This is a genomic window from Arthrobacter sp. SIMBA_036 (assembly GCF_046535135.1).
GTDB lineage: Bacteria > Actinomycetota > Actinomycetes > Actinomycetales > Micrococcaceae > Arthrobacter.
Genome location: NZ_JAWRXG010000002.1, coordinates 230,686 through 288,356 on the forward strand (window position 1 = coordinate 230,686; position 57,671 = coordinate 288,356).

Here is a 57,671-nt window from a genome sequence, read left to right on the forward strand (position 1 = left end):
TAGGCTTGTCGGCGTGACTGACTCCACCGCTTTTGTTGTAACACTGTCCTGCCCCGACCGTCCCGGCATCGTCCATGCGGTAGCCGGAGCCCTCCTTGGCGCCGGTTGCAACATCACCGACTCCCAGCAGTACGGCAGCCCAAGCACGGGTAACTTCTTCATGCGGGTGGAGGCAACGACGTCGTCAACCGAAGCGGAGCTGACGGCGGCCCTGCAGCCCGTCGCGGAGTCGTTCGGCATGACCTGGCAGGTCAACCCGGTAGGCCGGAAGGTCCGCACCATCATCCTGTGCTCCAAGGATGCCCACTGCCTCAATGACCTCCTGTTCGCCCAGCGCACAGGAACCCTGCCCATCGAGATCCCGGCCATCGTCTCCAACCACCGGGACCTTGAGGAACTCGCCGACTTCTACGGCATCCCCTTCCACCACATCCCGGTCACGCCGGAAACCAAGCCACAGGCGGAGGCAGAGCTGCTGAAGCTGATCGCCCAGAACGACGTCGAACTGACCGTCCTTGCCCGGTACATGCAGGTCCTCTCCAACGATCTCTGCACCGAACTGAACGGCCGGGCCATCAACATCCACCACTCCTTCCTGCCCTCGTTCAAGGGAGCCAAGCCGTATCACCAGGCCCATGCCCGCGGCGTGAAAATCATCGGCGCCACCGCCCACTACGTGACGGCGGACTTGGATGAAGGTCCCATCATCGAGCAGGAAGTCATCCGTGTTGACCACGCCCGGACGCCCGCCCAGTTCGTTCAGATGGGCCGGGACGTGGAGGGCCGAACCTTGGCCCAAGCCGTGCAGTGGCACGCCGAACACCGCGTGCTGCTCGATGGCACCCGGACGGTCGTGTTCAACTAACCCCTCACCCGGCCCCGCTGCCGTCCCCCGAACTAAGCTGTAACTATGCGACCGGTCCAATCGTTGACGCCGGAGCGGGTGGAGTGCCGGGAATGGTTCATCCGGCTGCTGAAATCCGAGCACCGGCGATCCGTGCTTGAGTTGGGCTGCGGTGCGGGCCTTGAGGGTTTGGCCTTCGTCCGCGCCGGCATGCATTACTGCGGTGTGGACCGCTCCGACGACAGCGTTCGGCTGGCCCGGGGCGCCGGGCTCAACGCTTCGGTTGCGCGCGGCCAGGACCTGCCGTTCGTTGACGGTTCGTTTTCAGCCGCTTGGGCCATGGACACCCTCGCGCACGTGCCCAACAGCAGGATTCACGACGTCGTCAGCCAGCTCGTGCGCGTAACGGCGCCTGGCGCGCCAATCGCCGTCGGGCTTTGGTCAGGTGACGATGACGAAACACTGAACCTCGTGGACCTCGAAGAACCCCGTCGCTTCCTCAGCCACCGCAGCGACCCAACCGTCAATCGGCTCTTTGGGGAGCACGGCACAGTTGAACGCTTCCGGACGTGGCCGGAGGATGCTGGCGCGGAGTCAGGCCCCGGCGCCGACAACACAGGGCGGCACTACCAGTTCCTGATCTTCCGCACCCCCACACCTAACTAGGGGACAGATAACGCCCCTCTGAGCGCTCGTAGCGACGTTTGCTGTTCCCTAGTTGGGAAATAAGCTGGGCCTATGGCTCCCTCTTACACATTTGCCGGGGAAACCCCGGACATCCACGAATCCGCATTTGTTGCACCCACCGCCTCGATCATCGGAAAGGCCACGCTGGCCCGGGATTCCAGCGCCTTCTACGGCGTCTCCGTCCGGGCTGATACCGCGGCCATCAAGGTTGGAGCGGGATCGAACCTGCAGGACAACGTGGTCCTTCACGCCGATCCCGGATTCCCCTGCACGGTGGGCGAGCGCGTGTCGGTGGGGCACAGCGCCGTCGTCCATGGCTGCACTGTGGAGGACGACTGCCTCATCGGAATGAGCGCAACCATCCTTAACGGTGCCGTGATCGGCGCCGGTTCCCTTATTGCCGCCGGCGCCGTTGTCCTGGAGGGCACGGTTATTCCCCCCCGATCGCTCGTCGCCGGGGTCCCGGCCAAAGTGCGGCGCGAACTGACCGACGAAGAGTTCGACGGCGTCAAGCGCAACGCGGCCCACTACAAGGAACTCGCTGCCGCGCACAGGGCGATGCACGGGGCTTAAACGACGATTGCCAGGCCCGCTCTGCGCACTTACCAAGGGTTTTAGGGTGCAGAGCGGGCCTGGCAACGCGGGAGATTGGTCCAGGGAAATTAGTCCAGGAAGATTAGTCCAGGGAGATAGGGCCGAGCTCATCCAGAAGCTCGCCCGGACCCGGGTTGCCATCAACCGAGGAACCGCCCAGGTGGTTCACCACGCCCCACACAGCGTTCAGCCCCGTGGTTACAGCGCCTTCCGCCCAGCCGGCAGTGAAGGACACGTCATCCCCGGCGAGGAAGACGCCGCGCTGGCTCTCCGGAAGCTGGTCCTGCTTGAAGTGCGTGAACAGTCGCTGCTGGTAGCGGTAGTGCCCCGGCAGGTTGGCCTTGAAGGCTCCCATGAAGTTGGGATCAGCCTCCCACGACACCGTGATGGGCTGGCCAATGATGTGGCTGGCGATGTCCACTCCAGGGTAGATCTGCTCCAGGGAGTGCAGCATGAGCTTGACCCGCTCTTCGGCCGTGAGGGCGAGCCACTTCAAGGCGTCGTCGTTCCACGTGTAGGACAGGAGGATGACGGCGGGCTTGTCGGGGCCGTCGTCGAGCAGGTACGTGGCCCGGTTGAGGCGGTCGGTGAGCGTCATGGACAAGATTTCGCGGCCCGTCTCCGGGTCGATGTCCTTCCAAAACGGCCGGTCCACCATCACGAAGGTCTTTGACGACTGCATGTAGTGCGAGCGCTCGATCGCGGTCCACAGCTCAGCCGGGAACAGCGCCTCCTCGGTGTGGATCCTCGTGGACAGCAACCATGACTGGCAGGTGGTCACCACTGCAGGGTAGGTTGCCTCCCGCCCCCAGCTCTCGCGGACCAGGAGGTCCCCGTTTTCCGCGCGGCGGAGGTTGGAAACTGCTCCACGCGGGGATCCGGAGTGCAGGGATGCCAGGGACGTGCCTTGCGGCCAGTACTTAAGGTCCGACGGCGCGTGGTTCCACAGTGCCTCGGGGAGCCTTTGTGCTCCTCCGACGATCGAGCGGTGTTGGTCATCGGCGTCGGTGTAAACAACGCGGAGGATTTCGAGGATGGAGTTGGGGAAGTCAGTGTCCCAGCCACCGGTTCCGAATCCCACCTGACCGAACGCCTCCCGGTGCGCGAAGCCGGCCTCCTTGAAAGACTTGCTCGCAGCGATGAAACCGTAAAACGTCTGCTCGTCCATGCGGGGAAGCAGTTCGTTCCAGATTTCCTTGATCCGGGCGGTGTCGCGGGCCCGGATGGCCTCCTGCATCTCAGCGAAGGCAGCCCCGTCATTGACGGCCGCCTTCCACGCATCAGCGACTTCGCGGAAGAATTCCGGGAGTTCATCCGCTGTGGTGGCGTAGTGCTTCTTGCCGGCGAGTTCGATCACGGTACTGGACGTGGCCGGGGCCATGGGGTTGGGGAAATCATTGGTGTCCAACCCGAGCAGGTTCACATAGTGGTAGAACGCTTTGCCGGAGACGGGGAAGCGCATCCCACCAAGATCCGCCACGACGCCCGGGGCTGAGGGGAAGCTCGCAGTCCGCAGGCGGCCGCCGATCTGGTCGGCCTCGTAGATAACGGGCTTGAGGCCCAGCTTCATGAGTTCGTAGGCGGTGACCAGTCCGGAAAGCCCGGCGCCAACGATGGCGACTTCGGTGCCGTACAAGTCCTCGGGTACGGTGCCCAGGCCCGCGGGGTGGGCCAGGTAATGGTCATAGCTGAACGGGAAGTCCGGGTTCAGCATAGTGATGGGCCCCCGCTCGGCCTCCGCCGCGGAAGCATCGGCGTCGGAGAGCGGAAGTTCGGTGGCGATGGTCATCAGTTTGCTGCTTTCACACGTTCCGGGCTCACGGCCCTGGTTGTCATTTCACGGTAGTCCTGCTCGCTGAGCGCGGCTACCTTGGAATTCCGGCGTCCATAGCCGAAGTAGATGGCTATCCCCACAAGCATCCAGCAACCAAAGACCACCCAGGTGTCCGCACCGAGGTTCGCCATCAAGTAGGCGCACATTAGGGTGCCCAGCACAGGTGCGATCGGGTACAGCGGAACACGGAACGGCCGCTCAAGATCAGGGCGGTTGCGGCGAAGGTAGATGACCGCGACGTTCACCAAGGCGAAGGCGAAAAGGGTACCGATACTGGTGGCATCGGCGAGGGCACCCAGCGGGACCAGGCCCGCAGTGAGGGCGACGGCGGTGCCTACTATCAGCGTTCCGGCCACAGGGGTGCCGGTGCGCGGAGAGATCCGGCCAAAGACCTTGGGCACCAGGCCATCGCGGGACATGGACAGAAGGATGCGCGTCTGGCCGTAGAGCACCGTGAGGACGATGCTGGCGATCGCTAGGACAGCGCCCACGGAGAACACCAAGGCGATCCACGGCTGGTGCGTAATCTCGTCCAGGATCTGGACCAACGCAGCCTCGGTGCCGTCGAACCAGCCCCAGGGGCGGGCACCGATGGCTGCGACCGCAACCAGAACGTAGATGCTGGTCACGATCACCATGGAAAGAAGGATGGCTCGGGGCAAATCCCGCTTGGGGTTCTTGGCTTCCTCACCTGCAGTGGAGGCGGCATCGAAGCCGATGTAGGAGAAGAAGACCCTGGAAGCGGCAGCAGATACACCGGCTGCGCCCATCGGCATCAGCGGTTCGAAGTTGCCCGCGTTGAAGGCACTGAAGGCCACGACGCAGAAGAACAGCAGGATGCCGATCTTGATGATGACGATGGTGGTGTTAATCCAGGCACTTTCGCGGGCGCCGCGCACCAGCAGGATCATGGCGAAGACCACGATCACCATAGCCGGGACGTTCACCAGGCCGCCGTCGCCCGGTGGCTGGCTAACGGCGTCGGGCAGTACCAGGCCGAAAGCCGAAAGCGCTTCGTTGACGTATTGCCCCGCGCCCACCGCGACGGCGGCCACGGACACTGCGTACTCCAGCACCAGGCACCAGCCACAGATCCAGGCCATGCCCTCGCCCATGGTGGCGTACGAGTAGGAGTAGCTGGAACCGGCAACGGGCACCAGGCCTGCCATCTCCGCGTACGAAACAGCAGAGAGCAATGCGGCCAGGCCTGCCACGACAAACGAGATCCAGATGGCCGGGCCAGCCAGCGGCACGGACTCGCCAAGGATGACCAGGATGCCGGTGCCGAGAGTCGCACCAACGCTGATCATGGTCAGTTGGAGGACACCGAAGCTGCGAACCAAGGGCGTCCCGCCCTCACCGCTGCCGGCTTCGTTGACCATTTGGCCGATAGGTTTGCGGCGCAGCAATTGGGTGCCCAGACGGGGCCTTGCCACGCTGTCAGTAAGTGCGTTCTGGGTGTTCACAGGCACAGTCACCTTTGACGTCCCTTCAAAGTAGTTTCCGATTTCCCCTCCACAAGACTGGCATGTGAGCCACCTCTCAATGTGGTGCAAAATGACCTATAGTGATCATCCATGAGACGTAATGCACATTATCAAGAGGATGCCGCTACGGCCCTCTCGGGTCAGGTCAAAGTGGATCTGTCCGCAATTTCAGACAACATCAAGGTCCTCAAGGGGCGCACAGGGGCACCCCACTTCATGGCCGTCGTCAAGGGCAACGCCTATGGGCACGGGCTCATCGAAGTAGCTAGGACCGCCGTCGATTCCGGCGCGGATTGGCTGGGCACCGCGCAGCTGAGCGAGGCGATTGCGCTACGGAAAGCCGGCATCGAAGTGCCGATCCTCTCATGGCTCTATCTGGCATCCCAGACAAGCGCCACAATTCGGGAAGCTCTCGAATACGGCATCGATGTTTCCCTCGGCAGCGTCCGCCAGCTCGAGGTTTTGGCCGGCATCGCCCGCGGCCTGGGACGCCCTGCCGTCGTGCATCTCGAGCTGGACAGCGGCCTCAGCCGCGGTGGCGCCCGCAAGGAAGACTGGGCCGGACTGATCACCCGAGCGCGGCTGGCCGAGCTCGACGGGACGGTGCAGGTGCGTGGAATCTGGACCCACTTGGCCTGGGCCGACGTTCCAGCCCACCCCGGTAACTCCGCCGCCGTCGTGGAGTTCGAAGACGCTGTCCGTGAGGCCCGCGAGGCTGGACTGAGCCCTGAGCTCAGGCACGTTTCCAGCTCGGCGAACATCCTGGAGCGGCCGGAATTCCATTTCGACATGGTCCGCGCAGGGCTGGCCATCTATGGCCTCGCGCCGGCTGATCACTTGGATCCTGCCGACTTCGGACTCCGCCCTGCGCTTAGCGTCACTGCGCCGCTGGTGATGGTCAAGAAAGTGCCCGCTGGAACCGGAGTCAGCTATGAACACCAGGCCATCACCTACGAACCGCGCTACTTGGGCCTCATCCCCCTCGGTTACGCGGATGGCATTCCGAAAGGTATCAGCGGCCGTTCCTTGGTCACCATCTCCGGCCGCAGCGTGCCAGTGATCGGCAAGGTATGCATGGATCAGTTCATGGTGGACCTTGGAGCCGACGCCTCGGGGATCGACGTCGGCGATACCGCCTTGTTGTTCGGCGATCCGAAGGGAGGGGCGGCGAGCGCCGACGACTGGGGCGCGGCAATCGGCAGCCACGGGGACGAAATCATCAACAGGATCGCACCCCGGCTGCCACGGGTCTACGCGGCGAACCGAGAAGGACAAACCGCGTACCAGTGCCCCGACTACCAGGAGCCGGCCGCTGCCGGGCAGGTCCATGACGCCTGAGCCCGCCACCGCCCGCCTGAGCTTCGTCACGCTCGACCAGTTCCTCGCCAAGTTGCCGCCCGGGTTGGTCACGCTTCACGACGGCGGCAGCGGCGGCGAGCTGCTGCGGTGGGTCGAACCGAGCGAGCTCGAGGATCCCACGCCTTACCTCCCGGAGGGCGAGTTCCTGCTCACCGCCGGGCTGCCCTTCCTTGGCGAGGGCGGCTCGGCGGGGAAGGTGGACGAGTACGTCCAGCGGCTCGTTGGAGCGAAGGTGGCCGCGCTCGGGTTCGGTATCCGCCCCTATTTCGACGCCGTCCCCGAAGAACTGCTGGGCGCTTGCCGCAGGCACAACCTGACCCTGTTCGAGGTTCCCGAATCGCTGCCGTTTGCTGCGATCGGGTTGGAGTTCTCGCAACTCCTGGAGTCGGATAACGCCCGGGTATTCCGGCAGTTGGCCGAGACCAACAGGCAGCTCATGCGGGCAGTCCTCTCCCCCAGGCCCGAGCACGAATTGTTGGCTGCGTTGGTGCAGCGGGTCCCGGTGTGGGCACTGTTGGTCGGGGCGGACGGGCGGGTGCGGGCCCGCGGCAGCAACGCCCGTGGCAGCAACGGCGCCGGCAGCACCGGCGTCGAACATTCGTTGCTGGCGCCCATGCTGGAACGCTTGTTGTCCGGGAGTGGGCCTCGCGTGGAAATGGAGGGCTTTGACCAGCCCGGGTCCGCGCTGGTGTTCGGGCACCCGCTGCGCAGCACCAAGGACGCGAACCTCGGCGCGCTGATCCTCGGATCCGACGCTCCCCTGACGCCGGCCCAGAACAACGTGGTGCAATCCGCCGTGGGGCTGCTGGAACTTCTGGTGCGGCAACGGACCAGCGGTTCGTTGGCTCCGAGCCAACTTGCCACCGCGGCGCTACTGCACCCGGAGTCCCTGGTATCCGGCGGGACCAAGCAACTGAACGGCTTGAAGGATCTGCTGGCCCAAAGTTTGTCATCAACTCGCTCGGCTCAGATGCGGGTGGTGCAAGGCATCAGGCTCGACGCCGCCGACGAGGGGCCCGTGCGCGAAGTGCTTCAGTGGCGAAGGCTGTTTGATACCAAACTCGTGGAGGTTACCGAGTACGGCTTCGCCGCGATCACACGTCTCAGGGTTGATGAGCCCCTCGTGGCCGATGTGGAGAAGTTGGGCTGGCGCCTGGTTATCGGCGAACCGACCGAGATGACGGAACTCAGCGCGGCCTATCAGCGTGTCAGCTCGCTCCGAAGCAGGGTTCTTTCAACCGGCAAAAGCGCGCGTGTGGAGGAGGTCTCCTGGTCTGTCGCAGGCCTACTGGGACGTGAAGCGGGGACCCTGCTGGCCGAACGGCTGCTTGCACCCATTCTTTCCCTTGAACCGGAGCGCAGGGATCCACTCCTTGTTGTCCTCCGGGGTTGGCTGAGCGAGAACGGCAGTTGGGACGGTTCGGCCAAACTGCTGGGACTGCACCGTAACAGTGTGCGGCGGCAGGTCGGCGTCGTGGGCGAACTCCTGGACATGGACCTCAACGCCGCACAGGTGCGCGCCGAGCTGTGGTTTGCGCTGCAGTACGTTGAGGAGCTGGTGGCTGCCTAGGCCTGCGGGTCCCACTGCGCGTACAGGCCCGGCCGGCGTTCGCGCAGGTACGGGACTTCCTCGCGGGCGGCTTTCACCGCCGCTGTGCCGATCTCGGCGAACAAGAGCGCGGCAGACTCCCCCGCGGCAGCCAGCAACGAACCGTCCGGTCCTGCAATGACGCTTCCGCCCAGGAAGTCGTACACGTCCTCGTGTCCGCTGTGGTTGGCGTACGCCACGTTGAGCTGGCTCTCCAGCGCACGGGCGCGGATGAGCACCTGGGGCACATTGTCGAATCCTGCCGACAACGCAGTGGGCACCAGCAGGAGCTCGGCGCCGCGCGTGGCCGCGGCCCGCACCGCTTCGGGGAATTCGACGTCGTAGCAGATCAGCATCGAGGTTTGGATTCCCATGAAGTCCACGACGGCGGGGGGTTCCTGGGCGCCGACGAACGCCTTGTGTTCCTCCGGACCGAAGAGATGGACCTTGGCGTAGTTGAGGACTTCCTTACCCGCGGCATCCAGCAAAGTCGCGGTGATATTCCAGGCATTTTGGTCGTTGCCGACGGCGGGAAGGCTGTAGACGAGCCCGATGCTGTGCTTGGACGCTATCTCGGCGAGGCGGGCCCGGATCCCGGGGAGCGTGGAGGGGTCGAATTCGGCGTGCAGGCGCAGGGGCGCGTAGCCCACAGGGAACAGCTCGGGGGTCAGGAGCAACCCCGCCCCTGCCCGCGCAGCCCGGCTGGCGGCGTCGTCAATGACGCGAAGGTTGGCATCGACGTCGAGGACTGACGCGTTTGCTTGCAGGAGGGACAGCAGCATCATTACCACCTTGGTGTTCGCTTCCCGGCCCAGGGTGTTCCGCGAAGTGTGTTCTTTGTTCCCTTCCAGCCTAGGCGCGTCGCTTCGGGCGTCACCCGGGCATTTGGACCCGACGGCGGACCAGACGGGACGCATTGCACGCTTTCGGCCCCGACGCTTCGTTGCCAGGCCCGCTCTACACGCCATTCGTGCTTTTGAGGGTGCATAGCGGGCCCCACAACGGCAGAACTGGGTAGATCATGCGTTGGAGTATGTCGGGGAACCTTGACTCCTTGCGTTCACTTCTTGACTACAACGACGCTTTTGGGGCACTCTCTTGTCATGCCCGCTACCCAGCGCTCAACGAAGAGCCAGCCGAGAAAACCCGGCTCGCAGTCTGCCTTGCGCCACCAGAATCAGCAACGAATCATCGAATGCCTTCTCAGCGGGCCCTCCACGCAGGCGGAACTCTCCCGGCAGACCGGGCTCTCCACCGCCACAGTGTCCAACATCGTGAAGATCATGCAAGACGCCGGGCTGGTAGCAACGGAGCCGACCACGAGTTCGGGGCGCCGCGCAACGAATGTACGGCTCAACAGCAACGGTGCAGTCGCCGTCGGAATCGACTTCGGCCGCCGTCACTTACGCGTGGTCCTGGCCTCATTGGGCTACCACGTTATTGCCGAGGATTACGTCGAACTACCGCTGGGCCACCAAGCCGAGGAAGGCATTGCGACGGCGGTTCAGCTGCTGGATACCTTGCTGGAGAACAACGGCATTTCCCGCAGCGCGGTGGTGGGTGCGGGCGCCGGAATACCAGGCCCCATCGACCGCCGGACCGGCACCGTGGCGCAGGGGGCCATCCTCCCTGAATGGGTGGGCATCGACATCCTCCACCGCTTGGAGGAAGCACTGGATTGCCCCGTCTTTGTTGACAACGACGCCAACCTGGGTGCCCTGGCCGAGGTGACTTGGGGGCCGCACAGCGGAGTCTCCAACCTCATGTTCCTCAAGGTCGGTTCGGGCATCGGCGCAGGCTTGATACTCAACGGATTCCCCTACTACGGGAACGTTGGCATCACCGGGGAAATCGGCCATGCAACCATCCATGAGCATGGCTTGGTCTGCCGTTGCGGGAACCGCGGTTGCCTCGAAACGATAGCGTCCACCACCACCATGATCGAACTGTTGGGACGCGGCCAGGACCGGCTGTTGACCCCGCAGGACATCGTCCGCAACTGCCTCGCCGGAGACTCCGCGACCCAGCGCGTGGTGGACGACGCCGGCCTGGCCGTGGGGCGCGCTTTGGGCAATGTCACCAACCTCATCAACCCTGAAGTCATTGTTGTGGGGGGACCTTTGGCAGGGCTCGGGGACCTCCTCCTGGAGCCCATTCGGCGGGGCCTGATTCGCCACGCGGTGCCGGTGGTGGGCGAGACAACACACCTCGCCATGTCCTCTTTGGGGGCTCGTGCGGAAGCTCTTGGAGCAGCCGCTTTGGTGTTTCAACATGCCGGTATTACCGGTAGGTAACGAAATCGTTAGCTACATCATGCGTTCAAGTCTTGACGACAAGACGGGTGATCCAGTTTACTTTTTCATCAGACAGCTCCGCCGTTTGCGGGGCCGACAACGAAGTCTGCATTGGAGGCGTAAGGGCTGATGACAACCCTCAACACGCAAGGTGATCCCATCCTGTTGGAGATGCGGTCGATCACCAAGGAGTTCCCGGGCGTGAAGGCCTTGTCGAACGTGAGCTTGCGGGTCATGGCCGGCGAGATCCACGCGATCTGCGGTGAGAACGGCGCCGGCAAGTCCACGCTCATGAAGGTTCTGTCCGGTGTCTACCCCTACGGGAGCTACACCGGTGACATCGTGTACCAGGCAGAAACCCAGCAATTCAAAGACATCCGCGCCAGTGAAGCAGCCGGCATCGTGATCATCCACCAGGAACTGGCCCTGATTCCGGAACTTTCCATTATGGAGAACATTTTCCTGGGCAATGAACCCACCAAATGGGGCGTCATTGACTGGGCTGAGGCGCGCAAGCGTTCGCTGGATCTGCTGGCGCGCGTCGGCTTGCGCGATGATCCGGACACCCCCATCAAGGAAATCGGTGTCGGCAAGCAGCAGCTGGTGGAAATCGCCAAGGCGCTGAACAAATCCGTGAAGCTCCTGATCCTGGATGAGCCCACCGCGGCGCTGAACGAATCCGACTCCCAGCACCTGCTGGACTTGATCCGCGGACTCAAGGGCCGGGGCATCACCTCCATCATGATTTCCCACAAGCTCAACGAGATCGAACAGATCGCGGACGAGATCACCATCATCCGCGATGGCAAGTCCATCGAGACGTTGAACGTCAAGCGCGATGGTGTTGACGAGGACCGCATCATCAAGGGCATGGTGGGCAGGACGCTCGAGTCCCGTTTCCCGGATCACGAGCCGAAGATCGGCGAGGTGTTCTTCGAGGTGAAGGACTGGACCGTCGGGCACCCGCAGATCCAGGACCGGCTTATCTGCAAGGGTTCGAACTTCTACGTCCGCCGCGGCGAGATCGTCGGTTTCGCAGGTCTCATGGGCGCCGGCCGGACCGAACTCGCTCGCTCACTTTTCGGACACTCCTACGGCAGGTTCATCAAGGGCCAGGTCTACAAGGACGGCAAGCCGGTTCAGCTCCGCTCCGTACGCGCAGCGATCGACGCCGGACTCGGTTACGTCACCGAGGACCGCAAATCGCTGGGCTTGAACCTTCTCGATGACATCAAGACCACCACCGTTGCTGCCAACCTTCGGGGGATCAGCAAGCACTCGGTGGTTGATGCCCGCAAGGAATTTTCGGTCGCAGAGGAATACCGCAAGTCCCTCCGGACCAAGACCCCATCGGTGGAGGAAGGCGTGGCCAAACTCTCCGGTGGGAACCAGCAGAAGGTTGTCCTGGCCAAGTGGATGTTCACCGACCCTGACCTCCTCATCCTGGACGAGCCCACCCGCGGCATCGATGTGGGTGCCAAGTACGAGATTTACGGGATCATCCAGAGGCTGGCCAACCAAGGCAAGGGAGTGATCGTCATCTCCTCGGAGCTTCCTGAGCTCCTGGGCCTGTCCGACCGTATCTACACGATTTTCGAGGGCGCCATCACCGGTGTCCTGGATAAAAACGAAGCAACCCAGGAAAGCCTCATGAAGCTCATGACTTCCGCCCGAAAGACCACCTGACCGTGGCCCAGCCTCACCCCTTCCTGACACAAGGACCAAAACAATGAACGCGCTCAAGAAGCTATTTGGTGGCAATTCCCGCCAGTTCGGCATGATATTCGCCCTGGTGGCACTTATCGTCTTCTTCCAGATCTTCACCGAGGGCCGGACCCTGACGCCCGGCAACGTGATCAACCTGTTCAACGGCAATGCCTACATCCTGATCCTGGCCATCGGCATGGTCCTGGTGATCATCGCCGGCCACATCGATCTTTCGGTCGGTTCCGTGGCAGCCTTCGTAGGTGTCTCCGTAGCTCTTGCCATCCGCGACTGGGGCATCCCTTGGTACATGGGCGTGCTGTTCGGCCTGGCGCTGGGTGCCCTGATCGGCGCGTGGCAAGGCTTCTGGACAGCCTATGTGGGTATCCCAGCCTTCATCGTGACCCTGGCAGGCATGCTCCTGTTCCGCGGTTTCAACCAGTTCGTGGGCAAGTCCAACACCATTCCGGTGCCGGAGGACTTCCAGTTCATTGGTTCGGGGTACCTGCCCGAAATTGGTCCGAACACCGGCTACAACAACGCCACGCTACTACTTGGAGTGCTGGCTGCGGCCTTCGTGGTCATCATGTCCCTCCGGAGGCGTGCAGCCAACAAGGCACTGGGCGCCGATGTACCTGAAATGTGGGTCGATACCACCAAGCTGGTCCTGATCTGCGCTGCGATCCTTTACGCAACCTACCTGTTCGCCACGGGTCGCCCTGGCACGTCGTTCCCCGTCCCCGGTCTCATCCTGGCGGTATTGGTCCTCATCTACGGCTTCATCGCAGACAAGACAGTCCTCGGCCGCCACGTGTACGCCGTCGGTGGCAACCGCCACGCGGCCGAGCTGTCCGGTGTGCAGTCCAAGAAGGTCAACTTCATGGTCATGATGAACATGTCCATCCTGGCAGGACTGGCCGGGATGATCTTTGTTGGCCGCTCCACCGCTTCCGGACCGTTCGACGGCGTCGGCTGGGAACTGGACGCCATTGCAGCTGTCTTCATCGGTGGCGCAGCCGTCACCGGTGGCGTGGGTACCGTTATCGGCTCCATTGTCGGTGGCCTCGTCATGGCCGTCCTGAACAATGGCCTCCAGCTGCTGGGCGTGGGCGCTGACCTGACCCAGATCATCAAGGGCTTGGTGCTCCTGGCAGCAGTTGCCTTCGATGTTTACAACAAGTCCCAGGGCAAGAGGTCCATCACGGGCATGTTGTTGAAGAATTTCCAGCGCAACAACAACGAACTCAAGCCGGACGAAACCACCCAAACCAAAGAGGTCATTTCCCGGGAGGCCTAGAACCGGCTCCCAACGACTCGCTCCACCCACCCATACAGAAAGTGAACCAAGATATGCGAATGTTTGGTAAAGCAGGAAAGGCAGCAGCAGTCGCTGCCATCGCGGCACTGGCGCTGACAGCCTGCGGCCGCACGGACAGTGGGTCCAGCAGCAGCAACAGCGCAGGCGCGGATGCGTTCCCCAAGGACTCGCTGATCGGCGTCGCGCTTCCACAGAAGACCAGTGAAAACTGGGTCCTCGCGGAGAAGCTGTTCAACGACGGGCTCACCGGAGCCGGCTTCAAGGCCGACGTCCAGTTCGCCAACGGAGGCGTTTCCGAGCAGCAGAACCAAATCAGCGCCATGGTCACCAAGGGTGCCAAGGTCATTATTGTGGGAGCCATCGACGGCGCCCAGCTGGGTACGCAGCTCAAGCAGGCCAAGGATGCCGGTGCCACCGTCATCGCTTACGACCGCTTGCTCCTGAACACCGCCAACGTGGACTACTACGTGGCCTACGACAACTTCAAGGTCGGCGTGCTCCAGGGCCAGGCATTGTTGGATGGGTTGAAGAAGAAGAAGGCTTCCGGTCCCTACAACATCGAGCTCTTCGCAGGGTCTCCCGATGACGCCAACGCGAAGGTCTTCTTCGACGGCGCCATGAGCATCCTGAAGCCGAAGATCGACGACGGTACCCTCAAGGTAGTTTCCGGCCAGACCTCGTTCGAACAGGCCGTTACCCAGGGCTGGAAGGCAGAAAATGCCCAGAAGCGCATGGATACCCTGATCGCGGGTTCCTACACCAGCGCTTCGCTGGACGGCGTACTGTCCCCCAATGACACCCTGGCCCGCGCCATCCTGACCTCGGTCAAGGCTGCAGGCAAGCCGGTCCCGGTTGTCACGGGCCAGGACTCCGAAGTTGAGTCCGTCAAGTCCATCATGGCCGGCGAGCAGTACTCCACCATCAACAAGGACACCCGCAAGCTCGTTGAGCACGCCATCACCATGGTGAAGGACCTGCAGGCAGGCAAGCAGCTGGAGATCAACGACAAGGACTCTTACAAGAACGGTGTAAAGACTGTTCCTGCGTTCCTCCTGCCTCCTCAGATCGTCACCAAGGACAACGTCAAGACGGCCTACGTGGACGATCCGGTACTCGGCCCGATCACGAAGTAATTGACCATAAGCAACACCGCATAAAAGCAGCACGGAAGCCCCGATCCGCCACACGGCGGGTTGGGGCTTTTGCGTTGAGGGTTTTGCACTGCTCTAAAAGGGGAGGTCCTCTCCCCATTTGCACCCCTTTCACAGCCCACACATAGCTTGGGCTGGTTCACCACACAGCGGCGCTCGGCAATGTTGGACATGCGGCCCCGTTCCAGCGGGCCACCAGCAGGTCCAAAGGAGAAACGTGAGCGTCCTTGCCAGGAGCGTAGGCAATGCCTTCCGCAATAAAATCAGAACGGCTGCGGTGGTTGCAGTGTTGGCGGTGGCCATCGGCTTGGCACTGGCCATGCTCGTGGCCAACCAGGCCGTGGGCGCCAAGGTGCAGGAGCTCAACGCTTCGGTAGGCACCACGCTGACAGTGAATCCGGCCGGCGGCCAAGGCTTTGAAGGCGGCGGAGAACCACTGACCACCGCGGAAGCGAAGACCGCCGCGGCCGTCACAAACGTCACCTCCGTGGTGGGCACCAAGGCCTTGCGGTTACGGACCGCAACCGCCGGTTCGACTACTGACGCCACGCAGGCCGCCGGACCGGGCGGCGCCGCTCCGGGCGGACAGCAAACGAACGTTACCACCAACCTGACGGCAGCGATCGACGCCGGAACGCTGGGCAACCGCAACAACGGCACAGGCACCACCGGCAACGGCACAGGCGCCACCGGCACACAGCCTGCCCGGAGCCTCCCCATCACTGCTACGGGAATCGGCGCAGAGGTGGATAGCGCTGGTAAAGCCCTCGCCATCACCAGCGGCACCGGGCTGGGTGACTACACAGCTGCCTCGGCGAAGGCATTGGTAGGGACCACGCTGGCGGAGAAGAACAACCTCAAGGTCGGCTCAACCTTCACCATTGAGGACAAGACCTTTACAGTCACCGGTATCTTCGATGCGGGGACGACCTTCGGCAACAACGCCGTCTACGTGACCCTCCCCGAAGCCCAAGCGCTGGCAGCCACACCTGACGAACTGTCCTCGATGATCGTCACAGTGAACAGCATGGACAACGTGGACAGCACCAAGACGGCCGTCCAAAACGCACTCGGTGCGAGCAAAGCCGACGTAACCCAAGGACAGCGCAACCTTGCCACCGCCGTCAGCTCACTGGGCAGCGTCAAGAACATTTCCATGGTCGCCTTCATCGCAGCCTTGGCCACCGCCGGGATCATTATCCTGCTCATCATGGTGATGCTGGTGCGTGAACGCCGGCGTGAGATCGGCGTCCTGAAAGCCATCGGTGCACGCAACCGCACCATTGGACTGCAGTTCGTCCTCGAGGCCCTCGTGCTCGTCGCGCTGGGAAGCGTTGTCGGTGCAGCGATCGCTTCCTTCGCCAGCGGCGGGATCGCCTCAGCTTTGATCAGTTCGAATACCACCACGACGACGGCCGGCCCCACCCAGCGTGGCGGCGGGTTTGGCGGCGGTGGGTTCGGTGGCGGCGGTCAAGGCGGCCCGTTTGGTGGTGCGTCTCAACTGCTGACCTCCGTCACGGCCACAGCGTCGCCGGGAGTTATAGCCATCGGCATCGCAGCGGTGTTCGCTGCAGCAATTATCGGCGCGTTGATTCCGGCGTTGCTCACCGCCCGTGTCCGCCCCATCGAAGTACTCCGAGGAGAATAGCCGTGATTGAAGTCAAGGACCTGGTCCGTCAGTTCAAGTCCGGTGACCGGACCATCAAACCCGTCAACGGCGTCAGTTTCGAGCTCGAGCGGGGAACGCTGGCGTCCATCGTCGGCAAGAGCGGCAGCGGCAAGAGCACACTGTTGTCTCTCCTGGGTGCGCTGGACAAGCCAACCAGTGGTGACGTCGTCGTCGACGGCGTGAGCCTGGCCGGGCTGCCGGACAGCAAGCTGACCGAGTACCGCCGTCGGGATATCGGTTTCGTATTCCAGCAGTTCAACCTGATCCCCAACCTCCGCGCCTTGGACAACGTCATGCTGCCCATGGAGTTCGCGGGCGTGCGCAAAGCAAAGCGACTGCAGCGGGCCAAGGAGTTGTTGGAGCAGGTGCAGTTGGATCCGGAGAAGCAGACGCGCAAGGTCAACCGCCTGTCCGGCGGTGAACAGCAGCGGGTGGCAATTGCCAGGGCGCTTGCGAACGAGCCCAAGCTGATCCTCGCTGACGAGCCCACGGGCAACCTGGACGAGCAGACCGGCGAGCATATCATCGAGCTCTTGAGCTCGCTGAGCCGGGACCACAACACCACCATCCTAGTGGTCACGCACGACCGCAGCCTCGCGCAAAAGACCGAACGCTGCTTCCGTCTTCAGCAGGGACGGCTCACCGAAGAGGCCAGGAAGGGCTCACTTCGGTGATTGTTGGGTCCACTTGCCGGGAACCTGGAATGGTTCCGGGCAAGTGAGCCGCGGGGGTGAGAGGATGGCAGGCATGACGCTCCCTATCGCCCAGCCATGGCTTTCCACGCAGGTCAATCAGGATCCTCGGGCAGCCACCGGCCGGCGCCTGCGGTGGGGAGTCGTGTCCACCGGCAACATCGCCACGTCCGTGTCCAAGGACTTGGCATTGCTTGAGGACGCCGAACTCTACGCTGTGAGTTCCCGGAAGCAAGCTGCCGCGGATGCCTTCGCCGCTGATCACAGGTTCTCGAAGGCATTCGGCGACGACGGCGGTGTCCCCGGCTACCAGCGCATGGTGGAGGATCCCGCCGTCGACGTGGTCTACGTGGCGACTCCCCACGCCCAGCACTTCGAGGTCGCATCAGCTGCGCTGCGCGCCGGGAAACACGTCCTGTGCGAGAAGGCAGTGACCATCAACGCCCGCGAAGCCGCGCAACTGGTCGCGCTGGCCCGGGAGCAGAACGTGTTCTTCATGGAGGCCATGTGGAGCCGGTTCCTGCCCAGCATGCAACGGGCATTTTCCATAGCGGCTTCCGGCGAACTCGGAGAGATCCAATGGGTCAGCGCGGACCTCGGATTCCCTGCCCCGTATGATCCTTCGGCCCGTATTTGGGCGCTGAACGACGGCGGCGGCGCACTGCTGGATATCACCGTCTACCCCTTGCTGTGGGCGCTGGGAACGTTGGGGTTCCCGCAGTCGGTGACCGCGATCGGGTCCCTGAACGAGGACGGCGTGGATGTACAGAATGCCTTGACGTTGGGGTATGCCAGCGGCGCCCAGGCGCAGCTGACGTCGTCGTTGATGGCCCATGGTCCGCGGACAGCTACGGTGGCCGGCGGGCTCGGGTTCCTGCAGGCTGTGGGATCGGTGAACAATCCCAGCGAGCTGGTGATCCGTGTCGGGTGGGATGAGCCGCGCCGGGAACAATTCGACGCCGTGGGTACCGGCTACACCTACGAACTCCGGGAAGTCACGCGTTGCGTGCAGCAGGGACTCATGGAAAGCCCTGTCATGCCGTGGGAAGACTCGGTCAACGTCATGCGGCTCTTTGACGGAGTGCGGTCCCAGCTGGGGATCCGCTACCCCAACGACGCGCGATGAGCGCCGGCGTCGTATGTTAGCTCACCCGGGTTAACGCGCTTTGCGGCCCGGGGCCTTGGAAAGTTTGCGGTCCAAGGACAACGCGCCCGATCCCAGGAACACGAATGCCACGGACAACGCAAAGTAGACGATCAGCAGCTCGGCCGTGACGCCCGGCTGGTCGGTGATCAGTGGCTTCCCGCCCTCTGTGACGAACCAGATGCCCGCGAACATCAACGCCGCCAGGAAACCCGCCACCCTGGTCAGCGCCCCCAGGACCAAAAGCAGCCCGAGCCCTATTTCCCCGGCGATCACGAACCAGGCAACGACGTCGGGCTTCTGCACGCCCATGGCGGCCACAGAAGCAGCGAAGGCAGCGTGCCCGGCGAGGTATTTCTGGATGCCGTGGACGAGCATGAGGGCGCCAAAAACCACCCGCATGATGGCGATGCCGCGGGCTGAGGACACGGGAGACGGGTGCAGGAATTTCACGCATTCCAATCTTCCATGCGCGGCGCGGCACACCAAACACCGCCGCACCCAACGTCCTAGTTGCTGAGTGAGGGCAGAATGGGAGAAGGCGATCGACGGATGGAGCGGGTATGCAGGTGGACGTTGTAGTTGTTGGTGGCGGGGCCATGGGATCGGCGGCAGCGTGGCAGTTGTCCAAGGCCGGTAAGTCCGTGGTCCTCTTGGAACAATTCGAGGCCGGCCACCACATCGGTGCTTCCCACGGCGCTACACGCAACTTCAACACCGCCTACGCCGAGGCTGACTATCTGGACCTGCTGGCCGAGTCCAAAACCTTGTGGGACGAGCTCGCCGCTGAGCACGGGGCACCGTTGCTGGACCTCGTGGGCCTGGTGAACCATGGCAACGTCCCCCGGCTGGAGCTGGTTCGGGCAGCCCACCAGGAACGCGGCATCGAGAGCTACTTCCTGCCCGCGGCCGAGGCGGCGGACCGCTGGCAGGGCATGAACTTCAGCACCGACGTCCTGTTCGTCCCGGGATCGGGCCGCGTGCGTTCCGCCGACGCGCTCGTGGCGCTGCGCAAGTCCGCCGAGGCTCACGGCGCCACGTTCAAGTACTCGACGCCGGTCCGGGACATCCAAGTCACCGGCGGGGAATCGGTGGTGGTGGTAACGGACGAGACAGAATATACAGCCGCCCGGGTTGTAGTCACAGCAGGCGCATGGACCCCGAAACTGATCGGCAAGCTCGCGGATTTGCCTGCATTGGTGGTCACCCAGGAACAACCGGCCCACTTCACGCCCGTGGATAACACGCTGGTGTGGCCCAGCTTCAACCACAACCCGGACCCGGACCCGAACAACGAGCTCTACGAGTACTGGTTCAGCCCTGTCTACGGCATGCTCACGCCCGGCGAAGGCGTCAAGGCGGGCTGGCACGGCGTCGGCCCAGTCATGGACCCGGACGAGCGCACTTTCGAACCTATCCCCCAGCAGCTCGAAGCCCTGGTGCGGTACGCCGAGGAGTGGCTTCCCGGCGTCGACCCTTCCTCGGTGGTTCCCATCAGCTGCACCTACACCACCACCCCCAATGAGGATTTTGTGCTTGACCGGTTTGGTCCAATGGTAGTGGGTGCCGGCTTCTCGGGGCACGGTTTCAAGTTCACGCCGGCGATTGGCCGGATCCTGAAGGACATCGTCGACGGCGGCACGGCGCCAGCGCGGTTCGCCGCGGACCGCTGATTCACCGGCTTAAAAGAAAACCGGCTTAAAAGAAAACCGGCCCGCAGGCGATGCCTGCGGGCCGGTTTTGCTCGTGCCTAATTCAGGGTCGCGAGGACCTTGTTGAACGTAGCCGACGGGCGCATGATCTCCGCAGCCTTAGCGGCGTCCGGACGGTAGTAACCGCCAAGGTCGACGCCGGGGCCCTGTACTGCGGCAAGCTCCCCGACGATCGTTTCCTCGTTGGAGGTCAAAGAGTCAGCGATCGAGGCGAAAGCCTCAGCCAGCTCGGCGTCGTCGGTCTGCTTGGCCAGTTCCTGGGCCCAGTACGTTGCCAGGTAGAAGTGGCTTCCGCGGTTGTCCAGCTCACCCACGCTGCGGCGCGGGGACTTGTTCTCCAGGAGGAACGTGCCCGTTGCGCGGTCCAGCGTGTCCGCGAGGACCTGGGCGCGTGCGTTACCCGTGGTGGTGGCGAGGTGCTCGAAGCTGACGGCCAGGGCAAGGAATTCGCCCAAGCTGTCCCAGCGGAGGTGGTTTTCCTTGACCAGCTGCTGGACATGCTTGGGAGCAGATCCGCCGGCACCCGTTTCGAACAGGCCACCACCGTTGATCAACGGAACGATGGACAGCATCTTGGCACTGGTGCCAAGTTCAAGGATCGGGAACAGGTCCGTGAGGTAATCGCGCAGGACGTTGCCGGTGACGGAGATGGTGTCCTCGCCCTTGCGGATGCGCTCCAGGGTGAACGCCGTAGCTTCCACCGGGGAGAGGATCTTAATGTCCAGGCCCTCGGTGTCGTGGTCCTTGAGGTACTCGTTGACCTTGGCGATGAGGTTGGCATCGTGGGCGCGGCCCTTGTCCAGCCAGAACACGGCCGGGGTCTGCGAGGCGCGGGCGCGGGTGACTGCCAGTTTGACCCAGTCGCGGACAGGGATGTCCTTGGTCTGGCATGCACGCCAGATATCACCCGGGGAGACCTGGTGTTCGATCAGCACGGTGCCCTTGCTGTCCACCAGCTGAACGGTGCCGGCTGCTTCGATCTCGAAGGTCTTGTCGTGGCTGCCGTACTCCTCGGCTGCCTGCGCCATGAGGCCCACGTTGGGGACGGTGCCCATGGTGGTGGGATCGAAAGCGCCGTTGGCCCGGCAGTCGTCGAGAACCACCTGGTACACGCCGGCGTAGGAGCTGTCCGGGATGACGGCCAGGGTGTCCGCTTCCTTGCCGTCCGGGCCCCACATGTGGCCGGAGGACCGGATCATGGCCGGCATGGAGGCGTCCACGATGATGTCAGAAGGAACGTGGAGGCTGGTGATGCCCTTGTCCGAGTCCACCATGGCCAGCGCAGGACCGTCTTCGAGGCCCTTGGCGATAGCTGCCTTGACGCCGTCGCGGACGTCCTCGGGGAGGTCGCCAAGACCGCTGAGGATCGCGGCGAGGCCATTGTTGGGGCTGATCCCCGCGGCAGCCAACTGCTTGCCGTAGGTGTCGAAAAGCTCCGAGAAGTATGCCTTGACCACGTGGCCGAAGATGATGGGGTCCGAGACCTTCATCATGGTGGCCTTCAAGTGTGCGGAGAAAAGGATGCCCTCCTCCTTGGCACGGGCAACCTGTGCCTTGAGGAACGCGTCCAGGGCGTCGGCGCGCAGGACCGTAGCGTCAACCACTTCACCGGCCAGGACCGGGAAGCCCTTCTTGAGGACCTTGGTGGTGCCGTCTTCCCGGACCAGCTGGATGGTGAGGGAATCGTCAGCCTTCAGGACCACGGACTTCTCGTTGGAACGGAAGTCGTTCTCACCCATGGTGGCAACGTTGGTCTTTGAATCGGGGCTCCAGGCACCCATGGAGTGCGGGTTCTGGCGGGCGTAGTTCTTCACCGACAGAGGTGCGCGACGGTCCGAGTTGCCTTCACGCAGCACCGGGTTCACGGCGGAACCCTTGATCTTGTCATAGCGTGACCGGATGTCCGTCTCGGTGTCCGAGGAGGGGTTGTCCGGGTAGTCCGGGAGGGCGTAGCCCTGGGACTGGAGTTCGGCGATGGCAGCTTTGAGCTGCGGCACCGAGGCGCTGATGTTGGGCAACTTGATGATGTTGGCTTCGGGCTGCTTTGCCAGCTCGCCAAGTTCAGCCAAGGCGTTGCCCGTGCGCTGCTCTTCAGTCAGGAAGTCACCGAAAACGGCAATGATGCGGCCGGCCAGCGAAATGTCGCGGGTCTCCACCTCCACACCCGCAGTCGAGGCATACGCCTCCACGATCGGCAGGAATGAATAAGTAGCCAGCATCGGCGCTTCGTCTGTGTGGGTATAGATAATCTTGGCCATTGGCGGGGTTCTCCCTGAAAGTCTGCAGATTTCAACATCTCTAACTTACCCGAGCAGGCCGTTTTGACGCCTCTTAGTGGTGGGGATCACGTGTTCGTTACCCTCACCGGCGGTTAACGCCCGACGGCGGCCGCACCCCCTAGGGGCCAGCCGCCGTCGGGCGTTCCTTGCTAGTGGAAGAAGTGGCGCGCGCCGGTGAAGTACATCGTGATGCCGGCAGCGTTGGCTGCGGCGATCACTTCATCGTCACGGACCGAACCGCCCGGCTGAACAACGGCACGGACACCGGCGTCGATCAGGATCTGCAGCCCATCGGCGAACGGGAAGAACGCGTCCGAGGCTGCAACGGCACCGCGCGCCCGCTCCGGGGCGTTGGTCGCGTCGGCGTTGGAGGCGCCGCCAGCACCTTCGACGTCGGACTCCACCGACACGCCCAGCGTGTTGGCGCGCTCGACGGCGAGGCGGCAGGAGTCCAGGCGGTTGACCTGGCCCATGCCGATCCCGACGGCGGCACCGTTGTCAGCGATCAGGATGGCGTTGGACTTCGCCGCGCGGCACGCGGTCCAGGCGAAAGCCAGATCCGCGAGTGTTCCCTCGTCGGCGGCTTCGCCTGCGGCGAGGGTCCAGTTGGCGGGGTTGTCGCCGTCGGCGTCCACCTTGTCGCTCATCTGGACCAGGACGCCGCCGGAAACCTGGCGCATCTCCGAGGGATAGCGGCCGTAGCCTTCGGGGAGCGCGAGCAGGCGGATGTTCTTCTTCTTGGACAGGATCTCCACAGCCTCGGGCTCGAAGTCCGGGGCGATGACCACCTCGGTGAAGATGCCCGCAACCGTGCGCGCCATGCCAGCGGTGACCGTGCGGTTGGCAGCGATGACGCCACCAAAAGCGGAGACGGGGTCGCAAGCGTGGGCCTTGGCGTGGGCGTCGGCGATCGGGTCTGCCGCGTCGGCGGATCCGACGGCGACACCGCACGGGTTAGCGTGCTTGATGATCGCGACGGCGGGCTCGGCGAAGTCGAAGGCAGCGCGGAGGGCGGCATCGGCGTCGACGAAGTTGTTGTAGCTCATGGCCTTGCCGTGCAGCTGGTCAGCCTGGGCGATGCCTGCTGGAGCCGCGTGGTCCACGTAGAGGGCGGCCTGCTGGTGCGGGTTTTCGCCGTAGCGGAGAACCTCGGAGCGCTCCAGAGCCAGTCCTGCATAGGCAGGCCAATCGATGACGCCGTCGCCGTCCTCGTCCAGGAACTGGCTGGCGGTCCATGAAGCAACAGCGTTGTCGTAGCTGGCGGTGTGCGCGAAGGCCTTGGCAGCCAGGCGACGACGGGTGTTGAGGTCGAAGCCGCCTTCCTGGGCTGCGGCAACAACGGCGCCGTAGAAGTTGGGGTCCGTGACAATAGCGACGGCGGCATGGTTCTTCGCGGCCGACCGCACCATGGCGGGGCCTCCGATGTCGATCTGCTCAACGACGTCGTCCTGCGCCGCGCCGGACTTCACGGTCTCGACGAACGGGTAGAGGTTCACCACCACGAGGTCGAAGGTTTCAATGTCCATGCTGGCGAGCGTTTCCATATGGGCAGGGACGCGGCGATCCGCCAGGATCCCGCCGTGAACGCGGGGGTGCAAGGTCTTCACCCGGCCGTCGAGCATTTCCGGGGAGCCGGTGACTTCTTCGACTTCCTTGACTGGGACGCCTGCGGCGGCGATCTTCTTGGCGGTGGAGCCGGTGGAAACGATGGCGACGCCGGCTGCGTGCAGGCCCTTCGCGAGCTCCTCCAGTCCCGTCTTGTCGTAAACCGAGATCAGTGCACGGCGGATGGGAACACGGTCAAGCTGCGTCAAGCTCACAAAAGTCTCCGTCTTAGGTCGCGTAAATGTCGCGGGTGGTGGGATACGGAGAGTTTATCGTGTTTCGTTGGCGCACCGGTTTTGAGTCGCGTCGTTGGCCCACAAACCCACCCCGCCCGTTGCGGGGCCCACTCTGCACCCACACCCACCCCCCCATCCCTGCACACCAGGCCCCACAACCCCACCCGCCCGTTGCGGGGCCCACTCTGCACCCACACCCACCCCGCCCGTTGCGGGGCCCACTCTGCACCCACACCCACCCCCCATCCCTGCACACCCGGCCTCACAAGCCCACCCCTTACGACGCCGGCCCTCGCCATCCGCGCGATACCAGCGCATCGCGAATCTTCTTTTCAGCGCTACCCCAGCCACCTTTCATCTGGACAAGGGAGAACCGCAGCACGATCCATCCGTTGGCGCGTAACCGGTCGTCCCGCTCTATGTCTTTGCCCCACTGGACGGGGTCGGATCTGTGGTGGTCGCCCTCGTATTCGAGTGCGATTTTGTACTCCTTGTATTGAAGGTCGGGTGTGGACATGTACCTGCCTAGATCGTCGAAGATTGGCAGGGTCACTGCCGGCTCCGGCAGTCCGGCGTCGACGATTTTCACCCGCAATCGCGACTCTTGGGGTGAGTCCACACCTTCACGCAACAGCGGCAGTATCTCCCGAGCCATTCGAATACCTTTGACCTTTGGACGCCGATCGATGACCTCTTGAATGGCCGCGATCGAGGACAGCGGGCTCTCACGGGCAAGTAGGGAGTCACCGGCCGCAACCAGAGACCCCCGCCCCATATGCCGGGCCAGATCCACCCAAGTCCACTCGGGGGACGTGAGATGAACGCCATTGACCAGACGAACATCCCTGGCTAACAGCGGTGCCCTGTGACCAATCACTCCCCGACGTTTGACCCGGCCGATCTCCTGTCTCCGAGTCACATGGATCAGCCCATTGGTGCCTTCTTCTTCCAGATATTTGGGAAGCGGCATCGACCAGAGAAGTGCCGCTGTCACGTGGCTCGCGGCACAGCGCGGAGTGATCGCCGTGTGCAGCCTGCCGAGAAGCTCAAGATTGCGATCATCACTTCGGGCAAGCCGAATTCCTCGACTGGGAGTAACGAATTCCTTTGACTGCAGTCGCCCGCGCGGCACACCGGCGGCGTAGGCATCAGCTACAAGGAAGCCATTGGGGTCCAGGCCCGACGGCAGAGGAGTTGGTTTCGGCATTGGACCATGCTCGCCGGTATCGACGGGCCGTGTTTGGTTATCCACAAAATGGTCTTGTCCGTGCTTGTGACTTCTCCTCCACACACTGCTTGGGGCCGCGTTGTGGGGCCTGCTATGCATGGAAAACGACCATCGAACCCTGCGGAGCGGGCCCCACAACGAAGGGGGCGGGCCTCACAACGAAGGGGGGGTGCCCCACAACGAGGGGGGTGGCCCCCCAAGTAGGGTTGGTCCATGGAAGCGTCCACCTCCGTAGTCCTCGTTGCCGACATAGGAAAGAGTCGGTGCCGCGTCGAGCTGCGCAGGGGCAACGATCTGCTCGCGGCAGCGGACCAGCACGGCTTCCCCGGCGTGCACGTAGACCAAGGGCCCACCCTCGCGTTCGACCTCCTGCTCAAGACAGTGGCTTTGCTGGCGCCCGCACTCCCCCTCAACAGCCTCGCGACGATAGGCGCCGGGGTGGCCGGCGTCGAAGCTTCCACTGAAAATTCCCGCGAATTGGCTGCCCTTCTAGCCCACCATTTCCGCGTTCCAGCTGCCGTGCTCTCCGACGCCACCGCCGCCCAGTTGGGTGCATTCGACGGCGGGACCGGGACCGTTTTGATCATCGGCACAGGCGCTGTGGCCTTCCGCTTCGACGAGGCCGGCCTCCTCCACCGGGCCGACGGCTGGGGCCCCTACCTTGGCGATCGCGGCAGCGGCCGGTGGATTGGTCAGCAAGGTCTCCAAGCAGTTTTGGAAGCGCACGACGGCGGTCCCGCCACCTCCCTCACGGCTGCGGCCGGCGCTTTGGTCGAGTCGCCGGACATGCTCCCGGGTTGGCTTGCTGCACACGAGAACCCTTACCGCGCGATGGCCCGATTCGCACCCCAGGTGCTGCACGCAGCGGAGGCGGGTGACGGCGTCTCGCGTGACATCATCGGCGAGGCGTGCAGGATCCTGACCCGCACGGTTCAAAGAGCGTGCGGCAACCAAGAAAGCCCGGGACGCGTGGCCCTGCTGGGCGGTGTGGCGGGCTCGGAGTTCTTTGCCGGGCTCTTGCTGAACTCGCTCTCTTCGGCTGGGATTGAGGTGGTGACCCCGCTGGGCGATGGCTTGGACGGTGCTGCCCTCGCAGCGGTGCGCCGCGGGCTCATCCACGAAAGGTATATCCACCGTGACGGAGCGACCGGAACCAACTGACGCGGACAAACTCGCGGATCTCCGCACCGTCCTGGCCGGTCTGCAGACCGAAGCCACCGCCGAGGGGCTGGACGGCCTGGACACCTTTGGCACGGAAAAGCTGGTCGCGACCATGCTTTCCCACAGTGCAGGAGTGCACGCCGCCGTTGCGGCTGCTGCTCCCGCGATCGTTGAAACGGTCGACGCCGTTGCGGAGCGGCTGGGGCGCGGCGGACGCCTGATCTACATGGGTGCGGGAACGGCCGGCCGTCTGGGAGTGCTGGACGCGAGCGAATGCCCGCCCACCTTCGGCACTCCGCCGGGTCTCGTCGTTGGGCTCATCGCGGGCGGGGCCCAAGCGATCCAAAAACCCGTGGAGTACGCGGAGGACAACGCAACCGCCGGGGCTCGGGACCTGCACGATATCAACGTCACTGAAGCGGACGCCGTCGTGGGTATCACTGCCTCCGGAAGGACGCCGTACGTGATCGGTGCGCTGGAGGAGGCCCGTAAACGGGGCGCGTTCACGGCGTCGTTGGCGTGCAACAAGGGCTCGGCCGTCGGGCACCTGGCCGATGTTGCCATCGACGTTGAGGTGGGCCCGGAGTTCATTGCGGGATCCACCAGGCTGAACTCGGGCACCGCGCAGAAACTGGTCCTGAACATGATCAGCACGTTGACCATGGTGAAGCTGGGCAAGACGTACGGGAACCTCATGGTGGATTTGCGCGCCACGAATGAGAAGTTGCTGGCCCGCTCCCAGCGGACCGTGCAGCACGCCACGGGAGTCTCAGCGCAAGAAGCTGCCGCGGCTCTGGACTCCGTCGGGGGCTCGGTGAAGGCGGCGATTTTGGTGCTGCTCACCGGCATCGACCCCTCCGCAGCAAAGGCCGCGCTCGACGACGCCGGTGGTTTCCTGCGAAGGGCGATCGAAAACCGGAAGTAGGGCATGCTGCGGACCGCATAAAGTTGCATGCAGGAGGCCCAATGAATACATACACAGCCGTGCCGAGCGGCGAACAAGTGGTGCAGGAATTGCCGTGGCGGTGGAAGGTCCAAGGCAGGATCTTCGTGATCGGCGGCTTGGGGTTCATGTTCGATGCTTGGGATGTGACGCTCAACGGCATCCTGATTCCGTTGCTGTCCAAGCACTGGTCCCTGCAACCGGCCGACGCTGCGTGGATCGGCACGGCCAACCTGATCGGCATGGCGGTGGGCGCGTTTGCGTGGGGCACTATCGCTGACACCATTGGGCGCAAGAAGGCGTTCAGCGCCACCCTCCTGATCTTCAGCATCTTCACCGTCCTGGGCGCCTTCTCGCCCGACGTCGTCTGGTTTTGCATCTTCCGCTTTGTGGCCGGTTTCGGTTTGGGCGGATGCATTCCCGTGGATTACGCCTTGGTGGGTGAGTTCACGCCCCGCAAGCAAAGGGGCAAAGTCCTCACCGCCATGGACGGCTGGTGGCCCGTGGGCGCTGCCTTGTGCGGCTTCCTGTCAGCGTGGTTCGTCGCTGCGTTTGCAGACTGGCGGTTGACGATGCTGGTCATGGTGGTGCCGGCACTGCTCGTCTTCTGGATCCGCCGGAGCGTGCCTGAATCCCCGATGTTCCTGATCCGGAAAGGACGGCGTGCTGAAGCGGCGGCCGTCATCGACGATTTGGTGGCCGCCACCGGCATGGAACCGCGGGCTTACCGGTTGCCCGCGGCCCAGGCCGCGCCACGGCTGTCCGCTGGAAGCATTTGGAAGCAGCTGCGGCTCATCTGGCAGTTCGACTGGAAGATTACGACAGCGGCCTGGGCTTTGTTCTTCTCCGTGCTGCTGGTTTATTACGTGTCCCTGACCTGGATGCCCCGGATTCTCATTGGAGCCGGCTTCGAGGAGTACAAGGCGTTCCTCACGACGGCGGGAATGGCCGCCGTCGGGCTTCTGGGCGTGGTGGCTGCGGCGCTGCTGGTGGAGCGCGTAGGCCGCAAGTGGATCCTCGCCGTGACCGGCCCGCTGTCCGCGCTGACGCTCGTGATCGTGGCATTCGTGGTGGACGTACCGGCCGCCGCGGTGTTCTGGCTGCTGGTGTTCGGCTTTGTGGTGCAGGTGGCGATTCCGGTGCTCTACGCGTACGTGTCCGAGCTCTACCCCACTGAGTTGCGGGGGTCCGGCTTCGGATGGGCCTCCAGCTTCTCCCGCATCGGAGCGGGCTTTGGGCCCTTGGTGTTCGCATCATTCTTCTGGCCTGAGTTCGGTCTGGCCCAGTCCTTCGCGATGGCCGGTGGCCTGGTGTTGCTCTCCGTGCTGTGGATGGCTTTCATGGCGCCGGAGACCAAGCAGCGCGTCCTCGCCTGACGCCGCCCCTCCCCCAACTAGCGGCCCCCAACTAGGGGACAGTTCCTGCTCCACTCAGGGCTCAGAGCGGCGTTATCTGTCCCCTAGTTGGGCGACCACCCGCGTTGCTCCAGCGCACGCCTCACCTTGGCCACCGCCGTGATTGCGCCGGTGCTCATATGGCGCTTTGAGATGCGCACAAGGTTCCAGCCCGCGCGGCTGTAGTCTTCCTCGCGGGCAATGTCCCTGACCACCTGCGCGGGGTCCGAGTGGCCCTCGCCCTCATATTCGACGCCGACCCGCCACTCGCGGTAACCAAGGTCTGGTTGACGTACGACGCCGGGACTCAACACCGTGCGCACGTTGACCTCCGGGGTGGGAAGCCCAGCCCGCCCAAGCGCCAGCCTCAGTCGAGTTTCGGGAGCAGAGTCGGCGCCCACCACCGCCTGCTCCAAGGCGAGGCGGGCCTTGCGGATACCTGGTGTCCCCCAGTGCCGGTCCAGCATCTCTTCAAGGTCATCCATGGTGCAGTATGGCTCGGATCGGTTTTCGAATTCCAGCCTCGGAACACGGAGCAAATGATCGGCCACGACAGTGATCTCGTCGATGTCCATCTTCCGGGAGCAGTCCAGCCATGTCCGGGCCCTACTGGTTACGAAGAGTCCGTTCAGCGTAGTGATTTCGTCCGCGAAGAACTGCCCCTTGTGCGCAGTGACGCCTTTGCGGCGAGGTCTCCCCATGGTGTCGGGCCGCGAAATGTGGATACTCGTCTCGTGACTCCCAGGCAGGAATCCGGGAAACTCCCAGAGCAGGAATGCCGTTGCATGTGACGCAGCTGAGAACGGAGTAACCAGGGTCAGAGGCCGGGCACGATCGGCAACCGTCAGGTCGTCCACTATTCTAGGCATGCGGATCTGACGGCTTGGCGAGGCCAGATCTCTGTAGCGTAGGCGCCCAGCTGTGACGCCGGCGTCGAGCGCTTCCTGGACAATGAAGGGCTTCATAGCCAGGTTTGCGGGCAGCGGCCGTGCGATCTTCATGGGCCCATGCTGGCAAAATCAACGGCCGTGCGTTCTGTTATCCACAGGCCCGGGCGCGCAACGCCCAACTAGGGGACAGCTCCGGGCCCTCTGAGGGCTCAGGGCGACGTTATCTGTCCCCTAGTTGGGAGCCGGGGTGGATTGGGAGGCGGCCAGGGACGCCAGGGTCTGGACCAAGAGGCGCCGCTCCACTATCTTGATGCGCTCGTGCAGGCTCTCCTCGGTATCAGAGGGAAGAACAGCCACGGCTTCCTGGGCGATGATCGGCCCGGTGTCCACTCCGGCGTCGGCCCAGTGAACGGTACACCCAGTGACCTTGACGCCGTACGCCATGGCGTCACGAACCCCGTGGGCGCCGGGGAACGACGGGAGCAGGGCCGGGTGCGTGTTGACGTATTTGCCGCCGAAGGCGTCGATGAAGTCCGCGCTGACAATGCGCATGAACCCTGAGGAGACCACGACGTCGGGCTGGTAGGAGAGGACCTTGTCCCGCAGCGCTGCATCCCACTCAGCGCGGGTCTGGAAGGAGTTGAAGTTGACCACGAACGTTTCGATCCCGGCCTCTTCGGAGCGCTCTACCCCGTAGGTATCGGGGCGATCCGCTCCCACGGCGGCAATCTCGACATCCAGTTCACCCGACTTCACGGCGTCGATGACAGCCTGGAGGTTGGAGCCGGTACCGGAGACGAGGACAACAATTCGCATTGCACTAGCTTATGGCCGGCTCGCGTAGGCTGGAAAACATGAATTCCGACGCCGGCCCCAAGCGGAGCAAACAACCGTACAGTGAGGCCGAGAAAGCCGCTTTTGGCGTGACCCAGATGTTGTTCCGCGCCTTCTTGCTGGCCGCTTTGGGATCCTTCTTCGTGTTCTCCCTGAACGTGAACTACGTGTGGCTGAGCGCTTTGCTGACGGTGATCGGTTTGGTGCTTGGAGTGGTTGTCCTGGTGCGGACTGTGAAGTTCAGGCACCCGCGGCTGGTGTTGTTCGGCACCATTTCCGGGCTCATCGTCACCGCCGTCATGTGCCTCCTGATCCTCACCACCACCCTGTTCTTCACGCAGGTCAGCACCTACCAGGCTTGTTCACGGGCCGCATTGACGGAATCCGCCAAGACGCAGTGCCTCACCCAGTTGGAAAAATCGATGCCGGCTGCCCTGCGCTAGGCGTGTTCGTCGTCGTAAACTGCGTGGTCCAGGTCCGCTTCGCGCAGCTTCTGCCGACGTTCCAGCCACGGCCCCACCGCATAACCGATCACGACGCCGATACCCACTTCCGTGGCCAGCCAGAGTGCCGTCCTGATCGGGTCGGGGCCGATTTCCGTGAGCCGCCCAATGCCGGCCGAACCGCGTGAAATCCACACCACAACGCCGCAGAGGGCACCGGCGATCGCGCCCACCAACGCCCCGAGGAACAGCGTGGACACGGCTGCCGTGAACCAACGGGCCTTGATTTTGATGGACAGCCATTCGTCAAAGTGGTTCTCGCCTGCGCGCAGGAACCACCAACCCGCAAGGATGCCAGCGACCACCGGAAGCGCAAGCGCCATCGGTCCGGCGTCGAGCTGTCCGGCGGGAAGCGCACCGAAGATGGGGACGGCCGGGAGGGGCCCGACGGCGGTGCCAAGCGGACCCACGTGCGAACCGACGCCCAAGGAAAACCCCGCACCGGAGGACCAGGCAAGGGCGAAAAAGACCAGGTTCGGCAGGAAGCCCAGCTGCGCGATGGTCAGCACCGCACCGCCCATGGCACCGGCTTTGAGCCCTTCGTAGACGGCGATGATATCCGTCCAGTGCATCACGATGGTCACGGCCAACAACACAGCGGCCAGGCAGACAGAGGCGACGGCGGCAACGAAACCTGCTTTGATGGCCGACCCCACGTAGGATCCGGCCCAGCGAGAGTGTTGGCTGGTGCGCGCGAGCCACGTGACGGCGTCGACCCCGATGAGGCGGCTCCACGAGCCCGCTTCACGTCGCGCTCCAACCACTATCCCCAAGCCGAAGGGAATCAGTGGGATGGTCATGGCGAACCAGAGGTTGATCACAACTTCGGGTGTCCGGCAGACGAAGCCGGTGGCTATCCCGAACGCGCCATACACCAGGAGGGCTCCCAGGAATGCCTGCCACAGCTGGTCCGTGTAGGACGCGCGGGCCAGGCGACGGCCCGTCCGCCATGCCAGCAGAAATGGAATCAGTGTCAGGCCCAGCGGGATCAGGGACAGAATTCCTGATCCGTGTTGGGCCACGGTGCCTGGGTTGACCTGTGCCAGGTTCAAGGAAACGCCGTGGATCAGGAGCCACGCTTGGCCGGCCAGGCGGGCCAGGAAATCCACGTTGCGGTTCTGGAAACCGTCGGTTGCCCAGACGCCCAGCAGTGGAAGCACCACCACAATGGCTGAGATGAATGCTGCTTGCACCGCTTCCAAACCACCCTGTAGCCAAAGGGGCATCGGGAGGCCACGGTTTCCGGTCTGATCAGCGCGCAGTTTCATCGTGATCTATCGTGCCACGGAGCGCAGCCCTCCCCCGGCAGGCGCCCCTGGGCTGACCCGAAATTCAGCGCTTTTTGCGGTGCCCCGCCGTAAGATGGGAGGTGTTCCCAGGGGGATGCGCAGGCGTTGAAGGCCCGGAAATTAATCGAAGCCGGGAACTAGGAGCGGCCAATGGACAGGTGTCACAACGCATAACAGAAAGTCGTACTAGCAGCTGGTGCAGCCGCCCTTCGAATTCATTCGACCGGCTGCACCAGCCTTCTTTTTTGCCTCCTTGCAAGAGCCTTCGGACGAACCGGCACAAATGACGCACAAACGTGCTGGACTTAGCAGCTCCCTCAGAACAAGACTGTGTACACGAGCAACCACTTGGCCTATTGGGGGTCAACCAGTGTGGGCGGTTCACTTTCTGAAGGGACAGGTCGATGCAAGACCTTGCTGCATTCTTTCCACTGATCGCCATGATTCTCGGCGTCCTGTTTGTTATCGGTTTCGTGTGGGTGGCCACCAAGGCAATGTGGAAGGTAGCCGAGCCCAACGAGGCATTGATCATCTCGGGCCTGACACGCGGCACACTTGAAAACACCGATGGCATGGACTTCAAGATTGTCACCGGGAAGGGCGCACTGGTGGTTCCGGGACTTCAGACAGTGCGCACCCTCGCGCTGACGCTGAACGAGACAGAGCTCAAAGTTTCCTGTGTGACCTCCCAAGGCATCCAGGTGATCGTTGATGGCGTGGTGATCTACAAAATCGGCGATGCTCCACCGTTCATTGCCAACGCGGCGCGGCGGTTCCTCGGCCAGCAGCCCCGGATGGAAAGCCAGGTGTACAACGTCTTTGAAGGGCACCTGCGTTCGATCATCGGCAGCATGACCGTGGAGGAGATTATCCGGGAGCGGGACAAGCTTGCCTCACTGGTGCGGAGCGCCAGCGGCGTGGAGATGGAGAAGCTCGGCCTGGTGGTTGATTCCCTGCAAATCAAGGATTTGCAGGATCCCACCGGCTATATCCAGAACCTCGCCAAGCCACACATTGCGCAGGTCAAGATGGAAGCCCGGATCGCCGAGGCCACCCGGAACCGCGAAGCTGCGGAAAAGGAAGCAGAAGCTGCGGCGCTGATCGCCGATGCCCAGAGCCTTTCGGCCATCAAGCAATCCGCGGCCCAGGCCAACGCCGAGCAGGCTCGCGCTAACGCCGCCCAAGCGGGGCCTTTGGCCGATGCCACCGCCCGCCAGCAAGTGGTGGTCCAGGAAACGGAAGTGGCCAAACTCGAGGCCGACCGCGAAGAGCAGAAACTACAGACCACCATCCGCAAGCCCGCGGACGCGAAGGCCTACGCCCAGCGGACGGAAGCCGAAGCCAAAAAGGCAGCGGATATCAGTGCTGCGGAAGCACTGGCCAGGCGTACCGAGCTTGACGCCCAGGCCAATGCGCGGCGCGTTGAACTCGAAGCCCAAGCGAATGCAGGCGCGGCGGCAGCAATGGCTGGTGCCACTCGCCTGACGGGTGAAGCCGAGGCAGCGGCGACGACGGCGCGTGGCAACGCTGCCGCTTCGGCGGTGAAGGCCAAGGCGCTGGCTGAAGCCGAGGGCATCAAGGCTCGTGGTGAAGCCTTGGAGACCAACCAGGATGCTGTGATCTCCCAGCAGATCGCAGAGAACATGCCAGCGATCGTTTCCGCCGCGGCCGAACCTTTCTCCCGCATCGGGCAGCTCACGGTGCTCAACGGCGGCGATGGCCTGAACAGCATGGTGGGTGGAATCTTGTCGCAGGTCGGTAGCTTCCTGCCCTCCCTGGCGTCGGCGTTGCGCGGAAAGGAAGCGCCTCCGCCGTCGAAAGCTCCCAATGCATAAGGACGTCAACCGCAGCCTGACCGGAAAAATCGGCCGGGTGACCGGCACCATCGCACCTGGCACCATAGGCGAGGTCATGCTCCCCTTCCAAGGAGGGACGAGTGCGTTCTTCGCCCACCCGTTCGACAAGACGAGTGTGTTCCCGGTGGGCGAGAAAGTGTTGGTGATCTACTACGAGCCGCCCCAGACGGTGTATGTGGATGAGTTGCCCGAGGTTTTAAGGGAGTAGGAGCTTCATCGAGGGGCGAGCTCTCGGCACTTTGGGATGCTTATTCCCTCGAGATCTCGCCCCTCGGTGGTGTGCAACTCATAGTTGCGGGCCGTAGATGAACTCCTTGGCATGGTTGACGGCCTTCTTGAAGGCATCGTTGCGCAGGGTCACATGCTCTTGGCTTGCCCCGCTTCGGGGTTCCATGAATGTTGTGGGCCCGGGGCGGAGCATCCAGATATCCCCTGCGGGCGGAAGGTAGAACACGCCAAACGATCGGTGTTCCGGGTCGTCCGCCCAGATCGGCACTACCGCCACCGCCGCTCCCGTGTCCGGGTTGATCCATTGCGCCCGCGGCATGGGTTGCTCGTGGACCTCGGGATCCAGGAACGGCGCCGTCCCCCTCCCCCAGCGCTTCTCGAACCGTTCGTAAAACGCAGGAATGATGTGGCCGTCGTAGGGACGCCATGCGCTCATGAATGACTCCTTGGTGTTCGGGTGTTGTAAGACGGCGGAGCCCAACGCGGCGGGCCGAAGGATAGGGGCGGCTGGTCCGGATTGCCGGGGGCGGGCGGCGTTGTCCGGTGAACGCGAACCCTCACAGGCGTCCCGGCAGTCCGAGCAGGCAGGCCAGAGCGCGCGAGGTCATAAGCCGCCCGCTTCCTCGGGTCCGACAAAACGCCGTACGCCTGCATGATGGCGTGCAGTTGCTGGACGTCGGCCGCGGAAAGTGCGCCGCCGTCGTCGTCAGCTTGGCGTGTGTCCGGGTGATGGGTGCGGAGCAGCGAGCGGTACGCGTGGGTAATCTCACGGGCGGTCGCGTCGGGGGCCACCTGCAGGATCGCGTAGTGATCGGGTTGGTTGCTCACTGTTGTTTCCGTGCGTTTGCTTCCGGTGCGGGTAGGGGTTTGAGATGGCCCCCGGCGTGAGCCGAGGGCCATCCATCGGGAAGCAACGTCGGGGGCCGCGTTTTCTTTGCGCAAGATGCGCTGTGGGGTGGCACGAAGCCTGCGCCCAACTTTTCCGATGCGGTCGGTCTGATGCTCCCGGTCCTGCCGGACTAGGCGTTGATCTCCTGCCTTTGTCCGTTCGACGTGATTTCGATACGCCGCGGCTTGGCTTTCTCTGCAACGGGGATGCGAAGGGTCAGCACGCCGGCGTCGTAGCTGGCCTTGACGCCGTCGGTATCCAGCGTGTCGCCCAGGATCAGTTGCCGGCTGAAGACGCCCTGGGGGCGTTCGGCGGCGATCATTTCCGTGTTCTCGCCAGCTGGCGACTTCCGCTCCGCCTTGACCGTCAGGACGTTACGTTCGACGTCGAGGTCGACGGAATCGGGGCTGACACCGGGCAGATCAAACGCGACAACGAATTCTTCGCCCTCCTGCCAAGCGTCCATGGGCATGCCCGCCGGGCGTGCTGTTGTGCCAAAAACCTGTTGGGCGAGCCGGTCGAAATCGCGGAACGGGTCAGTGCGCATCAGCATTTTGTTCTCACTCCTTTGATCGTGATGCTGATCTGTTGTTCGTACCAGCCTTCCGGTGGATCTGTGTTGGCTGGTATAGATTTTTTATAGCACTGGTGAGAGAGTGGTGCAAGTGGATTTTCCGAAGATTTTTGAGGGGGTTTGATGGCTGGTTCTGGCGGCTCAGGTGCAGTGGAGCACGACGGCGGAAGGGACGTTCGCGAACGGGACGCGATGGGCGTTTACGCCATTTCCGTTGCAGCGGAACTGGTCGGTACCGGGCAACAGAACATCCGGCAGTACGAACGCAGAGGCTTGCTCACTCCGGAAAGGACCGACGGCGGCACTCGCCGCTACAGTGAGTCGGACCTCGCGACTTTGCGCCGAATCGGAGCGCTCCTGGATGAAGGGCTCAACCTGGCCGGGGTGAAACTCGTGCTCGAGCTGGAGGCGGAAAACCGTGGGCTGACCGAGGACAACCGGGGGTTGGCGGACGACAACCGCGAACTCCGGGCGGATAACAAGGGGCTGCGGAGGGATCTGAAGCGGGCGCGCACCCGCAGCGACCGGGAAGGCTAAGTCCTAGCCCCTGCTGTGCTCAAGCTATTCGGGCTCCCGCAGGTGGATCTGCCATGGTAAGCCCAACCCCCACCTGTTAACCAACTCTTCCTCCACAGGCCACCGGATCGAACCCGCACCGCCAACCGCCCCGACCACCGTTGAAGGCGTGAGGATCGCAATCGTCGCCGAATCATTCCTGCCACTGATGAATGGGGTAACCCACTCGATACTGCGGGTGCTGGAGCATCTGCAGGAGCGCGGGGATGAGGTGATGGTGATCGCGCCGTCGACGTCGGACACTGATGTTTCGAGCGTCGAGAAAGGTGCCTATGTGCACCGGCTTCCCTCGGTGCCGCTGGCCGGTTACACGAATGTGCGGGTTGCGCTGGGTGGTGTGAATCGGGTCAAGCGAATCCTTGCCGATTTCTCGCCCGACGTCGTGCATCTCGCTTCACCATTCGTCCTCGGCTGGCGCGCGGTGCAGGCCGCGCATCAACTCGGCATCCCGAGCGTGGCGATCTACCAAACCGAGGTTCCCAGCTACGCGGCCCGCTACGGCGTGCCATTCCTGGAGAACTGGGCCTGGAACCGTGTGGACAACATCCATCTCCTCGCCACCCGAACCCTGGTGCCGTCCACATTCGCGCTGAACCAGTTGCGCGGACGCGGCATCCTGCGCGTGGACATGTGGCGGCGCGGTGTGGATACCGCACGCTTCAACCCCGCGAAACGTTCGACGACGTGGCGCAGCTCAGTAGCGCCGCGCGGTCAACGGATCATCGGCTACGTCGGCCGCCTCGCCGTCGAAAAGCAGGTGGAGGACCTCGCAGTGCTGGCCGATCTGCCGAACACCAAGCTCGTGATCGTGGGCGACGGGCCGCAACGCTCGGCACTGGAGGCAGCGCTCCCTGACGCTGTGTTTATGGGATTCCTCGGCGCTGAGGCCCTGGCTGAGGCGGTGGCCTCCTTTGATCTTTTCGTCCATCCGGGCGAGTTCGAAACCTTCTGCCAAACCATCCAAGAAGCCATGGCGTCGGGCGTTCCCGTGGTAGCGACAGGCCGCGGCGGCCCCTTGGACCTCGTCGAAAATTCGCGCACCGGGTGGCTGTACGAGCCCGGGAATCTCGGCCAGCTTCACGACTACGTGCAGGACCTCATGGGCGACGACGCCAAGCGCCGAGCGTTCGCGACGGCGGCAACTGCGTCGGTCCAGGGGCGGACGTGGCCCGTGCTCAGCGCCGACCTGGTCCGGCATTACGAAGAAGTCATCGCTACTTTCGCGGCCGAATCCGACCCCACCGAACTTACCCCCAGCAAAGGACCCTCCTCATGAAGATTTCCGTGATTGGCTGCGGCTACCTCGGCGCCGTGCACGCCGCAACGCTCGCTTCCATGGGCCACACCGTGGTGGGGATCGACGTCGATTCCGTCAAGGTGGAACAGCTCAACAAGGCACTCGCACCTTTCCACGAACCCGGCCTGGACGAGTTGCTCCGGGATGGGCGCACTACGGGCAGGCTCGAATTCACCACGGATTTCTCGTTGGCCAGCGGGGCTGAGGTCCATTTCCTCTGCGTGGGCACCCCGCAGTCCAAGACCTCGGACACGGCGGACCTCTCCTATCTCGTCGGGGCTACGAGGAGCCTCCTGCCGCATCTGGCCGTCGGCGCCGCCGTCGTCGGAAAGTCAACGGTGCCGGTAGGCACGGTGGACAAGCTGCGAGATCTGCTGGCCAGGCGCTCGGACGTGCTGCTCGGCTGGAACCCTGAGTTCCTGCGCCAAGGCACTGCCGTCAAGGATTCCTTGGTTCCGGACCGGCTGGTCTACGGCGTTCCGGGCGGTAAGGGCGCCCCCGCCGGCGCTCCCATCACGGCCGTTTTGGATGCGGTGTACGAGCCGCTGATCAGCGCCGGCATCCCCCGGTTGGTGTGCAATTTCGCGACGGCGGAGCTGATCAAATCGGCGTCGAACGCTTTCCTGGCCACGAAGGTCAGTTTCATCAACGCGATGGCTGAGCTGTGCGACGCGTCGGGCGCGGACGTGAGTGAGCTGAGCGAGGCGATGGGCCTTGATCCGCGCATCGGGAACCGGTACCTGCACGCCGGGCTCGGGTTCGGCGGTGGCTGCCTGCCTAAGGACATCCGTTCATTCCGGGCCCAAGCGCGCGAGCTCTCGGTGCCGTCCGTGGATGAATGGATGGCGTTGGTTGATTCGGTGAACCTCGATCAACGGTCACGAACCGTGGAAATCGCCCGCGACATGTGCCGCGGATTCCTGTCCGGACGTACCGTGGCGGTGCTCGGCGCCGCGTTCAAACCGGACACCGACGACATCCGGGATTCGCCCGCGCTCGACGTCGCGCAACAACTCGCCGCAGCCGGCGCGCACGTCACCGTCACGGACCCCAAAGCCATCAACAACGCCTGGATCCGTTACCCGCAACTCCGCTTCGAGGCCTCCACCAAGCGCGCCCTCGAAGGAGCCGAACTGGTGCTGCTGCTCACCGAATGGAACGAATACGCCGCCCTGTCGCCTTCTGAGGCCGGGGCGCTCGTACGACGTCGAATGGTGCTGGACGCACGCAACGTCCTGGACGCCGAGGCCTGGCGAAATGCGGGGTGGACGGTTCGCGCATTAGGCGCGGGTAGCGGTGTGCTCGAGGAACGTACGCCAGAGGCACGGAGTGTGGAAAAGCGTGCTGCGCGGGCCTGAGACTTTGTAACACTAAATTCAAAGCGGACTTTTTTCGCCCCCAAGATTGCATCCGGTGTTATGGTCACACCACGCGCCTTCGCATGGCGCATTCAAAAGGGGGCAATACATTGAATTTAGGTTCCATTCGCGCTGTCAAAAATAGGCATTTCAAAGGCGCATCTCTCGGGACTCAGACCGGGACAATTGCAGGAACACTCGCCGTAGGATCGCTGCTCGTCCTGCTGACCGCTTGCGGACCCGGAACTGCAGGACAAGCCAGTTCCGTGAGCACCGCTGAGGGGACGCAGACAGCAACCGCGTCGCCGACCCCAACGCCCAGCAAGATCGCGGGCACTACCTGCACGTCGGAAAAAGTCACCCAAGTCAGTGTCGGCGAAACCTATGTCTGCACCGTGGATCAAGCAGGCAAGCTGACGTGGCTGGACTCAGCGGCCGCAACAAAGCTGACGGAAGAACGAGCCACTGCCGCGGCCACCAAAGCTGCTGCAGACAAAGCCGCCGCAGACAAGATCGCAGCAGACAAGGCAGCAGCAGACAAGGCTGCGGCCGATCAAGCGGCTGCGGCCCAAGCAGCAGCAGACAAGGCTGCGGCCGACCAGGCAGCGGCCGCCCAAGCTGCGGCCGATCAAGCCGCCGCAGCGCAAGCAGCGGCCCAGCAAGCAGCGGCGCAAAAGGCCGCAGCTCCGCCGGCCCAGAGCGGATGCGACCCCAACTATTCCGGGGCTTGCGTGCCCATAGCGTCGGATGTGGATTGCGCTGGAGGTAAAGGCAACGGTCCCGCATATGTCCGCGGCCCAGTGACGGTCATCGGCCGCGATATCTATGGACTCGATTCAGACGGCGATGGAATCGGCTGCGAGAAGTAATCACTCCGCTGGGACGGTCGTTGCTTCTGGTGCCGCGACCGTCCCAGCGAAACGTTAAGGCCGTCGCTGCGGCGCCTTTTTCGATACATACCTATCTGCGCCGCATTTGCACTTATCTTTCGTCGGGCACCACCTACGTCCTGCCGTACGGAACACCTAGTCTGCCTTTTTCAACCCCTAGTGCCCAAAACGGCGCATAGTCTCCTGTTGTGCCTCCGGGACGGGTTCCCGGTGTCCGGCGGGAATCCCCACCCGTCCTGATGTGGAGGCGCTACGGCACGGCTCCACCCACCTACCCCCAGGTGGAGTCGTGCCCATAAACCGTTCACTCAGTCACGGACAGCCGAAAGTTTGAGCCGCACGAACCGGTAGAGAATGCCCACAAGGAACATCAGGACACCCAGCGCGGCGGATAGGGGCGGCAGTGTTGCAACCAGAAGCACGCACGCTAGCGCGCCCGCCACCTGCAGCGCCTTGGGATAGCGCCGGTCCTCGCGCGGTTGGGTGAACGCTGCCACGTTAGCCACCAAGTAGTACAGCAGCACCCCGAACGAGGAGAACCCGATGGCCCCGCGAAGATCCGCCACAGAGATGATCACGCAGATGGCCACGGCGATCACGGTCTCCGCTCTGTGTGGCACCTTGTAGCGCGGGTGGACCGCGGCGAGCCAATTGGGGAGGTCGTGCTCGCGCGCCATGGCGAGACTGGTCCGGCCGAGGCCCGCGATCAGCGCCAGGAGAGCCCCGAGCGATGCCACCGCAGCTCCGACGCGGACCACGGGCGCGGCCCACCTCAGCGTCCCATTGTCGACGGCGGCCGCGAGCGGAGTCGCGTTGGCCGCCACGCCGTCGGGCCCTAATGCTGCCAAAACGGTCACCGAGACGACGGCGTACACCACGATCGTGATCCCCAAAGCAATGCCGATGGCCCTCGGAATCGTGCGGCGCGGATCCCGTACTTCTTCGCCCATGGTCGCGATCCGCGCATACCCTGCGAAGGCAAAGAACAGCAGCCCACCGGATTGCAGGATCCCGTACCAGCCGTGGGCCAGCAGCCCCTCCCCCGCGATATTGCCGAACTGCGGCCCGGAACTACCCCACACCGCAGCAACTGTGATGGCAAGCGCAGCCAGAACGGCCATCACCAAAATCCGGGTCAGGCCCGCCGTCCGAGTCACACCGTGATAGTTCACAGCGGTCAGAATCACGACGGCGGCTATCGCCACCGGGCGCTCCCACCCTTGCGGGGCTGCATAGGCGGCGAAGGTCATAGCCATGGCTGCTGCACTAGCCGTTTTGCCGATCACGAATCCCCAACCGGCTAGAAACCCGGGCCACTGGCCCAGTCGTTCGCGGCCGTACACGTAGGTGCCGCCCGACGTCGGATACGCGGCGGCCAGTTGAGCGGAGGATGTGGCATTGCAGAACGCGACGAAAGCTGCCACCACGAGGCCAATGAGGAGGCCTGATCCTGCGGCTGCCGCGGCCGGCGTGAATGCGGCGAACACTCCTGCGCCGATCATGGAACCGAGGCCGATGAGGGAGGCATCGAAGGTGCCGAGTCGTCGGGCCAAAGCCGGGGAACTGCTCACGAAAATCCTTCAGGCATCGAAGTATCAGGGCTGATGACGCGCGCGATCATCAGGGCGTAGTCCGAGCGTATCCCGTCTTACCGTGGCGGTAGCGAATTCCCGACGAGCATGAAGAGACTGCTACGGGATGTCGCGCCGGTCTTCCTCAACGCGTTTGAAATGTGGTTCTCCACGGTTCTCGCGCTAATTCCCAGATGTTCGCCAATCTCGACATTCGTTCGATGCCCCGCCAGGATGGCCACCTCAATTTCGCGTTCGGTCAGAGGCGTTGAGCGGAAGGAATTGAAGGAGAGCTGCTCATTTGCTGAGGGGAAACGTGCGGCGAACATTGACGAAGCCTGCGCCATGGCATCGGCGGCAGCGGTATCGCCGTCGATCACGTGGCGTCTCAATGCACCCCGGAGGAGCATGCCCACCTGGTAGGTGTCGCCGTCGGGTTGGTAGTGCTTCAGGAGGAGTCCAAGAAGCTGATGGTCTCCCTCCACCACGGCCCCTGCGATCGCCAAGAGTTGATCGTGAACGGTGATACCGCTCCCGCGAAGGGCTTTCTGCAAGAGGTCCAGGACGGGCCTGCCCGGGCACAGGCACGTGCACAGAAGCGCGGTCATCACCGCTTCGAGGACGTAACCGCTTTTGAGTTGACGCTTGACGAGCGCAGCAGCTTTGCGGTCAAACGTCGCGGGGTGCGCGCTGTTGTGGGCGATCAGCTGATAGGCACCTTTACCAGTACCCGGCAAGGGTCCGACGTCGGCAACGTCTGTTCGGGCCTGAGCGGCAATGGAGAGCGCAGGCGGAAGGGCGGTGGTGGTGTGACGCAGACCCGCTAGACGTAGCATGGCGTCGTACAGGGCGTCCACCACGAAGCCCGGACGGCCCATGGCGAAGACGCTGCTCATGAGGTACTCCGCTTCCTCGAAGTGACCGCGGTAGAGGAGACCGTGCACGGCGACATAGCTGCTGGTGATCACGCCGAATTGGTCCAGTTTCCTTTTGGCCTCGGCGCGCCAATCCAGCGCAAACACCAGTGATTCCTCGATCCGGCCCGCGGCGAACAGTGCGAAGCCCCGGATGAACGGACGCAACTGGGGAAAGGCGTCGTCCTCATCGCCCCCGTCCACGGATTGCAACGCAGCGGCTGGTTGAAAGCGGTACAACTCCAAGAGCCCGCGCACCAGATCGGTCATTCCCGACGACGGCGACGGGCCAGCGTTCGGGCTGATGCTCGGAGGGTTGGCCTGTGCAGGCAGCCGGCCGTGGGAGGCACCGATAAAAGTTATGGCGTTTTCAACTTCCTCCGCCTGTTGGGGGTTCTCTTCGGCAAAGGATCTGAGAAGGGCGACGGCCGCCGCCGGCCCTTCCCCTCCATGGATGGCAAGCATGGCCCTGGTGATGGTGATGAAAAGAAGATCAGCGGGATCGCCGCCTGTGGTGGCGGTTTCCGCGCACACACGGGCTGCCCTCGTAACGTTGACGGGGGCGCCCCAATAGACCCGGAGCAACGCCGCTGCGTTGGAGGCTGTCTTGTTGGATTCCCAGCGTTCGAAACGGAGCCGTTCCTTGGCAGCGTTGTGCTCGTGGATATGGCGGGCGGTGATGGCGTCGTCGTCGCCCTTTTCCATACGTAAGGAGGAGAGCGCGCGAGGCAAGTTGTCCGACGTCGAGGTGTTGGGGCGGGCCGTCTGTGCTGGTGCTTCCAGGAGGCCGGCTATTTTGCTGCGCAGCAAGTGTCTGTCGCGGAGCATTTTTTCGCCACGGAAGTAGTCGGCGATGACTGGAGGGCTGATGGCGGCGATGGTTCCATTGTGTTGGTCGTCCAGAACCGAGAGGAACTCGCGCCGCTCGAGGCTTTCCAAAACATCAGGTCGAACCACCCTCTGTAGGACGTCGACACGCGCGGTTCCAAGGATGGCCATAATGTGCAGGGCCTCGAATTCCTCGGGCGGCAGCTCGGCGAGCAGGGCCTCAAGCGTCCCGCTCAGGTGCTCGTTCCAGAGAGTCTCGGCAGCCATGTGCCATTGCCTGCCCTTCATGACCAGCAGCTCACTCAATGAAGCGGTCTCGGCGATCCGGGCGATAAGGCGGGGGTTGCCGGCAGACTTGGTGAGGATCCTGGCTGTCGTCTCGGCATCTGTGGGCGCACCGAGCACTTGGGCGAGGAGGGTGTGCACCTGTTCGTAGTGGAGCGGGTCCAATTGCAGGAGCGCCTCGCGGCCAATGTTGAGCACGGCAAGCTGTCCCCTGGAGTAGGCCAGCGTTTTGGGAGCCGTCGCAATCATGGGACAGTCGGACCTCCGCCTGACTGCTTCCAAAACCGCCAGTGATTCGTTGTCCACCAAATGGAGATCATCCACCACCAGCACGTGTTTTCCGGCCTTTGCCAACTGGCTGGCCAAAACGTCGGCAATGTCGAAGACTCCCCCGCGGCCGGGACGCAGCTCTAGACCAAGGCCTTTGATGGCGGAGTACGGTAGGGCCCGGTGGGTGCGGAGTCCGGCTATGAAGTGGACATCCACGCCGGTCTTCTCCAGATTAGAGATCACGTTGCGCACCACTGTGCTCTTGCCACTGCCGGGCGCGCCCACAACCCGGACACCGATGCCGCGTGCGACAAAGTCGAGGATTCGTTGAACCTCTGAATCGAACACTCGGCCCAACCTTCTGTTTCTGGGGATCACCGGCATGCGGCTCACTTCGCAGACTAGAACGCGGCAATGGGACTAGGTGTGAAAACGGCCTTGCACAGGCCGAATATGGCTTCTCTAGGTGGGGATTTGGGCAAATCTAGGTGCTCAGAAGCGACGTCTAGGTGGTGGGCGCGCTTTTCATGTGGAGTGGACTGGGTGCTCGAGCGGTTCATCGGGATCCCTTTGCCGTAGTGAGTGCTTGCTTCCACGCTACGGAGGGGCTGGGATAAATTACACGGGTGTAATTCGCTATGTGGATATGTGTTCGATAGACTTCTCAAGCACTAGAACATATCTTCTAACACGGGGCAGACAAAAAACAGGACCGGTCAATGACCGATCCTGTTTTTTAGCTATCCGAAGCTTAGAGAGCCTGGATGTTTACAGCCTGGGGACCCTTGGGGCCCTGCTCAACATCGAAGGAAACCTTCTGGTTCTCTTCGAGGGAGCGGTAGCCGCCCGAGTTGATAGCGGAGTAGTGAGCGAAAACGTCCTGGCTGCCATCTTCAGGAGAGATGAAGCCGAAGCCCTTTTCGGAGTTGAACCATTTCACGGTACCTGTAGCCATTTTTTTCAGTCCTAACTGAAGGTGGAGATGCTCCCGACTTTCGGGTCTCCGGTGTGGGGTGTTCTCCACCGTTACTTCAGAACATCGCAATCCGGAAGGACTGCGGGGACTGCCTGAACTACCAAATGCCAAACACAACAACAGTCTCAAGTGTACAGAGATTTAAGGAGATGGGAAGCGCCAGTCACACTTCTTCTCAAATTTATCCATTTGAGGGAACGCCCCGAAGCCAACCGGCCCCCTACCTTGCGGCACTCCCACGCCGTATGCTGCAGGCAGACCGCACCGCCCACTACTCCGCGGAAAGGAGTGCCATGCAGATGCCCAAGCCGTCCGACGCCGACAAGGAACGCTTTAGGTCGGTGGTCCCGGATCATCCGGAGGTCGTCGTGAAACCGATGTTCGGCAACCTGGGTGCCTTCGTCAACGGCAACATGTTCGCAGGACTGTTCGGCCCCACCATTGGCGTCCGACTCTCAGAGGAGGACAAGTCCGAGCTCGAGTCAGCACACACAACGCAGCCCTTCGGCCCCGAAGAACGTCCAATGGGCGGCTACGTCGGCCTCCCCGAAGAGTGGAACGACGATCCCTCGCAAGCCGAGCCCTGGGTTGCCAAAGCCTTCGCCCACATTGCCCAGATGCCGCCCAAAGAGCCGAAGCCCCGGGCAAGAAAGAAATAAACGGGGGAACCCGACTCGCCACGAGTTACAGACGTCCGGTCCGGCGTCGGCGGCTTTCTACCTTCCCGCCTGATCGGTCTCCGCCATGTCCCCTACCTGTGGCGTCCCCCCAACCAAGGCATAGCGCTGCATCACTGCCCCCTTGGGCGAGGCAATCACAGGCTCGATGAGTCGAAGGTTCGCCGGCACTACCCCATCGGCGAACACCTTCTTCCCGCGGCCCAAGAGGATCGGGAAAACCCAAAGATTGAGCTGATCAAAGAGTCGCTCGGCGAAAAGGGTCTGCACCAAGTCGAGGCTCCCGATGACGTGGATATTCTCGTGCTTGCCGCGTAGCTCGTTCACCGCGGCCACCGTGTCCGGGCCCAGCTGCGTGGTCCCGGCCCAGTCCAGGGTTTGAGCCCCACGCGACGCAACATACTTGGGGATGCGGTTGAACAGTTCCGCGATTCTGCCAGTCTCGTGCGGCCAGTACGAAGCAAAGATGTCGTACGTGCGCCGCCCAAGCAGCAGCGCGTCCATGCCTTCCATCCCGGCCTCGATTTGCTGGCCCACCACCTCATCGATGAGAGGCGCCTGCCAGCCACCAAACTCGAATCCACTGTCGGTGTCCTCTTCAGGTCCGCCGGGCGCTTGAGCGACTCCGTCGAGCGTGGTGAACAGGTCAATGTGGATGAGTCCCATATCGGGTTCCTTCCCTGCTGCCCGTCGTCACCCCGGCGACAGGATCACCTTGAGGCTCGCACAGGAACCTTTGGCGCGCAACGGTCAGCGGACACTCGACGACGGCGGCGGGCGGGTGCGTTGCGCTTTTGGCGCGGGCAGCGCTGGCCCAGCTCCATTCGGCTCGCCCGAAACAGGGCCTGGCGAGAATGCTGTTCCGCATTGCCTTGACAGTCAGATCGTCGTCCTTGCCGGGACACCGCAGCTGTCGTCTCCAGGCCCCGGCAAGGGAGCGTAAAAGCCTGCTGTATTAGAGCTGCATCGGTAATGTCGTGCCTGCTCTGAAGAGCCTAGACATGGGCTTCAAGAACGTTGCTACCCTCTGACCCGTCTGGCGATACAGTCCAGCAGCCCAAAGCGTGGCGGTCTAGCTCGAGGCGGTCGAGTGGAGGGAACCGGATGCCATTGCAGGGCGGAGCTTCCGAGCCACACTCGCGATTCGGTTTAGTAGCGAAAACGCCTGAGCACACTTGATAGAATCGATGCTAGCAACAAGCGTAATGAAGTCCGAGGTACTTTTACCCACGAACCGCTGGATAACAACGTCTGATACTCCTTTGAAGATTTGTGATCGCCGAGGCCTCGCCAAACAATTCTGTTCTCCGCGCCTGGTCCGAAGATTGTCGGCCAGTTATGTGCCATGACTCTCCCAATGACTGAGGCCTGTCAGTACACCTCCCGTGCCATGGGCTATCGATGTTGATCACGTTTCTCCCCGCGGATTCATTGTTCTCTTAAACTTTAGATCTGGCGGCAACGATCGTAGACTCAGTCCTTCTGAACACGAGGTCAGTCATCACTGGCTGTCAGTTGACGCTCTGAGGCCCATCAAGAGACCGAGAAAGACCGGAAGGTGCCCACTCCGCCCTGAAGCGCGTACAGAGCGTAGTCCCGGAGGCGCCGACTCCGGCCAACAGTAGCCCCTAGGATCAGGCGGCGACGATTCTGAGGTCTGGAGCACTTCTGCCCTCATCCCCGACCCGTGGCGAGCTTGAAGATGGCCTTTTCAACCTGGACTCTAGTGCGCCCGTATGGCTCGCCCCAACATTGCAGCAGGTCGAGATACGTTTCGTAGGATGCGGTCGACTTGTCCAAAGACACTTTCGATTCTTTATCCAGCCATCCTGTTATCTTGTCATCGAGGATGGGAGCTGCTGCTGCATCATCCGGACCTTCAAGCGCCGAGGCGAAGTACAACCATTTCGTGAAGTATGAACGTCCCAGATGTTTGACAGCTCCGTCGTTATTCATCAGGCGGAACGCCTCGCGTGGGCCGTCCTCACGGGCCGCCTTTGCTCCAGCTTCGAGCCGGGCGGTTACGGTCGGAACGACTGGGAGTAATTCGGGCGCCTGGCTCCTGTCGTGGGTCTCAGTCAGGATCCATCGCGTGCGCAACGCTCCTTGGCCCGAGGTTGTACCCCAGCCCCAGACCATGGCCGGAACGAATGCCGACAATACACGCCCGGCGTCCAGTTCAGAAAGTACTACATCGCGGATGAGCTGACGGTCCACTTTTTCAGGAAGTTGGTCCAGCGTCGCTAACACTTCCGGCAAATTGTGCATCTGCTCCCGCCACGGCGTCGGGTTCCAAGAGAAGGCCACCTGCGGAGTCGGTTCGTCCTCAAGCAGGGCAACTAGCGATGGGGGAACGTTTGGCGTCATACTCGTATCCTTCCTCACGCCAGCCACGGGGCGGGCCAACGCCGCGGCCGGCGTGTTGGTCGAACTCTACCGCCTAACTAAAGTCGAGGGCCTCGGTCCGCCTGCCTTCTAGAAGCCCCAGGGCTTCCTAGGGCAGCGGGCAATCCAAGGGACACATCTGCGCCATGAGCATCGGCTCCCTAAGGCACCCGAGCGGCCGAGAGAGCTCAGGGGCGTTCGACCCGGAAGCGTCAAAGTGATTGGGCGCCTGCGATGGGCCGACGGCCACCGGCAGCCGAACCGACGGCAGTTCCTGAAGGTCGCGCCACTGGTCCTGTTCCTCGACCCATTTCGCGAACCTCTGGATGCTCGGGGATGGCGGGCGCCTCAGGAAAATTTATAAAACCTTCAAGTCCGCGAGAAAGCCGTGGGAGAAAAAAGAATCCAAGGGCATGTCGCGAGGACGGGGCTGTCCCGGGGAAAGGACTGGACTACTGCAGCAAGAAGCTTCTTACTCGAGTTAAGAGGGTGGGGTCGTTTGATATCTCACACTCCCAAACGTCGAGGTATTGCCACTGTGAGCTAACCAGCTCGAGCCTCTGCATATGGTCTCGTTGTTGGTTGCGTGTCCGCTTCGCCTGCCAGAAGTCCGTGTTGGTCTTGGGCAGACGTCGTCCAACAGAGCAATCGTGGCCGTGCCAGAAGCATCCATTGACAAAAATTACCTTCCTCCGACCTGGAAAGACTAGATCCGGTTTTCCGGGCAAACTGTTGTCATGGAGTCGATACCGGTACCCCTCCCCATGCAGCTTTCTCCGCAGAATGAGTTCCGGTTTAGTATCCTTACTACGGATCTTGGCCATGTGGGCGCTGCGCTGCTTTGGACTCATGAAGTCCGCCATGTGATGATGCTAGTTCACTGCACCAGGCGTTGAGTAGATCTGACTAGCTTGGGCTCACGTAGCCGAGGGACGCACCTGAGTAGATGCCGATATTCCGTGTAAGTTCACAGCTTCTCGATATTGATTCAACAGACGGCTGATTAACGTGCCAACGGCATAAGACTGCCATGGGGAGACGGCGTTGCCGACTTGCGTGTACTGGGGGACTTCAAGTTTGCGCCTGTGTGCGCCAGTAGTCTCCCTCCCGAGAAATTCGAACGAGTCCGGGAAACCCTGGAAACGGGCGAGCTCACGAACGGTAAAAATTCTCGACTGCATCGGGTGCACGTAGTCGTCCGGGAGGGTGACGACGGTCCGACTTGGCTCATTGGCCTGCAGGACTTTTTGACTGTGCTTTCTGGTGACAAGTTCGACAGACAGTTCCACCAATTCATCCAGCGAGCCAATCGTCCGCACGCTGTAGGGCCTGTTCGATGTCTGCAACTCGAGAGGCACCTTCACCCCAGCTAAAGCCAATTTGGCTAGGGCTTTTTGGTCCTCCATCTCGAGGCCGCTCAACTGCGTTAGTAAGCGTTGATCGACTCCGTTTCTGGCCATCATGCGATAGAACGAAAAGCGTGTCACGACAGTGTCTGTGTGCCTGCGGGGCGTCTGGTTTGGTGGTTCAACCGAGTATTGGTCAGTCTTCGGGCGTACCACTGCGTCCGCCGCCGCCAAAGCCTTCAGATACTCGGCGTTCTTGCCTCGGGCGAGACCATCCCAGCCAAATAGGTCCGAAATGGCGTCCCGAACTGTGAAGGCTTGTGCCGCTAGTGTCGTCGGTGGAGGCGCGAGGGGTGGAACGTCGGTTGCGAGATCCGCAAAATCGGACTTCCAGATTTGCGGACTCGCCTCCAACCGGAGTTGGCCTGCGATGTCTTGTCGCAGAGCAATGAGCATGAGTCGAGGCCGGAACTGCGGGGCGCCGTAATGCAGTGCGTTGACGTGTACAGCCTGAACCTCATAGCCAGAGCCAGTGCGCCCCAAAGCGGTCTGCAGTTGCGAAAAGGAGGACTCTTCGCCCTTAACGAAGCTCTGGCTCATGCCAACAACGTTCTCAATGACCACGGCTTTGGGGGCAGTACTCTCGACGAAGTCGAGGTACTCCCACGCCAGCCGATTCCGGTGGTCATCCTTACGCCGTCGACCAGCGAGCGAGAAGCCTTGGCATGGGGGGCCACCAACCACGACGTCGATATCACTTTTGCGGAAACTCTTCATGAGATCTTCATCTCCAAGGACGTTGGAAAGCTCACTCACGATGACTTTGCCCTCTAATTGCCGCCAGAGACTTCTCTGTAAATACTGCTGCCAGAAACGCGCATCAGAGGCATCATCGACGTAGTTGTGGTAAAACGTGCGGGCGGCCATGTCCGACTTCTCGACAGCCGCGACAAGATGACCTCCCGCGCGCTCAATGCCCAACGAGAGACCACCACAACCCGAGAACAGGTCAACGAACTTCATCACTGATACATTGTGCCAGAGCTCAGGCCGGATTCCTGAGAAGCCTCCGGTCTGGCCGAAGGTCAGACTCCATATTGCTCGTAGTACGGCCTCACCCGGATGAACCGTCCTTCGTCGAAGCCAAGAGACTTGTATAGGACCTCATGCTGGCGCAACTCGGGGATGCGTCGTGAAACATCTTGCCCCAGATCGGGAAGGCCGAGGCTCGCAAGCTCCCGCACGTTCACTGAGGGGACCTTGTGGATAAACCAAGTCCGCAGTGGTTGACCAAAATTCTCGCGGCCCTCTTTGAAATGAGATAAGTACTGGGATGCAAGCATTACTCCATATCCGAACTGCCTACCCTGAAGCATCAGGTCCATAAGCACTTGAAAGTCATAGCGCATGATGTTGACAGCCTCATCGACCAGCAAGAAAGACTTGAGGAACCTTAGCTGAGGGTCAACCCCCTGGAATGGCGGCCTATCGGACCTCAGCATGTTGTCGTAGTACAGATTCAGGAACAGAGCGACAAGAGCATTCTTAGCACTCTGGTCCGATCCGAGACGATCCAAAGCGACAACCACCACCTTCCCTTCCAGTAGTTGTCCAAAAGGCATGAGAACAGATCTATCCGAACTGAAGATCTGGCTAAGGACGAAGCTATCAAGAATGGATGATACGGAATCAGGGTTTCCCGTTTTCTCGAGATATTGAGCCCTTACTTCCGCGAGTGTCGGCGGTCGGTTTTCGTTATTTTCATAAAGGCTTCGTATGGCCTCGTTGAGAAGGCTGGCCTGCACCGGGCCCACACCCCGATATATCTTCCGGAGGATATCGACAAAAGCTGCAGCCTGCTGATAGGGAAGTCGGGAGTGCTCCCCCGTCACAGGCATGAATATATTCAGCGGGATATCACGCGGCTCCAGGACAGTGGCACCGATTCGAGTTACGAACTCATCCTTCTGAAAATCTCCCTTATAGTCAAAGATCAACATGGAAGTAGGAACTTCAGGTTGCTTCACCGCTGCTTGCTCCCGGATTTGGGCAATCAAAGCCTTCACAAGCTCCGTCTTCCCCGTTCCAAGGTCACCGACGATACCGACATTCATTTGATTGAGTTTTGTGTTACTAGGCCAAAAATCCACCGGGGATCTGCCTATCGAGCCCAGAAGATTGCCGACGGTTATTCGAACACCGTCACCATAGATATGGGATTCAACTTTGGACAACGCCGCTGTCTTCTCAGCTGGTTCTTGCGCATCGCCTTCAGGGGGCTCGCCAGAGACTCCGGGTGACGGTGGCACCTCGTTTTGCATCGAACGGCAAGCTTCCAGACTGCCTGCACCATCAACATCAACATCAAGCTCTTCACCATATATTTCGAAGGGTAGAGCTTCAGCGTCCTGTCGTTCTTCTATGGTCCAATCGACCAATTCGCACCACGCATCAACGAGTGACGCATCGGAATCGTCCAAAGCTTCGAAGACCGAGGCTGTGTCGGCAATCAGTCCCCGCACGGGGGTGTCAACGGTACCAACTTCTCCCGCGTAGAAGCGCTTCCCGTCAGAAGTTGTCGAACCGTGCTGCAAGTACGTCAGTAGCGGCCTACCAAGACGTACCCGCATTTGCCCGTCCACCAGAGTCGAGAGGCGGCGAGCAAAGTCTTCCGGGGTCCCCATCGTGCCACCCAGCCGAGCCGCAGTCTCGACTAAAGTGGCGAGGCTGTTCATCCAGACCACTCGATCAGCGCCTGTGGCCTCTGCTGCGCGAAGCTCGATGCCCTCAAGGAGCCGCCAACTTGCAGCGAGCTGATCCAGAGGCTCCTTCAACGCAGATGACCCCGGGGCCGGAAGATTCGATCCGAGCGAGTCACCTTTGAGACCGTAACACTTAATCTCGACCGGGCTGAGGATCAGCTCTTCGTCATTCATTTCAAGGAATAGCAGATCGGCGCGACGCTGATGCTGTCCGTGGTTCGGTTGTCCAGATAGCGTCCGTAAGAAATAGTCTGCTGCGTCTATCGGGAGAACAAACCTGTTTGAACCAAGGGATACGGCCTTATCGAAAAGCCCGAAAGTTAGGTAGAAACCGAGTGCGCCAGCGACATGAGTTCCGCCCATCGACAACAGGGAGGATAACCCCACACCCCTGCTACCAAGGCTCGACATCACCCGGCGTTTGAGTTGCGTCGTGTCCGCACGGCCTGTCGCCTTGGCAAGAAGTCCTTCCAACTGATGGCCGAAGCTATCGGGCACCTTCGCTATGGACACAAACGGACGTCGTTCCATGAATGGTACGTCCACCGAGCGCTCGAAGACTGGCGGGCGCCACTCCCAGAGCATTCGTCCGCTGTCGCTGTGAGCGTCCATAAGCTCAGCCATGATAGCCGGGCTCAGGAACGACTCGCCCATGACCGTCCAATCCGCGGTAGTGTCAGCGACATCTCGGCGCATCATCGCGGCTTCGATGACAGGTGCCGAATCACCTGTCTCGCATGCATCTAACGCTGCACTGAAAGAGTTCCAGCCCATCGCGGCAGGGATAGCGGGTTGGCTGAGGCTGCTTCGTCGATCGCTTAACTTGTTTGGGTTGCTCTCGAACCGGCGGAGGGGCACTCTACCTAAAACTCCGTATGCCGCCCCGCCGCCATCGACCCGAACAACGGTGCCTGAGTCCTGCAACAGGCGGATATTGCACCACACCTTTGACTCAGTCTCTGGAGCATAACGTGACCATGTCAAGAGCATGTCTCGATTCTCCCTGACCAGCCTCGTCACCGCATCCCTCGGTACAGGTCCTTCCCGCCGCACGGAATCGAGCACTCGAACGCCGCCGATAAGCCGTCCTGACTTTGCATTGCCCCATTCCTCAGCCACTGCGAGGACGGAATCGTCTATCTCCGTTAAACGATTCTGACGATCTTGAGCATGCAAGTCTACGGTCAGGGTTGTGATATGAGGGTGCATGCGGCGGAAGGACCTGAGAGCAGCATCTACCGCAGTGGCGTTGAGGCCGCTGACTGCAGCCCCCGGTGTAACTGCGTTCCCGATCCTGTCTGGCGGCGTAAGTCGCTTGGGCCTTGACTTAGCTGCGGGGAGCATCATGGACCACCCCAGGAAGATCTGGTCTTCACCGGAATCGGCGGGAACCGCCATCATCCGACCCGAGGTTGACTCACCTGGACCTACCAACGGCAGGTTCCATCCCTCAACCGAACCAGCGTGCTCCACCGAATTCTCTGCCTCAAAAAGTGAATGCTCGGCCCCTGCAAGCCAGGCCAGCCTAATCGGATGGAGCGGGCTCAAAAGCACCGCTTGGCACCCATTGTCACCTCTGACATCCCAGGCACTAACTGACATAGGGTACGCTGCCCAAAATAGGTTCTCATCCCTTCCGGAAGTACGGGCTGCATGGACCAAATCGGCATACGCGTCCAAGTAGTCGCGCAGTACTCCGGTATCCCAGAGGGTCCTCCAAGAAGTACGCGATGGCCATTCGAAATCGACACCTTCGCCACGCACGTCCCGACGAATAAGGAGCTTGTCGACCTGCAGAGCACTGAAGGCCTCACGGAATCTGTTCGCTTCCGCACCATGAGCGAAATCTTGATCGACTTCGAAGTAGCTCACACTATCGAGGGCCCGTCGCGCAGCGTCTGGCATCATAAAGGCGGCATTGTCCTGCGGCCTGCAGTCTTCGATACGCACTGATTCGTTGCTCGGCATCATGATGTGGCCGAGGGCTTGGATAATAGTAGGGTCTTTAGCTACAAGTCGGCTCGCGTAAAAGGCCTCCGCCTGCCCGCGAATTGACCCTTCCGTTGCCGGTTTGGGCCGGTCCGGCACGACCTGCTGCTTGACAGCGGCTGCTAGCAGAGCCGACTGATGCCCCCCACCCGCGGCGACAGGTCGAACACGGAACGTTACTCCGTTCGCCACGAACTCGTTGTCGCCGGTTGGTGCGAAACGCAAGGCAAATAGATCCTGCAGCACCGGATGCGCTATTAGGCCGACTCCATCCAGAAGAGGCTGTTCTACGGCGTTGGGGCACCACAGCAATGCCTGATAGCCGCCGGGCGTTTCTGGAAGCTCCTCTGCAAAATCCCGGTCGTCGTCGTCGGAATCCTCCCCGGGGCGCCAGTCCATTTGGCCGAGGTAAGTCACTTTCCCGAGTGCCCCGCTCTTCTTGAACGGAGCTGCCGCCAGAAACGTTTGCATTCCAGAAAAGACGTAGCCTGTTGCTGTCAGATCGCTGCGAACTCGGCCTGCAAGAGGGTCGTCAACGGGCAATGAGACTCTCAGCGAGACCCTCCGGAAAGGCGCCGCGCTTCGACCATTCCCTCTAGGTTTGACGAAGCGACCTATGGCAAAAAGGTGTCCATCCTCCGATAATTCGACTGTACCAGCCCAGTTGGCGACGTTGGCAGGCTGCACCTGGATTGTAAGTCTGGATGATTGGACGTCGCTGGGAACCAGCCGCTGTAGAGCAGAAATGCGAATTCGCAGAACTTTGGACTGAAATTGTCGTCCCCCGGCCGTACCATCGGGCATCAACGGAATAAGGAATGGGCTCTCCGGCAACTCAGGGTCCAGGGCGAGAGATCCGCCTTCTTGGAGCGCAATATCAAATGTAAAGGACTCGTCATCGAGGGCCGGACTTCTAAACTGCTCTTCCGTTAAAGTTGAAAATCGGTCGATATTTTCAATTGAGGCTCCAACGGTTTCGACCAGGCCCAACCACGAGTTACCCTCGCGATTTACGGAGTTGTCGAATTCATCGAGTATAAACTCAGCAAGTGGGTGGTTGCCGCCTGCAACCTTTACCTCGGGGCGGGTTGCCAATTGCACCACACTTGCGCGAAAGGTCTCCTCGTCACTCCAGAACTCGGACATGGAGTCCATAAGGCTTCCCGCCGCTGCTTCTGAAGCAAGGAATGATCTCCCGGACCCTTGCATGGGTCTGGGCAAAGCAAAACAGGCATAAGCGTACTTATAAAATGCGTCAGCGAAAGCTAGATGAGTGCCAACAGATCGTAAATGGTCAAGAATTCTAGACAGGTTGCTAAGACCTCGATTGACGTGCTCAAACCAAGCAGAATTCCAGCTCCGCCCAGTGTCTCCAACTCGTGAATGAAGAGCGGAGAGCGTGACAAAACAACGAGTCAGAATATCCTCGCATTGTGTCTTCTGGCTAGAGCTCAAACCATCTACACCTAAATCCGTCACCAGCTCACTAACAATTTCGGTGGAGATATTATCCATGGAAACGATACCAGCAGCTTGTTCCGGAAAACTCTGACCGAAGACCTCCCGGTAGACCTGCACGAAGGAAGATAGATCAGGCTGCCGGCCATGGACTACTACCAAATGGTCACCCTGACGGTACTGGATAGTACGGGCTGGGCTTACCCTCGGGCAGTTAGGATCCTGAAGTGACTCAATGCCGTTCGTTACCAGCAGAGCAAAGGGTGGACTAGTTGGTCTGGCGATATTGGCTGCTCGTACGATCTCCTCGGCCGTTCTATTACCGATTCCCTCCGGCAAGTGAACATGGCCGAGTCCGTTTGTTGTTGCCAGCACGCGACCCAGGACTTCGCCCAACGAAATAGATGACATGATTCTCCTAGAAAGCGCTCTCAACTATCACGGCGTGGTCAGCATCGGCGCTGCCCCGGGCCATTCCTGCACGCTCGAGCAGGGACACCAAGTCGCCCAACTCAGGTCGCATTCCAAGAATGGTGAGATCGCGCAAAACATCTCCCACATTGCATTGGGTTCCCGGCGCACCGCAGGCGAGGCTCGCCACCACAGCGATCCATTCGGTACCCGGATCAATGACGAGGTACCTTCGTCCCCTCGTTTTGAGAATGCCGTAGTAATCCGTAAATGGTCCACTCGCTTCTCGAACCTGAAGCCCGTATTTCACAGTTTCCCAAACGAGCTTCCCAGCTTCCTTTTTGTCCGTAATTTCGGCGGCCAGGAACTGCCTGAAATCACTATTCGCAGCTGACGAGCGCAGGAATTCAATCGCATTTTTATCTCCTTCGACCTCCTTGATGCGCTCTTTAAGGCTCCGTCGGACACGCTCACCTCTTGAAATTCGCCCCTTGATAGTGGCGCCAACATCCCTAACCGAGATTGAGGAACGGCTTGACTGCCATGGCAGGGGCGATCTCACCATGCCTCGAAGTTCCTCAAATGTGTCCGGAACGGAGTCTCGGACGATTACCGAGCCCAACGCCTCATACCACGAGTACTCCCATAGAAATCCGAGTCCCATCGCCAACCGCAGAACTGTCGTAGCCCAGTCCACCCACACGCGAGCAGGGAGTGCTTCAACCCATTCTTTTGAGGTTAGCGCCTGCCATGACTTGGCAAACCATTCGTAGGGGGTCCCTGGATAGAGCCCGCACCAGTCGACGCTGTCTTCCGCGATTGGGAACACATCCAGCCTGTGGTACTTGTCCTGAAATACGGTTGACATCATGGAGGCATCTATAGACTTAAGCAGCGGGTCCAGCTCAAGTCGCTGATCTGAAGCCCGCAACCAGAGCTCAGTGGCGGACATGGCGGGGCCGCCCACAGGGTGGCCGACAGCAAACAGACTTTCAATAATGGCGCCAAAATCAGGCGGGCCCTGTTTTACCAGAACGCCGCGAGGGTTTTGCATAAGTGCTAAAGCAGGCGTCATGGGACTTGAAGGTTGATTACCTGTTTTCTCAATACGAATTCCAGTGACACTGGATGAGACCGCATCGCCAAGCAACCGATCGGACGCAGAAGTGCTTATTCCTCTCCCCCTAAGCTGGGCACCCAGAGCTTGGGCTGCCCCCTCTTCAGGCTTTGTAGGCCGGAGGGTTAGATACTGCGTTTCTTTTGCTTGCGCCTTATACATAAGGCCCAGCGCTTTCCCTTGTTCTTGGTCGGGTGCCGAACCGTATGCACGCCAAGCCAGAGCAGATAGTAAAGCCTCAGGCACCGAAAAGTACTCGGGGCGGTTGAATGGAAGAATGAGATTGTGTGCACCAGCCGTCCGGGTCATCTTGATTGCTCCTGCTGAGTCAATTGGACTTCCGAATCACCATCAGCAAGACAGAATTCAGCACCGCGGAGGTGGATTGAAAGCAACCGCGATGCGCGAATACGTTCTAATCGCGGAGCTGTGACATCGATTAGGTCAGTGACGCCGATATGGTCATCAACGCAAGCCAATGCCTCTCGTATCAAAGGGAAATCCAAGGAGACGCTGTTCAGTTTGGTTCCATCCGTGCGGATAATCAGCAGGACCTGTTCTGCCTGTCCCTCGCG

General features: G+C 61.9%; 48 protein-coding genes (1 of these 48 running past the window's edge). 25 read left to right on the plus strand and 23 right to left on the minus strand.

The window, feature by feature from the left end; genetic code table 11:
• Positions 1-13 precede the first annotated feature (13 nt).
• From purU to SB659_RS03805, 3 genes are all read left to right on the plus strand, one after another.
• Positions 14-865, plus strand: a complete 852-nt coding sequence (purU, locus tag SB659_RS03795) for a formyltetrahydrofolate deformylase (RefSeq protein ID WP_284977634.1) — start codon at positions 14-16, stop codon at positions 863-865.
• A gap of 45 nt (positions 866-910) precedes the next feature.
• Entirely contained in the window at positions 911-1,510 is a 600-nt protein-coding gene (locus SB659_RS03800; protein ID WP_410549533.1) for a class I SAM-dependent methyltransferase, read from the plus strand.
• A 72-nt stretch (positions 1,511-1,582) separates the two neighbouring features.
• Positions 1,583-2,104 (plus strand): gamma carbonic anhydrase family protein, encoded by a 522-nt coding sequence (locus SB659_RS03805; protein WP_284977632.1) that lies wholly within the window; start codon positions 1,583-1,585, stop codon positions 2,102-2,104.
• A gap of 103 nt (positions 2,105-2,207) precedes the next feature.
• Here the strand turns inward: SB659_RS03805 and SB659_RS03810 are convergent, their stop codons facing one another.
• Both SB659_RS03810 and SB659_RS03815 read right to left on the minus strand, forming a co-directional pair.
• The gene (locus tag SB659_RS03810) at positions 2,208-3,914 is read right to left on the minus strand and encodes a flavin monoamine oxidase family protein (protein ID WP_410549534.1); all 1,707 of its coding nucleotides are present in this window, start codon (positions 3,912-3,914) and stop codon (positions 2,208-2,210) included.
• Positions 3,914-5,341, minus strand: a complete 1,428-nt coding sequence (locus SB659_RS03815; RefSeq protein WP_410549676.1) for an amino acid permease — start codon at positions 5,339-5,341, stop codon at positions 3,914-3,916. The genes SB659_RS03810 and SB659_RS03815 overlap by 1 nt, the downstream gene beginning before the upstream one ends.
• Before the next feature lie 195 nt (positions 5,342-5,536).
• Here SB659_RS03815 and alr point away from each other — a divergent pair, with 195 nt between their 5' ends.
• Both alr and SB659_RS03825 read left to right on the plus strand, forming a co-directional pair.
• Complete coding sequence (gene alr, locus SB659_RS03820) at positions 5,537-6,784, plus strand: alanine racemase (RefSeq protein ID WP_410549535.1); 1,248 nt, start codon at positions 5,537-5,539, stop codon at positions 6,782-6,784.
• A complete protein-coding gene (locus SB659_RS03825; protein ID WP_410549536.1) occupies positions 6,774-8,375 on the plus strand; it encodes a PucR family transcriptional regulator in 1,602 nt (533 codons plus the stop codon). Before alr ends, SB659_RS03825 begins: the two co-directional genes overlap by 11 nt.
• On the opposite strand, the gene SB659_RS03830 is transcribed toward SB659_RS03825, so the two are convergent.
• A complete protein-coding gene (locus tag SB659_RS03830; protein WP_284977627.1) occupies positions 8,372-9,178 on the minus strand; it encodes a carbon-nitrogen hydrolase family protein in 807 nt (268 codons plus the stop codon). The genes SB659_RS03825 and SB659_RS03830 overlap by 4 nt on opposite strands.
• Before the next feature lie 318 nt (positions 9,179-9,496).
• Between SB659_RS03830 and SB659_RS03835 the strand changes: the two genes are divergently transcribed.
• From SB659_RS03835 to SB659_RS03865, 7 genes are all read left to right on the plus strand, one after another.
• Complete coding sequence (locus tag SB659_RS03835) at positions 9,497-10,687, plus strand: ROK family transcriptional regulator (protein WP_284974316.1); 1,191 nt, start codon at positions 9,497-9,499, stop codon at positions 10,685-10,687.
• A 129-nt stretch (positions 10,688-10,816) separates the two neighbouring features.
• Positions 10,817-12,373, plus strand: coding sequence for a multiple monosaccharide ABC transporter ATP-binding protein (mmsA, locus tag SB659_RS03840; protein WP_410549537.1), 1,557 nt, complete (start codon positions 10,817-10,819; stop codon positions 12,371-12,373).
• Positions 12,374-12,416: 43 nt separating this feature from the next.
• The gene (mmsB, locus tag SB659_RS03845) at positions 12,417-13,688 is read left to right on the plus strand and encodes a multiple monosaccharide ABC transporter permease (protein WP_284977625.1); all 1,272 of its coding nucleotides are present in this window, start codon (positions 12,417-12,419) and stop codon (positions 13,686-13,688) included.
• Positions 13,689-13,741: 53 nt separating this feature from the next.
• Positions 13,742-14,842, plus strand: a complete 1,101-nt coding sequence (locus SB659_RS03850) for a substrate-binding domain-containing protein (protein ID WP_410549538.1) — start codon at positions 13,742-13,744, stop codon at positions 14,840-14,842.
• A gap of 235 nt (positions 14,843-15,077) precedes the next feature.
• On the plus strand, positions 15,078-16,508 hold the full coding sequence (locus SB659_RS03855) for an ABC transporter permease (protein WP_410549539.1): 1,431 nt from the start codon (positions 15,078-15,080) through the stop codon (positions 16,506-16,508).
• Positions 16,509-16,510: 2 nt separating this feature from the next.
• Positions 16,511-17,203 (plus strand): ABC transporter ATP-binding protein, encoded by a 693-nt coding sequence (locus SB659_RS03860; RefSeq protein ID WP_410549540.1) that lies wholly within the window; start codon positions 16,511-16,513, stop codon positions 17,201-17,203.
• Between the two features lie 73 nt (positions 17,204-17,276).
• Positions 17,277-18,347 (plus strand): Gfo/Idh/MocA family protein, encoded by a 1,071-nt coding sequence (locus tag SB659_RS03865; protein WP_410549541.1) that lies wholly within the window; start codon positions 17,277-17,279, stop codon positions 18,345-18,347.
• A 30-nt stretch (positions 18,348-18,377) separates the two neighbouring features.
• Here the strand turns inward: SB659_RS03865 and SB659_RS03870 are convergent, their stop codons facing one another.
• Positions 18,378-18,818 (minus strand): DoxX family protein, encoded by a 441-nt coding sequence (locus tag SB659_RS03870; protein ID WP_410549542.1) that lies wholly within the window; start codon positions 18,816-18,818, stop codon positions 18,378-18,380.
• 110 nt (positions 18,819-18,928) lie between these two features.
• Between SB659_RS03870 and SB659_RS03875 the strand changes: the two genes are divergently transcribed.
• Positions 18,929-20,038 (plus strand): FAD-dependent oxidoreductase, encoded by a 1,110-nt coding sequence (locus SB659_RS03875; protein WP_410549543.1) that lies wholly within the window; start codon positions 18,929-18,931, stop codon positions 20,036-20,038.
• Between the two features lie 77 nt (positions 20,039-20,115).
• Here the strand turns inward: SB659_RS03875 and SB659_RS03880 are convergent, their stop codons facing one another.
• The 3 genes from SB659_RS03880 to SB659_RS03890 all read right to left on the minus strand — a co-directional run bounded on the left by SB659_RS03880 (position 20,116) and on the right by SB659_RS03890 (position 25,404).
• Positions 20,116-22,335 carry an NADP-dependent isocitrate dehydrogenase gene (locus SB659_RS03880; protein WP_410549544.1) on the minus strand — a complete coding sequence of 740 codons (2,220 nt, stop codon included), beginning with the start codon at positions 22,333-22,335 and terminating at the stop codon, positions 20,116-20,118.
• 170 nt (positions 22,336-22,505) lie between these two features.
• Positions 22,506-24,176 (minus strand): bifunctional phosphoribosylaminoimidazolecarboxamide formyltransferase/IMP cyclohydrolase, encoded by a 1,671-nt coding sequence (gene purH, locus SB659_RS03885; RefSeq protein ID WP_410549545.1) that lies wholly within the window; start codon positions 24,174-24,176, stop codon positions 22,506-22,508.
• Positions 24,177-24,474: 298 nt separating this feature from the next.
• The gene (locus tag SB659_RS03890) at positions 24,475-25,404 is read right to left on the minus strand and encodes an endonuclease domain-containing protein (protein ID WP_410549546.1); all 930 of its coding nucleotides are present in this window, start codon (positions 25,402-25,404) and stop codon (positions 24,475-24,477) included.
• A gap of 234 nt (positions 25,405-25,638) precedes the next feature.
• Between SB659_RS03890 and SB659_RS03895 the strand changes: the two genes are divergently transcribed.
• Genes SB659_RS03895 through SB659_RS03905 form a run of 3 tightly spaced genes read left to right on the plus strand, consistent with a single transcriptional unit; the run spans position 25,639 to position 28,905 of the window.
• The gene (locus tag SB659_RS03895) at positions 25,639-26,586 is read left to right on the plus strand and encodes an N-acetylglucosamine kinase (protein ID WP_410549547.1); all 948 of its coding nucleotides are present in this window, start codon (positions 25,639-25,641) and stop codon (positions 26,584-26,586) included.
• Positions 26,561-27,511 carry an N-acetylmuramic acid 6-phosphate etherase gene (gene murQ, locus SB659_RS03900; protein WP_410549548.1) on the plus strand — a complete coding sequence of 317 codons (951 nt, stop codon included), beginning with the start codon at positions 26,561-26,563 and terminating at the stop codon, positions 27,509-27,511. The genes SB659_RS03895 and murQ overlap by 26 nt, the downstream gene beginning before the upstream one ends.
• A 41-nt stretch (positions 27,512-27,552) precedes the next feature.
• A complete protein-coding gene (locus SB659_RS03905; protein ID WP_410549549.1) occupies positions 27,553-28,905 on the plus strand; it encodes an MFS transporter in 1,353 nt (450 codons plus the stop codon).
• 83 nt (positions 28,906-28,988) lie between these two features.
• Here the strand turns inward: SB659_RS03905 and SB659_RS03910 are convergent, their stop codons facing one another.
• The gene (locus SB659_RS03910) at positions 28,989-29,924 is read right to left on the minus strand and encodes a hypothetical protein (protein ID WP_284974291.1); all 936 of its coding nucleotides are present in this window, start codon (positions 29,922-29,924) and stop codon (positions 28,989-28,991) included.
• Between the two features lie 120 nt (positions 29,925-30,044).
• Positions 30,045-30,629, minus strand: coding sequence for a phosphoribosylglycinamide formyltransferase (gene purN, locus SB659_RS03915; RefSeq protein ID WP_410549550.1), 585 nt, complete (start codon positions 30,627-30,629; stop codon positions 30,045-30,047).
• Between the two features lie 11 nt (positions 30,630-30,640).
• Between purN and SB659_RS03920 the strand changes: the two genes are divergently transcribed.
• Entirely contained in the window at positions 30,641-31,090 is a 450-nt protein-coding gene (locus SB659_RS03920; RefSeq protein WP_410549551.1) for a hypothetical protein, read from the plus strand.
• On the opposite strand, the gene SB659_RS03925 is transcribed toward SB659_RS03920, so the two are convergent.
• Positions 31,087-32,418, minus strand: a complete 1,332-nt coding sequence (locus tag SB659_RS03925; protein WP_410549552.1) for a DUF6350 family protein — start codon at positions 32,416-32,418, stop codon at positions 31,087-31,089. The two genes, SB659_RS03920 and SB659_RS03925, sit on opposite strands and share 4 nt — an antisense overlap.
• Positions 32,419-32,843: 425 nt before the next feature.
• Between SB659_RS03925 and SB659_RS03930 the strand changes: the two genes are divergently transcribed.
• Together SB659_RS03930 and SB659_RS03935 are read left to right on the plus strand one after the other, a co-directional pair.
• Positions 32,844-34,274 (plus strand): flotillin family protein, encoded by a 1,431-nt coding sequence (locus SB659_RS03930; RefSeq protein ID WP_410549553.1) that lies wholly within the window; start codon positions 32,844-32,846, stop codon positions 34,272-34,274.
• The gene (locus SB659_RS03935) at positions 34,267-34,503 is read left to right on the plus strand and encodes a hypothetical protein (protein WP_284977610.1); all 237 of its coding nucleotides are present in this window, start codon (positions 34,267-34,269) and stop codon (positions 34,501-34,503) included. Before SB659_RS03930 ends, SB659_RS03935 begins: the two co-directional genes overlap by 8 nt.
• A 78-nt stretch (positions 34,504-34,581) precedes the next feature.
• Here the strand turns inward: SB659_RS03935 and SB659_RS03940 are convergent, their stop codons facing one another.
• The 3 genes from SB659_RS03940 to SB659_RS03950 all read right to left on the minus strand — a co-directional run bounded on the left by SB659_RS03940 (position 34,582) and on the right by SB659_RS03950 (position 35,965).
• On the minus strand, positions 34,582-34,959 hold the full coding sequence (locus SB659_RS03940) for a hypothetical protein (RefSeq protein WP_284977609.1): 378 nt from the start codon (positions 34,957-34,959) through the stop codon (positions 34,582-34,584).
• A complete protein-coding gene (locus tag SB659_RS03945; protein ID WP_410549554.1) occupies positions 34,956-35,351 on the minus strand; it encodes a J domain-containing protein in 396 nt (131 codons plus the stop codon). The genes SB659_RS03940 and SB659_RS03945 overlap by 4 nt, the downstream gene beginning before the upstream one ends.
• A gap of 191 nt (positions 35,352-35,542) precedes the next feature.
• On the minus strand, positions 35,543-35,965 hold the full coding sequence (locus SB659_RS03950) for an Hsp20/alpha crystallin family protein (protein WP_410549555.1): 423 nt from the start codon (positions 35,963-35,965) through the stop codon (positions 35,543-35,545).
• Positions 35,966-36,109: 144 nt separating this feature from the next.
• Here SB659_RS03950 and SB659_RS03955 point away from each other — a divergent pair, with 144 nt between their 5' ends.
• The 4 genes from SB659_RS03955 to SB659_RS03970 all read left to right on the plus strand — a co-directional run bounded on the left by SB659_RS03955 (position 36,110) and on the right by SB659_RS03970 (position 40,086).
• Positions 36,110-36,523 (plus strand): MerR family transcriptional regulator, encoded by a 414-nt coding sequence (locus SB659_RS03955; RefSeq protein ID WP_410549556.1) that lies wholly within the window; start codon positions 36,110-36,112, stop codon positions 36,521-36,523.
• A gap of 148 nt (positions 36,524-36,671) precedes the next feature.
• Positions 36,672-37,838: a glycosyltransferase family 4 protein gene (locus tag SB659_RS03960; RefSeq protein ID WP_410549557.1), complete on the plus strand. Its 1,167-nt coding sequence runs from the start codon at positions 36,672-36,674 to the stop codon at positions 37,836-37,838.
• On the plus strand, positions 37,835-39,217 hold the full coding sequence (locus SB659_RS03965) for a UDP-glucose dehydrogenase family protein (protein WP_410549558.1): 1,383 nt from the start codon (positions 37,835-37,837) through the stop codon (positions 39,215-39,217). Before SB659_RS03960 ends, SB659_RS03965 begins: the two co-directional genes overlap by 4 nt.
• Positions 39,218-39,483: 266 nt before the next feature.
• Positions 39,484-40,086 carry a hypothetical protein gene (locus SB659_RS03970; RefSeq protein ID WP_410549559.1) on the plus strand — a complete coding sequence of 201 codons (603 nt, stop codon included), beginning with the start codon at positions 39,484-39,486 and terminating at the stop codon, positions 40,084-40,086.
• Positions 40,087-40,415: 329 nt separating this feature from the next.
• Here SB659_RS03970 and SB659_RS03975 read toward each other — a convergent pair whose 3' ends face one another.
• The 3 genes from SB659_RS03975 to SB659_RS03985 form a co-directional block, all read right to left on the minus strand.
• Positions 40,416-41,678, minus strand: a complete 1,263-nt coding sequence (locus tag SB659_RS03975) for an APC family permease (protein ID WP_410549560.1) — start codon at positions 41,676-41,678, stop codon at positions 40,416-40,418.
• A 77-nt stretch (positions 41,679-41,755) separates the two neighbouring features.
• Positions 41,756-44,323, minus strand: a complete 2,568-nt coding sequence (locus SB659_RS03980; RefSeq protein ID WP_410549561.1) for a LuxR C-terminal-related transcriptional regulator — start codon at positions 44,321-44,323, stop codon at positions 41,756-41,758.
• A 403-nt stretch (positions 44,324-44,726) separates the two neighbouring features.
• The gene (locus tag SB659_RS03985; protein ID WP_284974272.1) at positions 44,727-44,930 is read right to left on the minus strand and encodes a cold-shock protein; all 204 of its coding nucleotides are present in this window, start codon (positions 44,928-44,930) and stop codon (positions 44,727-44,729) included.
• Positions 44,931-45,244: 314 nt separating this feature from the next.
• On the opposite strand from SB659_RS03985, the gene SB659_RS03990 reads away from it, so the two are divergent.
• Positions 45,245-45,610 carry a TfoX/Sxy family protein gene (locus SB659_RS03990; RefSeq protein WP_284974271.1) on the plus strand — a complete coding sequence of 122 codons (366 nt, stop codon included), beginning with the start codon at positions 45,245-45,247 and terminating at the stop codon, positions 45,608-45,610.
• 57 nt (positions 45,611-45,667) lie between these two features.
• On the opposite strand, the gene SB659_RS03995 is transcribed toward SB659_RS03990, so the two are convergent.
• On the minus strand, positions 45,668-46,294 hold the full coding sequence (locus SB659_RS03995; RefSeq protein WP_410549562.1) for a dihydrofolate reductase family protein: 627 nt from the start codon (positions 46,292-46,294) through the stop codon (positions 45,668-45,670).
• Here SB659_RS03995 and SB659_RS04000 point away from each other — a divergent pair.
• Positions 46,284-46,571: a hypothetical protein gene (locus SB659_RS04000; protein ID WP_410549563.1), complete on the plus strand. Its 288-nt coding sequence runs from the start codon at positions 46,284-46,286 to the stop codon at positions 46,569-46,571. The genes SB659_RS03995 and SB659_RS04000 overlap by 11 nt on opposite strands.
• 731 nt (positions 46,572-47,302) lie before the next feature.
• Here SB659_RS04000 and SB659_RS04005 read toward each other — a convergent pair.
• The 6 genes from SB659_RS04005 to SB659_RS04030 all read right to left on the minus strand — a co-directional run.
• Positions 47,303-47,995 (minus strand): hypothetical protein, encoded by a 693-nt coding sequence (locus SB659_RS04005; RefSeq protein ID WP_410549564.1) that lies wholly within the window; start codon positions 47,993-47,995, stop codon positions 47,303-47,305.
• Between the two features lie 470 nt (positions 47,996-48,465).
• Positions 48,466-48,876, minus strand: coding sequence for a very short patch repair endonuclease (locus SB659_RS04010; RefSeq protein ID WP_410549565.1), 411 nt, complete (start codon positions 48,874-48,876; stop codon positions 48,466-48,468).
• 54 nt (positions 48,877-48,930) lie between these two features.
• On the minus strand, positions 48,931-50,382 hold the full coding sequence (locus SB659_RS04015; protein ID WP_410549677.1) for a DNA cytosine methyltransferase: 1,452 nt from the start codon (positions 50,380-50,382) through the stop codon (positions 48,931-48,933).
• Between the two features lie 62 nt (positions 50,383-50,444).
• Positions 50,445-55,256, minus strand: coding sequence for an ATP-binding protein (locus SB659_RS04020; protein WP_410549566.1), 4,812 nt, complete (start codon positions 55,254-55,256; stop codon positions 50,445-50,447).
• A 730-nt stretch (positions 55,257-55,986) separates the two neighbouring features.
• On the minus strand, positions 55,987-57,405 hold the full coding sequence (locus SB659_RS04025) for a hypothetical protein (RefSeq protein WP_410549567.1): 1,419 nt from the start codon (positions 57,403-57,405) through the stop codon (positions 55,987-55,989).
• On the minus strand, positions 57,402-57,671 hold the 3' portion of the coding sequence (locus tag SB659_RS04030; protein WP_410549568.1) for a hypothetical protein. 2,208 nt of this gene lie beyond the right edge of the window; 270 of the gene's 2,478 nt are visible here — the last part of the coding sequence; its start codon lies beyond the right edge, outside the window; the stop codon is at positions 57,402-57,404. Before SB659_RS04030 ends, SB659_RS04025 begins: the two co-directional genes overlap by 4 nt.

Bases quoted from the DNA above. Each gene is read 5' to 3' on its own strand.
- SB659_RS03965 (WP_410549558.1), top strand. From the start codon at position 37,835: ATGAAGATTTCCGTGATTGGCTGCGGCTACCTCGGCGCCGTGCACGCC.
- SB659_RS03890 (WP_410549546.1), bottom strand. From the start codon at position 25,404: ATGCCGAAACCAACTCCTCTGCCGTCGGGCCTGGACCCCAATGGCTTC.
- SB659_RS03925 (WP_410549552.1), bottom strand. From the start codon at position 32,418: ATGAAACTGCGCGCTGATCAGACCGGAAACCGTGGCCTCCCGATGCCC.
- SB659_RS03950 (WP_410549555.1), bottom strand. From the start codon at position 35,965: ATGCTGATGCGCACTGACCCGTTCCGCGATTTCGACCGGCTCGCCCAA.
- SB659_RS03850 (WP_410549538.1), top strand. From the start codon at position 13,742: ATGCGAATGTTTGGTAAAGCAGGAAAGGCAGCAGCAGTCGCTGCCATC.
- SB659_RS03810 (WP_410549534.1), bottom strand. From the start codon at position 3,914: ATGACCATCGCCACCGAACTTCCGCTCTCCGACGCCGATGCTTCCGCG.
- alr (WP_410549535.1), top strand. From the start codon at position 5,537: ATGAGACGTAATGCACATTATCAAGAGGATGCCGCTACGGCCCTCTCG.
- SB659_RS03815 (WP_410549676.1), bottom strand. From the start codon at position 5,341: ATGGTCAACGAAGCCGGCAGCGGTGAGGGCGGGACGCCCTTGGTTCGC.
- SB659_RS03805 (WP_284977632.1), top strand. From the start codon at position 1,583: ATGGCTCCCTCTTACACATTTGCCGGGGAAACCCCGGACATCCACGAA.
- SB659_RS03940 (WP_284977609.1), bottom strand. From the start codon at position 34,959: ATGAGCGCATGGCGTCCCTACGACGGCCACATCATTCCTGCGTTTTAC.
- SB659_RS03920 (WP_410549551.1), top strand. From the start codon at position 30,641: ATGGCCGGCTCGCGTAGGCTGGAAAACATGAATTCCGACGCCGGCCCC.
- SB659_RS03905 (WP_410549549.1), top strand. From the start codon at position 27,553: ATGAATACATACACAGCCGTGCCGAGCGGCGAACAAGTGGTGCAGGAA.
- SB659_RS03800 (WP_410549533.1), top strand. From the start codon at position 911: ATGCGACCGGTCCAATCGTTGACGCCGGAGCGGGTGGAGTGCCGGGAA.
- SB659_RS03895 (WP_410549547.1), top strand. From the start codon at position 25,639: ATGGAAGCGTCCACCTCCGTAGTCCTCGTTGCCGACATAGGAAAGAGT.
- SB659_RS03825 (WP_410549536.1), top strand. From the start codon at position 6,774: ATGACGCCTGAGCCCGCCACCGCCCGCCTGAGCTTCGTCACGCTCGAC.
- SB659_RS03875 (WP_410549543.1), top strand. From the start codon at position 18,929: ATGCAGGTGGACGTTGTAGTTGTTGGTGGCGGGGCCATGGGATCGGCG.
- SB659_RS04020 (WP_410549566.1), bottom strand. From the start codon at position 55,256: ATGTCCGAGTTCTGGAGTGACGAGGAGACCTTTCGCGCAAGTGTGGTG.
- SB659_RS03935 (WP_284977610.1), top strand. From the start codon at position 34,267: ATGCATAAGGACGTCAACCGCAGCCTGACCGGAAAAATCGGCCGGGTG.
- SB659_RS03990 (WP_284974271.1), top strand. From the start codon at position 45,245: ATGCAGATGCCCAAGCCGTCCGACGCCGACAAGGAACGCTTTAGGTCG.
- SB659_RS04005 (WP_410549564.1), bottom strand. From the start codon at position 47,995: ATGACGCCAAACGTTCCCCCATCGCTAGTTGCCCTGCTTGAGGACGAA.
- mmsB (WP_284977625.1), top strand. From the start codon at position 12,417: ATGAACGCGCTCAAGAAGCTATTTGGTGGCAATTCCCGCCAGTTCGGC.
- SB659_RS03835 (WP_284974316.1), top strand. From the start codon at position 9,497: ATGCCCGCTACCCAGCGCTCAACGAAGAGCCAGCCGAGAAAACCCGGC.
- SB659_RS04015 (WP_410549677.1), bottom strand. From the start codon at position 50,382: ATGAAGTTCGTTGACCTGTTCTCGGGTTGTGGTGGTCTCTCGTTGGGC.
- mmsA (WP_410549537.1), top strand. From the start codon at position 10,817: ATGACAACCCTCAACACGCAAGGTGATCCCATCCTGTTGGAGATGCGG.
- SB659_RS03985 (WP_284974272.1), bottom strand. From the start codon at position 44,930: ATGGCTACAGGTACCGTGAAATGGTTCAACTCCGAAAAGGGCTTCGGC.
- SB659_RS04010 (WP_410549565.1), bottom strand. From the start codon at position 48,876: ATGGCGGACTTCATGAGTCCAAAGCAGCGCAGCGCCCACATGGCCAAG.
- SB659_RS03830 (WP_284977627.1), bottom strand. From the start codon at position 9,178: ATGATGCTGCTGTCCCTCCTGCAAGCAAACGCGTCAGTCCTCGACGTC.
- SB659_RS03865 (WP_410549541.1), top strand. From the start codon at position 17,277: ATGACGCTCCCTATCGCCCAGCCATGGCTTTCCACGCAGGTCAATCAG.
- SB659_RS03955 (WP_410549556.1), top strand. From the start codon at position 36,110: ATGGCTGGTTCTGGCGGCTCAGGTGCAGTGGAGCACGACGGCGGAAGG.
- SB659_RS03995 (WP_410549562.1), bottom strand. From the start codon at position 46,294: ATGGGACTCATCCACATTGACCTGTTCACCACGCTCGACGGAGTCGCT.
- SB659_RS04025 (WP_410549567.1), bottom strand. From the start codon at position 57,405: ATGACCCGGACGGCTGGTGCACACAATCTCATTCTTCCATTCAACCGC.
- SB659_RS04000 (WP_410549563.1), top strand. From the start codon at position 46,284: ATGAGTCCCATATCGGGTTCCTTCCCTGCTGCCCGTCGTCACCCCGGC.
- purN (WP_410549550.1), bottom strand. From the start codon at position 30,629: ATGCGAATTGTTGTCCTCGTCTCCGGTACCGGCTCCAACCTCCAGGCT.
- SB659_RS03930 (WP_410549553.1), top strand. From the start codon at position 32,844: ATGCAAGACCTTGCTGCATTCTTTCCACTGATCGCCATGATTCTCGGC.
- SB659_RS03910 (WP_284974291.1), bottom strand. From the start codon at position 29,924: ATGAAGATCGCACGGCCGCTGCCCGCAAACCTGGCTATGAAGCCCTTC.
- SB659_RS03880 (WP_410549544.1), bottom strand. From the start codon at position 22,335: ATGGCCAAGATTATCTATACCCACACAGACGAAGCGCCGATGCTGGCT.